52 protein-coding genes and 1 pseudogene (1 of these 53 cut by a window edge) are annotated in these 57,671 nt (G+C 61.5%); 28 read left to right on the top strand and 25 right to left on the bottom strand.

Annotation, left to right across the window (positions count from 1 at the left end):
* The 4 genes in view from sigM to EEB13_RS11655 are tightly spaced (at most 49 nt apart) and all read right to left on the bottom strand, a layout consistent with a single transcriptional unit that may run on beyond the window.
* Positions 1–293: the 5' portion of an RNA polymerase sigma factor SigM gene (gene sigM, locus EEB13_RS11670; protein WP_141485307.1), read on the bottom strand. The gene continues 289 nt to the left of window position 1, outside the view; the window shows 293 of its 582 coding nt (coding positions 1–293); the start codon lies at positions 291–293; the stop codon falls past the left edge of the window.
* Positions 294–342: 49 nt separating this feature from the next.
* Positions 343–4,251, bottom strand: a complete 3,909-nt coding sequence (locus EEB13_RS11665) for a murein biosynthesis integral membrane protein MurJ (RefSeq protein WP_033235290.1) — start codon at positions 4,249–4,251, stop codon at positions 343–345.
* Positions 4,248–6,587: a DUF6049 family protein gene (locus EEB13_RS11660; protein ID WP_410055762.1), complete on the bottom strand. Its 2,340-nt coding sequence runs from the start codon at positions 6,585–6,587 to the stop codon at positions 4,248–4,250. The genes EEB13_RS11665 and EEB13_RS11660 overlap by 4 nt, the downstream gene beginning before the upstream one ends.
* Positions 6,588–6,589: 2 nt before the next feature.
* On the bottom strand, positions 6,590–7,069 hold the full coding sequence (locus tag EEB13_RS11655) for an NUDIX hydrolase (RefSeq protein ID WP_080711774.1): 480 nt from the start codon (positions 7,067–7,069) through the stop codon (positions 6,590–6,592).
* Positions 7,070–7,261: 192 nt separating this feature from the next.
* Between EEB13_RS11655 and EEB13_RS11650 the strand changes: the two genes are divergently transcribed.
* Positions 7,262–8,713, top strand: a complete 1,452-nt coding sequence (locus tag EEB13_RS11650; RefSeq protein ID WP_092805294.1) for a CCA tRNA nucleotidyltransferase — start codon at positions 7,262–7,264, stop codon at positions 8,711–8,713.
* Here EEB13_RS11650 and EEB13_RS11645 read toward each other — a convergent pair.
* From EEB13_RS11645 to EEB13_RS11635, 3 genes are all read right to left on the bottom strand, one after another.
* Positions 8,710–10,005 carry an MFS transporter gene (locus EEB13_RS11645; RefSeq protein ID WP_141485305.1) on the bottom strand — a complete coding sequence of 432 codons (1,296 nt, stop codon included), beginning with the start codon at positions 10,003–10,005 and terminating at the stop codon, positions 8,710–8,712. The genes EEB13_RS11650 and EEB13_RS11645 overlap by 4 nt on opposite strands.
* 26 nt (positions 10,006–10,031) lie before the next feature.
* Entirely contained in the window at positions 10,032–10,466 is a 435-nt protein-coding gene (locus tag EEB13_RS11640) for an SRPBCC family protein (protein WP_141485304.1), read from the bottom strand.
* Between the two features lie 100 nt (positions 10,467–10,566).
* Positions 10,567–11,508, bottom strand: a complete 942-nt coding sequence (locus tag EEB13_RS11635; RefSeq protein WP_141485303.1) for an NAD-dependent epimerase/dehydratase family protein — start codon at positions 11,506–11,508, stop codon at positions 10,567–10,569.
* Between the two features lie 153 nt (positions 11,509–11,661).
* On the opposite strand from EEB13_RS11635, the gene EEB13_RS11630 reads away from it, so the two are divergent.
* The gene (locus EEB13_RS11630) at positions 11,662–12,357 is read left to right on the top strand and encodes a TetR/AcrR family transcriptional regulator (RefSeq protein ID WP_141485302.1); all 696 of its coding nucleotides are present in this window, start codon (positions 11,662–11,664) and stop codon (positions 12,355–12,357) included.
* Between the two features lie 12 nt (positions 12,358–12,369).
* Entirely contained in the window at positions 12,370–12,975 is a 606-nt protein-coding gene (locus EEB13_RS11625; protein ID WP_033235282.1) for a YqgE/AlgH family protein, read from the top strand.
* A 1-nt stretch (position 12,976) separates the two neighbouring features.
* Here EEB13_RS11625 and EEB13_RS11620 read toward each other — a convergent pair whose 3' ends face one another.
* Both EEB13_RS11620 and EEB13_RS11615 read right to left on the bottom strand, forming a co-directional pair.
* Positions 12,977–13,957 carry a bile acid:sodium symporter family protein gene (locus EEB13_RS11620; RefSeq protein ID WP_141485301.1) on the bottom strand — a complete coding sequence of 327 codons (981 nt, stop codon included), beginning with the start codon at positions 13,955–13,957 and terminating at the stop codon, positions 12,977–12,979.
* Positions 13,958–13,961: 4 nt separating this feature from the next.
* Complete coding sequence (locus tag EEB13_RS11615) at positions 13,962–15,095, bottom strand: MFS transporter (RefSeq protein WP_308811199.1); 1,134 nt, start codon at positions 15,093–15,095, stop codon at positions 13,962–13,964.
* Between the two features lie 175 nt (positions 15,096–15,270).
* On the opposite strand from EEB13_RS11615, the gene EEB13_RS11610 reads away from it, so the two are divergent.
* Positions 15,271–15,939: a FadR/GntR family transcriptional regulator gene (locus tag EEB13_RS11610; RefSeq protein ID WP_141485300.1), complete on the top strand. Its 669-nt coding sequence runs from the start codon at positions 15,271–15,273 to the stop codon at positions 15,937–15,939.
* Here the strand turns inward: EEB13_RS11610 and EEB13_RS11605 are convergent.
* Complete coding sequence (locus tag EEB13_RS11605) at positions 15,936–16,892, bottom strand: DUF1648 domain-containing protein (protein ID WP_141485299.1); 957 nt, start codon at positions 16,890–16,892, stop codon at positions 15,936–15,938. The genes EEB13_RS11610 and EEB13_RS11605 overlap by 4 nt on opposite strands.
* A 5-nt stretch (positions 16,893–16,897) precedes the next feature.
* Positions 16,898–17,377, bottom strand: coding sequence for an SdpI family protein (locus EEB13_RS11600; RefSeq protein WP_141485298.1), 480 nt, complete (start codon positions 17,375–17,377; stop codon positions 16,898–16,900).
* Positions 17,378–17,479: 102 nt separating this feature from the next.
* Here EEB13_RS11600 and leuS point away from each other — a divergent pair, with 102 nt between their 5' ends.
* The 8 genes from leuS (at position 17,480) to EEB13_RS11560 (ending at position 27,144) form a co-directional block, all read left to right on the top strand.
* Positions 17,480–20,326, top strand: a complete 2,847-nt coding sequence (gene leuS / locus EEB13_RS11595; RefSeq protein ID WP_141485297.1) for a leucine--tRNA ligase — start codon at positions 17,480–17,482, stop codon at positions 20,324–20,326.
* Positions 20,327–20,591: 265 nt separating this feature from the next.
* Positions 20,592–22,097, top strand: coding sequence for an MFS transporter (locus tag EEB13_RS11590; protein ID WP_045066027.1), 1,506 nt, complete (start codon positions 20,592–20,594; stop codon positions 22,095–22,097).
* 63 nt (positions 22,098–22,160) lie between these two features.
* Complete coding sequence (locus EEB13_RS11585; protein WP_141485296.1) at positions 22,161–22,841, top strand: hypothetical protein; 681 nt, start codon at positions 22,161–22,163, stop codon at positions 22,839–22,841.
* Between the two features lie 65 nt (positions 22,842–22,906).
* Positions 22,907–23,281 carry a nuclear transport factor 2 family protein gene (locus EEB13_RS11580; RefSeq protein WP_141485295.1) on the top strand — a complete coding sequence of 125 codons (375 nt, stop codon included), beginning with the start codon at positions 22,907–22,909 and terminating at the stop codon, positions 23,279–23,281.
* Position 23,282: 1 nt separating this feature from the next.
* Positions 23,283–24,239, top strand: coding sequence for an alpha/beta fold hydrolase (locus EEB13_RS11575; protein WP_141485294.1), 957 nt, complete (start codon positions 23,283–23,285; stop codon positions 24,237–24,239).
* Positions 24,240–24,272: 33 nt separating this feature from the next.
* Positions 24,273–25,229 (top strand): SMP-30/gluconolactonase/LRE family protein, encoded by a 957-nt coding sequence (locus EEB13_RS11570; protein ID WP_141485293.1) that lies wholly within the window; start codon positions 24,273–24,275, stop codon positions 25,227–25,229.
* Positions 25,230–25,285: 56 nt separating this feature from the next.
* Positions 25,286–26,353 carry a Dyp-type peroxidase gene (locus EEB13_RS11565; protein ID WP_095888072.1) on the top strand — a complete coding sequence of 356 codons (1,068 nt, stop codon included), beginning with the start codon at positions 25,286–25,288 and terminating at the stop codon, positions 26,351–26,353.
* Entirely contained in the window at positions 26,350–27,144 is a 795-nt protein-coding gene (locus EEB13_RS11560) for a family 1 encapsulin nanocompartment shell protein (RefSeq protein ID WP_033235271.1), read from the top strand. The genes EEB13_RS11565 and EEB13_RS11560 overlap by 4 nt, the downstream gene beginning before the upstream one ends.
* On the opposite strand, the gene EEB13_RS11555 is transcribed toward EEB13_RS11560, so the two are convergent.
* The 6 genes from EEB13_RS11555 to EEB13_RS11535 all read right to left on the bottom strand — a co-directional run bounded on the left by EEB13_RS11555 (position 27,133) and on the right by EEB13_RS11535 (position 30,994).
* Positions 27,133–27,468, bottom strand: a complete 336-nt coding sequence (locus tag EEB13_RS11555; protein WP_095887527.1) for a hypothetical protein — start codon at positions 27,466–27,468, stop codon at positions 27,133–27,135. The two genes, EEB13_RS11560 and EEB13_RS11555, sit on opposite strands and share 12 nt — an antisense overlap.
* Positions 27,465–28,289: a DUF692 domain-containing protein gene (locus tag EEB13_RS11550; RefSeq protein WP_141485292.1), complete on the bottom strand. Its 825-nt coding sequence runs from the start codon at positions 28,287–28,289 to the stop codon at positions 27,465–27,467. Before EEB13_RS11550 ends, EEB13_RS11555 begins: the two co-directional genes overlap by 4 nt.
* Positions 28,286–29,161, bottom strand: a complete 876-nt coding sequence (locus tag EEB13_RS11545; RefSeq protein WP_141485291.1) for a TIGR04222 domain-containing membrane protein — start codon at positions 29,159–29,161, stop codon at positions 28,286–28,288. Before EEB13_RS11545 ends, EEB13_RS11550 begins: the two co-directional genes overlap by 4 nt.
* The gene (locus tag EEB13_RS11540; protein WP_141485290.1) at positions 29,158–30,057 is read right to left on the bottom strand and encodes a TIGR04222 domain-containing membrane protein; all 900 of its coding nucleotides are present in this window, start codon (positions 30,055–30,057) and stop codon (positions 29,158–29,160) included. The genes EEB13_RS11545 and EEB13_RS11540 overlap by 4 nt, the downstream gene beginning before the upstream one ends.
* Positions 30,054–30,203: a hypothetical protein gene (locus EEB13_RS31490; RefSeq protein ID WP_155276689.1), complete on the bottom strand. Its 150-nt coding sequence runs from the start codon at positions 30,201–30,203 to the stop codon at positions 30,054–30,056. The genes EEB13_RS11540 and EEB13_RS31490 overlap by 4 nt, the downstream gene beginning before the upstream one ends.
* Positions 30,204–30,319: 116 nt before the next feature.
* On the bottom strand, positions 30,320–30,994 hold the full coding sequence (locus EEB13_RS11535) for an SDR family oxidoreductase (protein ID WP_141485289.1): 675 nt from the start codon (positions 30,992–30,994) through the stop codon (positions 30,320–30,322).
* A 77-nt stretch (positions 30,995–31,071) separates the two neighbouring features.
* Between EEB13_RS11535 and EEB13_RS11530 the strand changes: the two genes are divergently transcribed.
* Genes EEB13_RS11530 through EEB13_RS11520 form a run of 3 tightly spaced genes read left to right on the top strand, consistent with a single transcriptional unit; the run spans position 31,072 to position 33,659 of the window.
* Positions 31,072–31,995: a metal ABC transporter substrate-binding protein gene (locus EEB13_RS11530; protein WP_141485288.1), complete on the top strand. Its 924-nt coding sequence runs from the start codon at positions 31,072–31,074 to the stop codon at positions 31,993–31,995.
* Positions 31,992–32,723, top strand: coding sequence for a metal ABC transporter ATP-binding protein (locus EEB13_RS11525; protein ID WP_033235265.1), 732 nt, complete (start codon positions 31,992–31,994; stop codon positions 32,721–32,723). The genes EEB13_RS11530 and EEB13_RS11525 overlap by 4 nt, the downstream gene beginning before the upstream one ends.
* A gap of 3 nt (positions 32,724–32,726) precedes the next feature.
* On the top strand, positions 32,727–33,659 hold the full coding sequence (locus EEB13_RS11520) for a metal ABC transporter permease (protein ID WP_218833738.1): 933 nt from the start codon (positions 32,727–32,729) through the stop codon (positions 33,657–33,659).
* On the opposite strand, the gene EEB13_RS11515 is transcribed toward EEB13_RS11520, so the two are convergent.
* From EEB13_RS11515 to EEB13_RS31795, 4 genes and pseudogenes are all read right to left on the bottom strand, one after another.
* The gene (locus EEB13_RS11515; protein WP_141485287.1) at positions 33,583–34,266 is read right to left on the bottom strand and encodes an ABC transporter ATP-binding protein; all 684 of its coding nucleotides are present in this window, start codon (positions 34,264–34,266) and stop codon (positions 33,583–33,585) included. The two genes, EEB13_RS11520 and EEB13_RS11515, sit on opposite strands and share 77 nt — an antisense overlap.
* Positions 34,263–35,393, bottom strand: coding sequence for an ABC transporter permease (locus EEB13_RS11510; protein WP_187328532.1), 1,131 nt, complete (start codon positions 35,391–35,393; stop codon positions 34,263–34,265). The genes EEB13_RS11515 and EEB13_RS11510 overlap by 4 nt, the downstream gene beginning before the upstream one ends.
* A 143-nt stretch (positions 35,394–35,536) precedes the next feature.
* Complete coding sequence (locus EEB13_RS11505) at positions 35,537–36,253, bottom strand: cyclase family protein (protein WP_045066818.1); 717 nt, start codon at positions 36,251–36,253, stop codon at positions 35,537–35,539.
* Positions 36,254–36,655: pseudogene (locus EEB13_RS31795) on the bottom strand (TIGR03668 family PPOX class F420-dependent oxidoreductase); the annotation flags it as partial.
* A gap of 60 nt (positions 36,656–36,715) precedes the next feature.
* Here EEB13_RS31795 and EEB13_RS11500 point away from each other — a divergent pair.
* Positions 36,716–37,717, top strand: a complete 1,002-nt coding sequence (locus EEB13_RS11500) for a PHP domain-containing protein (RefSeq protein WP_092805259.1) — start codon at positions 36,716–36,718, stop codon at positions 37,715–37,717.
* Between the two features lie 88 nt (positions 37,718–37,805).
* Here EEB13_RS11500 and EEB13_RS11495 read toward each other — a convergent pair whose 3' ends face one another.
* The gene (locus EEB13_RS11495) at positions 37,806–38,519 is read right to left on the bottom strand and encodes a YoaK family protein (protein ID WP_261984501.1); all 714 of its coding nucleotides are present in this window, start codon (positions 38,517–38,519) and stop codon (positions 37,806–37,808) included.
* Between the two features lie 63 nt (positions 38,520–38,582).
* The gene (locus EEB13_RS11490; RefSeq protein WP_033235261.1) at positions 38,583–40,178 is read right to left on the bottom strand and encodes a hypothetical protein; all 1,596 of its coding nucleotides are present in this window, start codon (positions 40,176–40,178) and stop codon (positions 38,583–38,585) included.
* 290 nt (positions 40,179–40,468) lie between these two features.
* Between EEB13_RS11490 and EEB13_RS11485 the strand changes: the two genes are divergently transcribed.
* On the top strand, positions 40,469–41,848 hold the full coding sequence (locus tag EEB13_RS11485) for an MFS transporter (protein WP_080711781.1): 1,380 nt from the start codon (positions 40,469–40,471) through the stop codon (positions 41,846–41,848).
* A 2-nt stretch (positions 41,849–41,850) separates the two neighbouring features.
* On the opposite strand, the gene EEB13_RS11480 is transcribed toward EEB13_RS11485, so the two are convergent.
* Complete coding sequence (locus tag EEB13_RS11480) at positions 41,851–43,548, bottom strand: PucR family transcriptional regulator (protein WP_261984500.1); 1,698 nt, start codon at positions 43,546–43,548, stop codon at positions 41,851–41,853.
* Positions 43,549–43,721: 173 nt separating this feature from the next.
* Between EEB13_RS11480 and EEB13_RS11475 the strand changes: the two genes are divergently transcribed.
* The 8 genes from EEB13_RS11475 (at position 43,722) to EEB13_RS11440 (ending at position 50,595) form a co-directional block, all read left to right on the top strand.
* Positions 43,722–44,168, top strand: a complete 447-nt coding sequence (locus tag EEB13_RS11475) for a GlcG/HbpS family heme-binding protein (RefSeq protein WP_033235260.1) — start codon at positions 43,722–43,724, stop codon at positions 44,166–44,168.
* Between the two features lie 136 nt (positions 44,169–44,304).
* Positions 44,305–45,024, top strand: a complete 720-nt coding sequence (locus EEB13_RS11470; protein ID WP_045066006.1) for a TenA family transcriptional regulator — start codon at positions 44,305–44,307, stop codon at positions 45,022–45,024.
* An 87-nt stretch (positions 45,025–45,111) separates the two neighbouring features.
* A complete protein-coding gene (locus tag EEB13_RS11465; RefSeq protein ID WP_033235258.1) occupies positions 45,112–45,462 on the top strand; it encodes a Rieske (2Fe-2S) protein in 351 nt (116 codons plus the stop codon).
* Positions 45,459–46,700, top strand: coding sequence for an NAD(P)/FAD-dependent oxidoreductase (locus EEB13_RS11460; protein WP_033235257.1), 1,242 nt, complete (start codon positions 45,459–45,461; stop codon positions 46,698–46,700). The genes EEB13_RS11465 and EEB13_RS11460 overlap by 4 nt, the downstream gene beginning before the upstream one ends.
* Positions 46,700–48,139 (top strand): aldehyde dehydrogenase family protein, encoded by a 1,440-nt coding sequence (locus tag EEB13_RS11455; RefSeq protein WP_033235256.1) that lies wholly within the window; start codon positions 46,700–46,702, stop codon positions 48,137–48,139. Before EEB13_RS11460 ends, EEB13_RS11455 begins: the two co-directional genes overlap by 1 nt.
* Positions 48,140–48,177: 38 nt before the next feature.
* A complete protein-coding gene (locus tag EEB13_RS11450; protein WP_033235411.1) occupies positions 48,178–48,567 on the top strand; it encodes a Rieske (2Fe-2S) protein in 390 nt (129 codons plus the stop codon).
* Positions 48,564–50,153, top strand: a complete 1,590-nt coding sequence (locus tag EEB13_RS11445; RefSeq protein ID WP_045066002.1) for a gamma-glutamyltransferase family protein — start codon at positions 48,564–48,566, stop codon at positions 50,151–50,153. Before EEB13_RS11450 ends, EEB13_RS11445 begins: the two co-directional genes overlap by 4 nt.
* Positions 50,146–50,595 (top strand): RidA family protein, encoded by a 450-nt coding sequence (locus tag EEB13_RS11440; RefSeq protein WP_258190609.1) that lies wholly within the window; start codon positions 50,146–50,148, stop codon positions 50,593–50,595. Before EEB13_RS11445 ends, EEB13_RS11440 begins: the two co-directional genes overlap by 8 nt.
* 46 nt (positions 50,596–50,641) lie before the next feature.
* Here the strand turns inward: EEB13_RS11440 and EEB13_RS11435 are convergent, their stop codons facing one another.
* Positions 50,642–51,553, bottom strand: coding sequence for a cation transporter (locus tag EEB13_RS11435; RefSeq protein WP_033235253.1), 912 nt, complete (start codon positions 51,551–51,553; stop codon positions 50,642–50,644).
* Positions 51,554–51,680: 127 nt separating this feature from the next.
* On the opposite strand from EEB13_RS11435, the gene EEB13_RS11430 reads away from it, so the two are divergent.
* The 3 genes from EEB13_RS11430 to EEB13_RS11420 form a co-directional block, all read left to right on the top strand.
* Positions 51,681–53,018: an amylo-alpha-1,6-glucosidase gene (locus EEB13_RS11430; protein WP_045065999.1), complete on the top strand. Its 1,338-nt coding sequence runs from the start codon at positions 51,681–51,683 to the stop codon at positions 53,016–53,018.
* A 62-nt stretch (positions 53,019–53,080) separates the two neighbouring features.
* Positions 53,081–53,827: a glycoside hydrolase family 25 protein gene (locus EEB13_RS11425; protein WP_045065998.1), complete on the top strand. Its 747-nt coding sequence runs from the start codon at positions 53,081–53,083 to the stop codon at positions 53,825–53,827.
* A gap of 967 nt (positions 53,828–54,794) precedes the next feature.
* Positions 54,795–57,671, top strand: a 2,877-nt coding sequence (locus tag EEB13_RS11420; protein WP_261984499.1) for an isopeptide-forming domain-containing fimbrial protein, incomplete at its 3' end; no start/stop codon positions are given.

The following is a 57,671-nucleotide window of genomic DNA, read 5'->3' as shown; positions in this document are numbered from 1 at the left end:
TTGTTTCGCCGAATTCGATCCAGGCACGCGTTGACAACTATCGCGTGGAGCCAACTTCGCACAGCGGCATCGCGACGGAACTTGGACGCGTTGCGGTGCGCAGACAGCAAGCCTTCCTGCAAGGCGTCACTGGCGTCCTCGTCCGAATAGCTGGTACGCCGGGCGACGTGCCATAGATGATCCTGATGCCGGGTCAGCAATTCACGGAAAGCATGTGGATCGCCCGCCACATGTGCTGTCAGTAATTCGACATCCGTTACCTCGCCCCCGGTGCCCCCCCGATAAGTGTGCACCGGCGGATGTTAACCCAGGAGCGGGCCATCGGGAGGGGTCAGGGACGGGCTATCGAGCGGCGTTGAACGTTATGTCCGAGATGGCTGTTTGGTTTTGTCCGGATTGCGTGCTGAGTTCGGTAATCCAGATGAGAACGTACTGACTCGGGCTGTCGGTGGTGACCGGAATATCCGTGACACCGTTCTTCAATGTTCCGGTCCCGATTTGCTTCGTCTGATCGAGAGTAGTTCCGGCAGAAGGGGCAGAACGGATTTCAACGACGCTACCCGGCGAATCGGACGTGATGGCAACGTTCTTCAGAGTCGCGGCGTCGTCCAGCGTGACCATCAGGCCGACGCCGTTCTTCAGCGCCGGGAACGGCTGGAAGTACGAGTCCGTCGACCACTCCGTTGTGGGGTTTCCGTCGATGGCATTCTTGGCCGTAGCAGGCTGATCCGGGGTGCCCTGCGGCGAGAACACCGCGACCGTCGACGCACCGACAGGAGCCGTGGCAACCGGCGGGGCAGCGGGAGCCGAACTTTCCTCGGGTGCAGCAGCTTCCGAGGTCAAGCCGAAGCTCTGTTCACTCAAGGGAGTGTTGGAACTGCTCCCGGAGAGGAAGCTGGCAACCCACACGCCGAGCAGGATCAGCACGATGACGGTGAATACGCCCAGCGCGGTCAACGCGGCGAGCATGCGCGTCGACTTCTTCTTCTCGGCTTCGATGGCCTCGGGATCCGTCAGAGCGTGTCCGGAGTTGCCGGGGTCGCGATGTCCGAGGCGCAGGGCGGGAATCAGTTCCGTCTTGTCGTTGACGACGGACGCCTGATCGAGAATGTGTTGCACCGTTGCGGCAGTGCGGATTCCGCTCTCTGCTTGCAGTGCGCGCGTGGCAACGGCCGAGATGTCGAACGGCACCTCGGGACGAATTCCTCGCACCTCGACGGGATTCCCGGACGCGTCGCGGCCGGCCGGGAGCAACCCGCCGACGGGTCCGGCTGACGGCTTTGCCAGCGGCCACCGAGCCGTGATGAGGGCGTAGAGCATGGCGCCAAGACCACGAACGTCGCTGGTGGAATCGGCGTCGGCAAGCGTTGCGGGGAACGCGAGTACGGCGTCGCCGTTGATGCTGATGCGCACCCGATCCGGGTGATCGATGGACAGCGCGCCACCCGAGCGGTGAGCTGCCTCGGCAGCGGCCGCGAGGCTGCGGATCGCGCGTGCTGCGCCGATGGGCGACGGCGTCGTCTCGGCCATTTCACGCAGTGATCGGCCAGGCGTCCACTCTGCGACGACGATGCCGCCCGAGCTGCCGCGGACGACGTCGAGGACCCGGGCCAGGCCCGGCGAGTTGATCCGGCCAAGGCGCAAGGTGCGGGAGAGCACGGCCTGCGGACCGGACTGGGCGTTGTCGTCGCCGCGCTGTTCCGCGTCGACAAACGTCAGGGCTACTTCGCGATCGAGTTTGACGTCGAGTGCTTCCCAGAACTGCAGTCCACGAGTGCCACCGTGCGGGGCGAGCAGGCGGTAGCGACCGCCGGCGACGGATGCACCCGGAATGAGCTTCGGTCCGCGGGGAGAGGGCCGGGAAGTAGAGGTGGGTGCAGCGGGCGGCGTCTTGGCAGATCCGGCGGGCGGCACAGGGTTGGGGGGCACAGCCTTGTTCGGCACAGCCTTTTGCGGCACAGCCTTGTTCGGCACAGCCTTGGGCGGCTCGGACTTGATTGCCTGTGTCTGCGGCGCCTGTTGCTGTGGTGTTTGCTGCTGTGGTGTTTGCTTCCGGGGAGCCTCTGCTCGCGGCGCACCCGTAGGCGCTGCCCCAGCCGACGTGGACTCTTTCACGGCAGAAGTTCCGGCATTCTTGTCGTCGGAGACCTTGTCGTCGCTCACCCTCGCTCCTTCACTTTCGGTTGCCCATCCCCGTGTCTGTGCGGGTTGCGACCTTGTGGTTCCAGGACCAGGGTACGGCAGCGCACCTGGTCGTTCGTGCTGGTTCGATTCCGTTCGCACGGCGGGGATCAGCTCGGTTACAGCATCGTCGTCGCGCTGCGCCGAATTACCGGTGGCGGACTTCGAGGCTGGTTCGGGGCGACCCAACACAGAACGAATCTTGCGGGAGACCGCAACCGTTACCGAGCGCACTTCGGGGATCTTCTTGAAGTACAGGATCGTGAAGGTGATGGCGAGCATGAGAATGCCGCCGACGGCTACGCGAATGAAGGATCCGGGACCGCCCAGGTTCTCGGTGAGTTTGTGGAATCCGAGTACCCGGTCGACGGCAATCATTGTCAGTGAACCGGCCAGGGAGGCGACGACGACGGACCATACGGTCTTACCGACATTGGCCATCTGGAGGTTGCCGAGGCTGCGGTGCAGAAGGTATCCGCCGATGACCGCACCGGTGATGTAGCCGAGTCCGTTGGCTGCACCGAGCAGGATCACGACCTGATCGGTGTCGGATGCAACCAGTGGGACGAGAGCGGAGAAGGCGATCTTCACAGCGGTGATTCCGAGAACGATCCACGTCGGCGTCCAGGCTTGTTCGCGGGCGTAGAACACGCGGAGTTGGATCAGCACCAGCGCGTACGGAATCAACGTGAATGCCGACCAGCTCACGGCAGTGCCGAGACGTTCGGCCTGTTCAGGTCCGAAGCGGCCGTAACCGTAGAGCGCTTCACCGACCTGGGGGCCCATGAAGGTGAGGAACATGATGATCGGAACGAGCGTGATCATGGTCAGACGCGTGGCGACCGACAGATCGTCGACGACGGCCGGGGTGTCGTCGGCTGCGGCGTTGCGGCTCAGGCGCGGCATGATCGCGGTCAGAACTGTCACACCGAGGACGCCGTACGGCAACTGCAGCAGCAGCCAGGCCTGGCTGTAGATCGCGGGGCCGGCTTCGTCGGCGTGCGAGGAAATGCGCGTCGCGAAGATCATGCCGATCTGACTGATCAGGACGTACAACACGATGGCGACGGCCATGCCGCCGAACTGACGTAGGCGGTCGTCGAGACCCCACAGCGGCTTGAGGGAGATGTTCTCGCGTCGTAGCGCGGGAATGAGGCTGGCAGCCTGCACGATGACGCCGACGGTGATGCCAATGCCGAGGGTGAGCAGTTTTGCGTCACCCATCGAGACCGGATTCAGCGAGATCTCACCTGGTGTCAGGCGGTAGATCACGAGCACCACGAGGACGACCATGTTGTTGAGCACCGGCGCCCAGGCTCCGGGTTTGAAGACCTGACGAGTATTGAGGAACGCCGTGAACAGCGCAGACAGTCCGTAGAACAGGATCGCCGGCAGTAGCAGGTACGACAGGGCCGTCGTCAGGTCGGTGCTGACCTTGCCGTCTTCGGACAGGAAGACGTATTTGGTGAGCACAGGTGCGGCGAGGGTCGCGAGTAGCGCGGCCATGCCGAGAAGGACAAGGGACGCCGTGAAGAGGCGTCGGATGAAGGCTTCGCCTTTGTCTTTGTCTTCGCGTTCGGCGCGGACAAGGACCGGCACGACGATCGCGGTCAACACTGCGCCGAGAACCAGCTCCGCGATCATGTTCGGGATCTGGCTGGCGACTGTGAACGAACTGGCGATGGCCGGACCGAGAACCATCAGGATCATCAGCTGCTTGGCGAATCCCGTGATGCGGCTCGTCAGTGTCGCGATGGCGATGGAACCTGTCGCCGCGAGAAGTCGGGAGTTGGATTCCTTGCGGTCTCCTGGCAGAACATGAGAGTCGGGGTCGACGTCACCGGACTCGGAGACGGGACGGTTCGCCAACTCCATTTCCGCTTCCCGGTACCGCGGGTAGTCGCGGATGACCGGAATGGTCATGGTGGGTGAGTCGTCGAAACGTGCGTCCGGGTTGACCGGCTGGATCGGGTACCCGCGTTCCCACGGTGGCATGCGCGGATGTGACGCGGTTGCGGTGCTCCGGCGCGTGATCGCGGACCGTTTGCCCTCAGGCGGATTCCCGGTCATGAACGTTTGTACCCTTCATCAGCTGGGTCGGGCTGACCCCGATATCGATGCCACAGCCGTCGTCCGGCCAAGAACAACAACAATCCTCCTGCTGTGGCTGTCACAGCGGCCAACGGACGACCGTATGCATTCGACCGTACGGTCACGCTGGTCGGGCTGCCCAATTGGAACCCGTCGGTGGTGGTGAGCGAGAAGCTCACGACCACCTTGCGGGAATCATTCATTTCCGCTGGCACAGTCAATTGTCGGCTACCGCGCGGCGGCAATTGTTTGGGACCGATGTCACTGATCTTCATCTCCGGCGGAGCGTCCACCCGCAGGTTGACGTTGATGGCGATCGGCAGTTCGTTGCGGGCCACGAGGAGCAGCGGGCTTTGACCGGACGCCAGTGTGTACACGCCGCCCGGCGATACGACGCTGACGGCTTGATACAGGCCGTTGACGCTGGTGGTCACGTTGCCTGCGCGGATGCTTGCGGCACGTTCGGCATTCCGGACGGACAAGATACTGGTATCGCGCCGGTTGGCCGAACTCATCGCGCGCAGCAGATCCTCACGCAGCGGGGCGGTGAAGGAGCGCGGCGTGAGCAGAACCTGCGGGTCGTCGACGAGTGAGAGTTCGAGCGCATCGATTCGGGGCAGTTGAGCCTGTGCCGTGTCGATGACCGCTGTTTGCGGACCGTCCTGAGTTGCCCGCTCCGGATATTCGAGCGTTGCCGTGTCCGTAGCGCCGGGTTGTGTGCCGAGCAGCGCCGGAAGGGACTGTGGTGTTGCCAGGCCGGAGCGGATGAGTGTGGCGAGCATCGACAGCATCGCGCCGGCGTCCTCCGCGTCGGCGCTCCACAGTTGCGGCGGCGCCAGAATCTGATTGCGCGGCACGGCGGTGGGAGTCAACGCGGACCACGCCATCGCGCCGAGTGCGTCCTGGCGCCGGGCAACCCGCGATTCCGTCTCGAGTTGCGGCGCGGTGTCCTCGTCGATGTACGACGGCGTCGACGGGTTGGATCCGGTCGCGGCAAAAGCTGCGGCCGCCGCTGTGTCGAAGGCAAGTGCGTCGACGGTGTCGGTGATGCGCGAGGACAGTTGTGCCTCGCTCGAATCCACGGACGAGGCCGCTACGAGGGTGGTTGTCGGCCTGGTGCTCAGAGTGTCAACGGTGACGGAATCGAGGACTCCGGAATCCGGCCACACGAAATTGCGGAGCGAAGTCACGCCGAGAATGGTGTCGACGATGTCGGCCGGCCGGTCGATGGCCGTCGCCGTCAGTTCGGGATGGGCGACGGTACCGACTGCCGCGAGATCTGCCTGCGCAAACGGAACCGACGTCGTACACATCGATGCTGCCAGCGTCTTGATTCGCGACAACCAATTGGACGCCGCATCCTGTCCGCGACCGTCGTGGGCTGCGCCGGTGGGGTCTGCCGCGTTGTCGACGACCAGATAACCGCGGGTCATGTTGTCGACCGTGATCACGAGGTCGGGGTCGATGGCGAGGCACAGCGAATCCCGCACCTTGTTGTCGGCGTCGATCTCGGGTTTCGTGGCGTTTTCGACGGCGTCGACAAGCGCGTCCAGGCGTCCGCCGTCCGAGAGTTCGGTGGCGAGGTTGTCGTTGATCAGTCGAACGGGGTCATTGACGGATCCGGGGATTCCGCCGACCAGGCTGGGAGCGGTAGCGAGCGGCCACATCATCGTCACGCCGACGGGGTTGGACGTGTCGGGTGCGACGACGGCTGTAGCCGAGGTGCTTGACGTTCGTGTGTTGGTCGCGCTGGGAACGCCGAGAACCGGGAGGAGGAAACGTGCGTCGTCGAGCCGGGCTGCGCCGCCGTATTCGGGGGTGCCGTTGACGTTGACAAGCATCGGGTAGACGCCGGGCTCGGAGATCTCGAGTGAGGTTCCGGTAGTGCTGCGCAGTGGCAGCGAGAGGGTGAACGGCCTGGATTCGCCCCGCTCGAGACTGGTGGCGACGGTGTCGAACTCGCCGACTGTGTCGAAAATGGCTTGGTCGAATTCGAGGGCATCGCGTACGTCGGCTGCATTGTCGATGGCCGGCGCTCGTTGCAACCGCACTCCGACGTCTTCGACGGGACGGTCGCCGACGTTCTTGACCGTGCCCTTCACCACGACGGTGGGCGTGCTGGTTGTCGTGACGGTGGTCGGTGTCGTGGATTCGATGGACAGCTCGAGGAACTTGCCGTCGGTGCTGGTGCGTGGTGCCTGAACGTGTTTGTCGTGCGAGGCGGGGAGCGCGTGTGCCGGGCCCGCCCCGAGCGATCCCGTCACACCGACAGCGGCCATCACCAGAGCGGCGATGCCCGCTCGCCGTAGAGCCATTTTCATCCTGCGTCCGGTTCCTTCGGAAGCATGGGTGCGTGGGGCATCTCGGCGATCATCTGTGCGGCAAGTTCGGCTAGTTTTCGTTCGTCCGCGTACGCCAGGCGTGAGTGCAGTTCCGCGAGCGGTACCCAGGCCACTTCGGTGACCTCGACGTCTTCGTCGGACAGTTCGCCGCCGAGGAACCTCAAGAGATAGTGGTGCACCGTTTTATGGACGCGTCGGCCCTCGGTGACAAACCAGTAGTCGATGCTGCCGAGTGGCGCGAGGACGGTTCCCTGAATGCCCGTTTCTTCCTCGACCTCACGCATCGCCGTCTGCTCGGCGGTCTCGCCCTGCTCGATGTGTCCCTTGGGCAGTGACCACAACAGACGACCACGGCGGTCGGTTCGTCCGATCAGTGCAGCACACAGGCGTTCGGGCGGGCCGCCCCAGCCGTCGACGACCAATCCGCCCGCCGAAGTTTCGCGGACTGTACGCATCGGGGATCGCTCAGGATTGCCGACGGCAGGACGACGCCGCGAGTTGCGGCGGCTCCTGTTCGTTCGTTCGGCACCTGACACCCCATCGATACTAGTTGGCATCGTCTGGTTGGCCGGTAACCCGCGCAAACCGGGTGCTCGCGTTGATATGCGCGTTCGGCTATTTGCGCACCTTAAGTAAGCTCAATCGACGTGACTGCCCCTACCTCCGATGCCGATCGCCGTGCACGGCTCCTTGCCGACGCTTCCGACACATTGCGCACGCTCTCCGATGTGTTGACCCCGCTGGGTGAGCGCTTCGCAGCGGCCGGCCACGAGCTGTACCTGGTAGGTGGCAGCGTGCGCGACACAATCCTTGGCCGGTTCAGCGGTGATCTGGATTTCACGACGGACGCGCGTCCCGAGAAGGTGCAGGCTCTGCTCAAGGGCTGGGTCGACAAGCAGTGGGATACCGGGATCGATTTCGGCACGATCAGCGCGATCAAGGACGGCCAGGAGATCGAGATCACGACGTTCCGGGCGGATGCCTACGATCGTGTGTCGCGCAATCCGGTAGTCCAGTACGGCGAGAATCTTGCCGACGATCTGGTGCGTCGTGATTTCACGGTCAACGCGATGGCCATGGCGATAGGCGCCGACGGTTCGTTCACGTTTGTCGATCCGCTGAACGGCATGGACGCTCTGCTCGCCGGGGAACTCGATACGCCGTCGGCTCCCGAGAACTCGTTCAACGACGATCCGCTGCGGATGCTGCGCGCGGCACGGTTCGTATCTCAGCTTGGTTTCACGTTGAACAATCGCGTTTTCGACGCCATCAAGGACATGGCTTCGCAGATCGAGCGGATCACGGCCGAACGTGTGCAGACCGAGCTCAACAAGCTCATGCTCGGCATGTACCCGTTGGACGGCATCAACGTCATGGTCGATTCCGGTTTGGCGGATTACGTGCTGCCCGAGATCCCGCAGATGAAGCTCGAGATCGACGAGCATCACCAGCACAAGGACGTCTACCAGCACTCTCTGACGGTGCTGCAGCAGGCCATCGACCTCGAGGACGGCGACCCGGATCTCGTATTGCGTTGGGCCGCACTGCTTCACGACATCGGCAAGCCGGACACCAAGCGCAACGAGCCCGGCGGCGGCGTCAGCTTCCATCACCACGAGGTTGTCGGTGCCAAGCTCGTGCGCAAGCGTTTGCGTGCCCTCAAGTTCTCCAAGCAGATGGTGGACGACATCTCGCAGCTCGTGTTCCTGCACTTGCGTTTTCACGGTTACGGCAAGGGGCAGTGGACGGACTCTGCCGTGCGGCGGTACGTCACAGATGCCGGTGAACTACTCCCCCGCTTGCACAAGTTGGTGCGCGCCGACTGCACCACCCGCAACAAGCGTCGGGCCGCGCAGTTGCAGGCCACCTACGACGATATCGAAGAGCGGATCGCCCGTATCGCCGAGCAGGAAGACCTCGCTCGGGTGCGTCCGGACCTCGACGGCAACGCCATCATGGAACTGTTGAACATTCCTGCCGGTCCCCAGGTGGGTAAGGCGTGGACCTTCCTCAAGGAATTGCGTCTCGATCGTGGTCCCCTCGACCGGGACGAGGCCGAGGCCGAACTGTTGAAGTGGTGGGCTGCCCAGCAGTCCTAGCCTTCTCGCTTCTTGCGGTTGATCAACACCGCCGACAATCCGGCGGCGTAGACGCCCGCACCGGCAAGGGCTAATCCGACGCTCTTGCCGTCGGGTGCGATCACCGTCGACGCGGCGGCGATCGCACCGATGAACGCGACGTTGAACACGGTGTCCTGCAAGGAGAAAACCTGGCCACGACGGTTGTCGTCGATGTCGATCTGCATCGCCGCGTCGCCGGCCAGTTTCACGGTTTGGCCGGCAATGCCGAGAAGGAATGCGGCGATCAGGAGCGATCCCTGCGTCAGTGTGGTGACAAAAACGAGTTGGATGATCACGGCGGCCGTCAGTGCGTAGGTGACGGTTCGCGAGCGACCGAGCCGCGGAATCACAAACGGTGTGATCAGTGCGGCGATCAGCATGCCGATGGCCGTAGCGCCAACGGCAACACCGAATCCCGCCATCCCACCAGGGAGCGCCGAGCCGTTGGACGTGTCCCGAAGCACCAGCACCATGATCAGTGTGTTGATGCCGAAACAGATTCTGTGCGCGCCGATTCCGATCATCGTGGTAGTGACGCCGGGAGCCTCCCAGACGGCAGTGGCTCCGGTCTTCAGGCCCGTTAGAACGGAATGAAGAGCGCCCGTGTTGATTCTTTCCGAGGTGGTGGGGCCAAGGGATCTGGCGGTGAACCGTGCAGCTGCCACAGCTGCAACGGCCGATCCGACGGCAGCGCACGCCACGGCGATTGCGGACGCCCGATCACCGGCACCCACAATCCCGATAATGCTCACCGCCGCGGTTGCGCCCAGGGCCGACACCACTGAACCTGCGGTTGTGAGAACGGAATTGGTGGCCACCAACCAGGATTGCCGAACCACTTTCGGTAGTGCAGCCGAGACTCCGGCGCCAACAAATCGGCTGACCCCGATAGCCGCCAATGCGCACAACAGCAGCGGCGTGTCCCCTCCCCCGCTGGCGAGCAGAACAGCGGTCGTGAGGATCAGCAGACCGCGCAGAACACTTGCCCACAGCAGGACGAGGCGCCGGTCGAGGCGATCGAGGAGCGCACCCGCAAAGGGTCCGATGATCGAATAGGGCAGCAGCAGTACGGCAAACCCCGCCGCAATCGCCACAGGATCCGTCTCGCGTTCCGGGTTGAACAGGATCGCGCCGCCCAGCGCGGCCTGAAACAACCCGTCGCCGAACTGGCTCGAGAAGCGGACAAGCGCCAACCGTCCGAGGCCCGGGGATTCCCGCACGGTGTGGAGCGTCCTGGACCAGGCCTCGCGGCGGTTCGAGGCTGGGGTCATGTAGTGAAACTCTAGCGGGAACCGAACTATCGACCGTCGAACCGGTCCCGCAATGCATCGAGGCCAACCAGGTACACGTTGTCGCCGAAGGCGTTCTCCACGACGGGGATGATCTCGTCGCCTCCGTCGTAGGTGGCGGTCCACCTGACTTCACTGCCGTCAGGCGTCGGAACTACTTCGATGCGGGCAATGTAGTTCTTGACCGGTAGCGGTTGGTCGAGTACCTCGTAGCTGTAGGTTCGGCCGCTGTTGTCATGCTCGATCAACTCTTCACGTGCTACGACATTGCCGTCGACGATGAATCGGCGTACAGCACCTGGCGTGGTCGGGTCTGCGCTTTCTTCCATTTCGGAAGGGGGGACGCGCGGGTGCCACGAGGCGAGTTCGTCGAATCCTTTGATCACAGACCAGATCTGGTCCGGCTCGACGGGCAGAGTGGTTGTTCGTAGAAGCGTGGGCATAAGTACCTCTCTAGTGCTTCGCTCGGTGTGACGTGGACACTAGGGAGCTCGTGGGCCGGGTGGGAACGCAAATCCCATTCATTGGAAAGGTGCGTGCTCTTCAGGCTGCCGCGGTGCGGGCCTGTTCTGCTCGCCACCAGCCGACAGTTTCGCGCGCTGCCTGATCGAGTGGCGTCGGCGACAGCCCGAGGAGGGCTTCGCTGGCAGTCGAATCCATCACGAAAGGCTTGGTGAACTGGTAGTTCATCTCTGCGAGTTCGCGGGTATCGGTGTGTACCTTGCCGACGGTATCGAGAACCCAGGCCGGGAGTACGCCCACCTTGGCGGCGGGGGCTCCTGCGGCGTCGGCAAACGCCTCGGCAATGGTGCGTTGGGTGAGCGCGGGTCCGGTGGGTGCGTGCAGGACGGAGTTCCACAGTTCCGGGTTGTGTGCCGCGGCGATCATCGCTGCCGCAAGATCGGGTACGTACGTGAAGGAGTGTGGCTGATCTGCCGATCCGATTACCCGAATCTTCTTTCCTGCCATCACTTTCGGAGCCATGCGTTCGCCGGCGTGAGCTGTGCGCACGTAGGGGCCGAAGAAGTCCGACGCCACCACGCTGACGGTGGGTGTGGCAGAGGATTCGCGGGCGCGCAGTAGCATCGCGCGCACTCCGCGCTTACCGCCGGTGACGTTGCGGGGGTCGGATTCCGTCATCACGGTGTCGGAGTTGTAGGCGTAGAGGCTTTCGGGGAACACCACAACGGCATTCAACGAGGCTGCGACGTCGAGGATGACTTTTTCTGCCGCGGGGAGTTCACGTTCCCAGTCCGCGGCGTTGTAGGCGGCATGAATGCAGTGGTAGATCGCGGTGGCGCCCTCGGTGGCGGCGCGCAGTGCGTCTCGATCCGACACATCGACGCGTCGACGCTCGATCCGTGGGTGCTGCGGTCCGCTTCCGGATCTGGTCAGGAGGCGGACGTTGATCCCCTGTTCGGCGAGTTGTAGCGCTACGGTGGATCCGACTGGTCCTGCGCCGGTGACGATTTCGAGGTTCGACATGATGTCTCCTACCTGAGGTTCGTGGTTTAGAGAGCACTGCTCTCGATTTCTAGGATGCGCCTCATGGAGTGCAATGTCAAGAGCACTGCTCTCTTTTATTGGCGCTGCTCTCGTTTGTTGGCTCTGCTCTCGGAATTGAGGCAAGCTGTGTCCATGGCCGGTACCCCCCGCGAACGCGCGCGTGAACAGACCTTGCAGGACATCACCCGGATCGGCCGCGAACACTTGGCGGCGGTCGGGGCTGCGGCTCTGTCGCTACGCGCGGTGGCGCGAGATCTGGGCGTCGTATCCTCGGCGGTCTACCGGTATGTGGCCAGCCGCGACGAACTGCTCACCCTTCTTGTCGTGGATGCTTACACCGAGCTGGGCGCCGAAGTGGATGCTGAGGTGGATGCTGTTGCGGCAGAAGATTATCGGGGGCAGTTTTTGGCGTTGGGCCGAGCCGTGCGGGCCTGGGCGATGCGCGAACCCGCTAGATACGGACTGCTGTTCGGCAGTCCGGTGCCCGGCTACAACGCACCGGGTGAGCAGACCACCGGGCCGGGCACGCGGGTGGTCACCAGGCTGATCGCAATAGTCGACAGCGCGCATCGGGCGGGTGCCCTCACATCGTTCCCCGACGCAGCAGTCGGTGAACCCTTGAAGGCGGATCTGGAACGTGTGCGCGCGGAGATGGGCGTCGAATTGCGGCCCGAGGCAATCACCCGCGGAACCTTGGTGTGGGTGTCGCTGTTCGGTTCTGTGAACTTCGAGGTGTTCGGGCAGTATGGATCGGACACCTTCACCGAACCGGCCGAGCTTTTCGAGCGGCACCTCGCCTTGCTCGCGGGAATGGCGGGCTTGGAGTGAGATGATGTAGGTGTGTCGCACGCAGAAGAACCCGAAGACCGTATGGCCTGGATCGAACCCGAGGTTGGGCCAGGCAGCTTGTTGGTGTCGTCCACCGACCTCGTTGAACCTGCGTTCCGCCGCACCGTCATCTACATGATCGAACACAACGACGCGGGAAGTCTTGGCGTCGTGATCAATCGGCCGAGCGAGACGACTGTGCAGAACGTCCTTCCGCAGTGGGCGCCACTGGCCGCCAATCCGTCGGCCCTCTACGTCGGCGGGCCGGTGAAACGCGATTCCGCACTGTGTCTCGGCACCGCGCGCAACGGGGCAATCATCGACGGTGTCGCGGGTTTGCGGCGCGTCGACGGCAAGGTGGTGATGGTGGATCTGGATTCCGATCCCAACGTGATTGCTCCGCTGGTCGAGGGAATTCGTATCTTCGCCGGGTATTCGGGTTGGACTGTTGGGCAGCTTGATTCGGAACTCGAGCGTGACGACTGGATGGTGACCGCTTCCTTGCCGTCGGACGTTGTGACGCCGTCGCGGATCGATGTGTGGGCCCGGGTGCTACGACGCCAGCCCTTGCCGCTGGCCATGCTGGCCACTCATCCCATCGAGGTTGAGCGGAACTGATCTAACCAACTCTGATGGGATCCCGGTTCGCGAAGCGTTGCGCCAGCGCGGCACACACGATCAGCTGGATTTGATGGAAGATCATCAGCGGCAACACGATCAGGCCGACAGGTTGACCCGCGAACAGGACAGCCGCCATCGGCAGGCCCGTCGCCAAGGATTTCTTCGATCCGCAGAAGATGATGACGATCTGATCGGCTAGATCGAAGCCGAGCCTGCGCCCCGCGAAGGTTGTCACCGCAAGCACCACCGCGAGGATCACGCAGCACACCGCCACCAGGATCAGGATCTGCCAGATCGTGATCGTGCTCCAGATGCCTTCCTTCATGCTCTCGCTGAAGGCGGCAAAGACAACCAGAAGGATGGACCCGCGGTCGACGAACTTTGTTGGCTCTGCGTACTTTTGAAGCCAGCCGATTACCAGTGGCCGGATCAGCTGGCCAATGATGAACGGGATCAGCAACTGCACGACGATGTCGAGGATCGACGAGAAATCGACGGTTGCCTCGCCTGTGGTGTTCATCAGGAGAACCACCAGCAGCGGGGTGATGAAGACGCCGATCAGGTTGGAGAACGACGCACTGACGATCGCGCCCGCAACGTTTCCCTTGGCAATTGACGTGAAGGCGATCGACGACTGAACCGTCGACGGAACCAGGCACATGTAGAGGATGCCGGTGTACAGCTCGTCGCTGATCAGCGTCGGCGACAGGAATCGCAGTGCCAGGCCGATCAAGGGGAACAAGATAAACGTCGACGCCAACACGACGCTGTGCAGCCGCCAGTGTTTGACGCCCTTCCAGGCTTCCTGCGGCGAGAGGCGGGCGCCGTAGAGCAGGAACAGGAAGCCGATGGCGATCTTGGTGGCCCAGTCGAGCACTGTCTCAGCGGTGCCCGATACCGGGAACACACTTCCGAGCACTGCGGCGATGATGATGCCGAGGATGAACCCGTCGATGTAGAACCTGCTGAGAAACTTCACCTGGCTAAGGATAACGACGTGCTGCGCGGGCGTTGAAGGTCATCATGACCAGGCACAAGAGTGCTCCGATGATCGACAGTTCGATTATCGCGGTCTGCATCCCTTGGACGGTGATGGCGATGCCCGCGAGAATGGACGGTATCGCCAACCCCGCGTAACTGACGGTAAAGAACGCCGCGAGGATCGCGCCGTGGCTTTCGCGGGCGTGTGCTCGCGCCGCGGCGTTGACTCGTTTCATGCCGCCGGCAAATACCAATCCGTGCCCGGCGCCGACCACAATGGTGACAACGCTCAGCAGTGCGAGGCTCGGAACGATATCGACAACAAGTAACCCGATCATCCCGAGAGCAAGAATTCCGAGACCGACGATCGTGGACGCGCGGGGGTCCATCCGGCTGCCACCGAGTTGAGCGATCACGGAGCAGATCATGACCAGTGCGGCAGCGCCGCCGGCAAGTAGAAGATTGTTGATCCCGAGCAAGCTGGTCATCCAGGACGGGACTACGGATTGGAACAGGCCGACCGCTCCCCAGGAGAGTGCGACAGCAAGTGAACTGAGCCAGAACGTTTGCTGGATCACCGCGGGAACGCGGGGAATCTGGAACAGGCTCTTCGGGCGAGCGGTCCTTGTGCCGCGCGGTAGCAGCAACAGAACGATGAGGGCGGGAACAAACGCGACAAGGAAAATCAGGTACGGCAGGCGCAGCGGTTGGGGCAGATATTGCGCAATTGCGCCCGAGACGAGCGGTCCCAGCGCGCCCCCGAGCGCACCCGTCACAGTGGAGACGAGAGCTGCGCGCCGGTGATCGAACGTCGGCTCCTGTTCAACGAGCGCAGCGCTACCGGCGGCGCTGACTGCGCCCACCGCAATTCCTTGTGCGATCCGACCGAGAAACAGCCAGACGGTGGCGTCGGCAAAAGCGAGGACAAGCGTTCCGGCGACGCTCAAAGCCAGTGACATCAGGAGCACGGCGCGTCGGCCGAGAAAGTCGGAGAGTGGGCCGAAGAACAGCAGCGCCGGCACCAACCCAGCGACGTAGACGCCGTAGATGAGCGTCTGGATTGTGGGCGTGAATCCGAACTCGCTGCGGTAGAGCCCGTAGACGGAGGTGGGCATGTTCGCGCCGAGCAGGATCACGGTGAGGACGTAGCCGACACCGTAGAAGTGTCGATTGGTCCGGCGGGTTGCGGTTTGCGCGGTGAGTGCTGTCGTGGACGTGGGAAGCCCCTCCTCAAATACATGGGTCGTCCTACGTATCGTAAGGGAGCGGAACGAATGGCGCGAATGGCGCAAAAGCTGTGAGGATGGGCAGATGACAGTGGTTCGCAAGGAATCGGCGTACGAACAATCCCTCGAGTGGATGCGTGCGCAGATCGCGGATGGTTCGTGGACCGTCGGCAATCGCATCCCGACGGAGCCGGAGCTGATGAGCGTCCTGGGCGTCGGGCGGAACACTGTCCGAGAGGCAATCAAGACCCTGACATCTACGGGTGTGCTCGAGATCCGGCGGGGATCGGGCACCTTTGTCCGGGCGCGGACGGATATCGGCGGTCTGCTGGGCCGCCACGCCGCGGTCGAAGAGATGACGTACGTCTTCGAGGTGCGTCGGGCGCTCGAGGTCGAGGCGGTCCGATTGGCGTGCGAGCGGCGCACGGACGAGGACGTCCGGATTCTGCGTGAGCTGGCGGAGAAGCGAGACCACGCCGGGGACGATTTTGTCGAGGTCGATCTCGGCTTCCACATCGCGGTTGTCGAGGCCGCACACAATCCGGTTCTGAAGGAATTGTTTGCCGGCATCCTCGAAACCGTTCGAGCCACCTACAACGTGACGGAAGGTGTGCACCCGCCGTCATTGACGTCGCTGCATCACCGAGGAGTCGCGGCAGCCATCGAGGACCGAGACGTCGACCGAGCCCGCAGCGCCGCGTGTGGTTATCTCGAGAAGACGAAGGAAGCGATCGGGTCGAGCGCGATCGATTAACTGCTCCGGGCGTCGGCGAGGCTGTTCAATGCGCCGGCTATGTCGTCGGCTTTCGGGGTGGTGACGGTGAGCTTGTCGCCGCCCGCAAAAGTAATGACGACCGCGGGGCCGGTGCGCGTGACGATGCCGTAGTTGCGACGCCCCTTGCTCTTGAGTCCCCAGCCGCCGAAATCCGCAAATGGTTTGATCTCCGCGACCTTGGCACCGACAACCTCGTCGACGCCGTAAGTCATCGCAGGCATGCCCATGTTGAACACCTTGATCTCGGTGGTGTCGACAACAACACGGAAGCGAACGAGGGTCACGCAGAACACGGCAAGCACGAGGAACAGTGCCAAGAACCAGGCAGAGCTGACCAAACCGAGGATGATTCCGGGCGCCGCCATGATCAGTCCGAAGATCACGGAACCCTTGGTAGAGAACCCGACGTCGTCGGTGATGGGCAGTGCAGCGTCGCTTCGGGGCAGAGCGCGGTTCGGAGCTTCCGTAGCCGCGGTGCGCTGGCGATAGTCGCGTAGCAACGACGCTCCGAGCAGGCCGACGACGCATCCTCCGAGCGCTCCGGCCGCGAGGGCTCCGATGGGCGCGGGAACGGCCGACGGGTCGACCACGTCGAGTTGAGCGTGGAGCGATGCGACCTGGCCACCGGTGATGATGCCCACCACGATCAGGCCGAGGACGATCATGAATCGACGCATCATCAGCATCGCGGGCGCGAGAGCTGCGAGTGCCGAGAGTCCGGCGCCAAACAGAATGGTCAGCAGAGCAAACGTCCACGCGCTGGTCGTGGGTGTCGCAAAGCCGTCGGCCGACGTCATGGACCAGTGCGTGGCGATCTTGTCGGGGAGCCGGGGGTCCCACAGTGTTGTGAGTACAACGCCGCCGAGCGCGCACAGCACGGGGATAAGGAGACCGAAGAATGCCCCGGCGGGATCGATTACACGATGTTTCACGTGAATCAATGAGTCGGCTGGCAAGCATCCTTGAGCGAGCAGGCACCGCAGGAGCCGGTGCCGCAGTCGGCGGCATTCGCCTTGGCTTCGGGGGTTTCGGCCGCGGGTTCTTCGGTGTGTCCGCAGTTGCAGTCGTTGCCGCAACCGCTCTGCTCGGGCAGGGCTGCGGCCGCTCGGGCGCCGATGCTGCCGCCGAAACCAGCGGTGAACACTGCGCCCACCACGGCGACGAGAGCGATGCCGAGGCCCATGGCGGTGCTCATCGTCAAAGCGCCGATGCCACCGAGAACGAGGACGCCTGCCGCAGCGGCCATCGTCGGGCCTGCCACCTTGTTGGCGAGCGCAAACGATTCTTCGCTTCGCAACGTATCCGGGGTTCGGATACCCGCCCAGCGGTTACGCGGAAGCTTGCCGATCAGTCCGGCAACAGCGACTCCACCAACGGCAAGAGCGAGCACGAACAGCACTACAGCAACAACGATCACCCATACAGGATAGGTGCGAGTGGAGTTGATGGTATGCCCGGGTGGCGCAGGCTCTACCCTGGTTAACGGTATTCAACGGCAGCCAAGTAGATAGCGACCACAGTGACCGAGTCTCCGCAGTCCCCCGATTCACCAGTCGACGCCACCCCGCAGCACCGCTACACCGCGGAGCTTGCCGGCCAGATCGAGCAGCGCTGGCAGGACCGCTGGAGCGAGGAGGGCACGTTCAACGCGCCCAATCCGGTCGGTCCGCTCTCCTCCCCCGACGGCGTGCCCGCCGACAAGCTGTTCGTTCAGGACATGTTCCCGTACCCCTCGGGTTCGGGTCTGCACGTCGGCCACCCGCTCGGCTACATCGCCACCGACGTCTTTGCGCGCTTCCATCGCATGCACGGCCGCAACGTCCTGCACACCCTCGGCTACGACGCCTTCGGTCTGCCGGCCGAGCAGTACGCCGTGCAGACGGGTACCCACCCGCGCACGACCACCGAGGCGAATATCGCCAACATGAAGCGTCAGCTCCGACGCCTTGGCCTGGGCCATGACGAGCGTCGTAGCCTGGCGACGACGGATGTCGACTTCTATCACTGGACGCAGTGGATCTTCCTGCAGATCCACGGCGCGTGGTACGACAAGGCGGCCGGCAAGGCCCGTCGTATCTCGGAGCTGGAAGCCGAGTTCGAGTCCGGTGAGCGCACTGTCGACGACGGCCGCGACTGGGCTTCGCTGACCGTGGCCGATAAGGCCAAGGTTGTGGACTCGTACCGCCTTGTCTACCAGTCCGATTCGATGGTGAACTGGTGCCCCGGTCTGGGTACCGTTCTGGCCAACGAAGAGGTCACTGCCGACGGTCGTAGCGACCGCGGCAACTTCCCCGTCTTCCGTAAGCACCTCCAGCAGTGGATGATGCGCATCACCGCGTACTCCGACCGTCTGGTCGACGATCTCGAGTACCTGGATTGGCCGGACAAGGTCAAGGCCATGCAGCGCAACTGGATCGGCCGCTCGTACGGCGCCGAAGTTACCTTTGCGGCAGGTGAATACGGCATCGACGTATTCACGACGCGCCCCGACACGTTGTTCGGTGCCACGTACGTGACGTTGGCTCCCGAGCACGATCTGGTCGACAAGCTTGTTGCCGACGAATGGCCGGAAGGCGTCGACGCACGCTGGACCGGTGGCGCCACCACTCCTGCGGAAGCTGTTGCGGCATACCGTAAGTCGATCGCTGCCAAGACGGACCTGGAGCGTCAGGAAAACAAGGAGAAGACCGGCGTCTTCCTCGGTTCCTACGCGATCAACCCCGTCAACGGCCACAAGGTTCCGGTCTTCATCGCCGATTACGTTCTGACCGGCTACGGCACCGGCGCGATCATGGCTGTTCCGGGACACGATCACCGTGACTGGGAGTTCGCCAACGCTTTCGGTCTCGACATTCTCGAAGTTATTGCCGGCGGCGATGTTTCGGAGTCCGCGTACTCCGGTGACGGCGCTCTGGTGAATTCCGACTACCTCGACGGTCTGGACGTGGCTGAGGCCAAGGCCACCGTCATCAGCAAGCTCGAGGAGTCCGGTCACGGCAAGGGCACCATCCAGTACAAGCTGCGCGACTGGCTCTTCGCGCGTCAGCGTTACTGGGGCGAGCCTTTCCCGATCGTGTACGACGCTGCCGGAAACGCGCATGCTCTACCGGATTCGGCTCTGCCGGTGGTTCTTCCGGAGGTCGAGGACTACGCACCCGTGTCCTTCGATCCGGACGACGCCAACTCAGAGCCCTCTCCCCCGCTGAACAAGGCAACCGACTGGGTCAACGTCGAACTCGACCTCGGCGACGGCCTGCAGACCTACCACCGCGACACCAACGTCATGCCGCAGTGGGCCGGTAGCTCGTGGTACCAGCTGCGCTACATCGACCCCACCAACCAGGACACATTCTGCGATCCGCAGAACGAGGCCTACTGGACGGGCCCGCGTCCGGAGCTGCACGGCCCCAACGATCCCGGTGGAGTCGACCTCTACGTCGGCGGCGTCGAGCACGCGGTGCTGCACCTGCTGTACTCGCGGTTCTGGCACAAGGTGCTCTTCGACCTGGGCTATGTGTCCTCGAGCGAGCCGTACCGTCGCCTGTACAACCAGGGCTACATCCAGGCCTTCGCGTACACCGATGCCCGTGGCGTCTACGTGCCCGCCGAAGAGGTCGTCGAGAAGGACGGCAAGTACTTCTACGACGGCGCCGAGGTCAACCGTGAGTACGGCAAGATGGGCAAGAGCCTGAAGAATGCCGTTGCGCCGGACGAGATTTGCGCCGAATTCGGTGCGGACACGCTCCGTGTGTACGAGATGTCGATGGGTCCGCTGGACACCTCGCGTCCCTGGGCGACCAAGGACGTCGTCGGTGCTGCACGCTTCCTGCAGCGCGTGTGGCGCGTTGTCATCGACGAGGAGACCGGAAAGCCCCGCGTCACCGACGAGGCCCCGGGTGAAGAGACGCTTCGTGCACTCAACAAGGCAATCGCCGGTGTCAGCGAGGATTACACCGCGCTGCGCGACAACACTGCGGCCGCCAAGCTGATCGAGTACAACAACCACCTCACCAAGGCCTTCCCCGGCGGCGCTCCGCGCTCCGCCGTCGAACCGCTGGTGCTGATGCTCGCTCCCCTGGCACCGCACCTGGCAGAAGAGCTGTGGTCACGCCTCGGTCACACGGAATCCCTTGCGCACGGGCCCTTCCCGGCTGTCGAGGAGAAGTGGCTCGTCGAGGACACCGTCGAGTACCCGATCCAGGTCAACGGCAAGGTGCGTAGCCGCATCAGCGTCCCGGCGGATGCCGATCGCAAGGCTGTCGAGGAGATCGCCCTGGCCGACGAGAAGATCGTTGCCCTGCTCGAGGGCAATGCGCCCCGCAAGGTGATCGTCGTGCCCGGCAAGATGGTGAACATCGTCCTCTAGGGCCTTCGGCCCCGTGCGCCCTTTTGGTAGTTCCGGCTACCAGAAGGGCGCACAGTCGTATCTGGGGGCCGTTCAGTCGTTGTCCTGATTGTCCCGCTCCGCGGAACATGGCGTAGCGCGCGTTCGACGCGAGGGCTGTGATGCAGGTAACACGTTACCGAGATCGGTAGCTGTCGTTCACCGCACTTCCCAGCAAGGCCCCCGGTTGGCTGTATTCGACAGGGGGTCAATCGAATTCGCAGATTTCCCGAAAGGATCTCCAGCCATGGCGTCTGATGTCCACAGCTCCGGTTCGTCTCCCAGTCTGTCCGAACCGACATCGATACCGGAGCGGTGGACTCCGCGACTGGTGTTCTCGCTGGCGTCAATCGTTCTACTCCTGGAAATGCTCGCAGTGAGCTACATGATGATTTCCACGGCGTTGCCCGCAATTTCGGTGCACTATCAAACGACGCAGGGAGCCTGGCTGCTGACGTCGTTCCTGCTGCTGGGTGCGGTTGCGTCGCCACTGCTCGGCAAGCTGGCAGACATGTACGGCAAGCGAAAAATCCTGCTCCTTGCGGTTGCGGGTGCAGCAGTCGGATCCTTCATCTCGGCGATCGCGCCGAGCTATGCCGTCCTGATTCTGGGCCGGGCGCTGACGGGTCTGCTCGTTCCATGCTTGTTCTTGAGCTACTCCCTCATTCGAGATGTGTTTCCGCCGAAAACTGTTGCGCTGGCAGTCAGTATCGCAACTTCCGGTATGGGTCTGATCGCTATTCCGGCGCCGTTCCTCACGGGTTGGTTGATCGACAACCACGGTTTCCGGAGCATCTTCTGGTTCTTCTTCGTCGGGTTGATCATCCTTGGCGGCATGATCTTCGCTTCGACGGCGGAATCTGCTGTGCGACTACGCTCGTCGGTCGATCTGATCGGTGCGGCGCTCCTCGGATCGGGTATCGCAGGAATTCTGATCGGCGTCAGCTTCGGTCCGACCTGGGGCTGGAAGAGTGGTTCGACGCTGGCTTATCTGATCGGCGGCGTCGCGCTACTGATCGCGTGGGTGGCCTCTGCTCGCGCCATCCGTGAGCCGCTGATCGACCTGCGCTACTTCGGTAAGCGTTCGGTGATGCTCACTGCCGTCGGCGCAGGGTTCTGCTACGGCGCTTCGGGCGTATTCACGATTCTGCTACCGATGATGGTGATGACCCCAGCAGTCCTCGGGTTGGGATACGGATTCGGCGTCACAGCAGAAGGATTCGCGATCTTCCAGGCGCCCCTTGGCGGCATGGTGGTGGTCGGTGGCTTGATCGTCGGCTTCCTCGTTGGCCGCAACATCCGACCTCGTCTGCTGATGATCATCGGCATGACCCTCATGGCGGTCGGGTTCACCTTGACAGCGACCATCCACGACAACAAGCCGCTGCTCATCATCTTTGCCGGAATCTTCGGCGTCGGTATGGGTATGGGCTACGCGTCGATTCCGAACCTGCTCATCGAAGCAGTGCCGCCGCAGTTGCAGGCGACCACGGCGAGCATGGTCGCGGTCTTCCAGAGCATCTTCCCCGCAGTGCTTCCCGTCATCGCCTTCACGGTCTTGAACTCGCACATCGCGATGGCGATGGAGGGCGCTGTGTTCTACACCGACGAGGGCATGCGTATCGCGTTCCTGATCGGCGCTGCTGCAGCAGTTCTCGGCGCGATCGCAGCTGTGTTCCTGCCGCGAAACATCGTCCAGATCGGCGCAGAAGACGGCGCGGCGCAGGAGACGTCCCTCCTCCCTGCTCACTGATCGGAAATGCTGCGCGTGTAGATCCGGGCTGACAGGATTGGGTGTACCGACGAAAGGACTCCCATGACGTTCGCGGATCTGGACGGCGATGAACTGTGGAGTTATCTGCAGGAGCGTTCAGGATTGCCCGGCCCGCGCGCGAACCTCGCGCTCATGCTCGAGTTCGCGCGCGGCGCCGACAGAGACGACATCCTGCAGGCGGTGGAGTCCGAAGACGAATACATCCGCTGCTGTGGGATCGTCGGGTTCGGATTCATCCTTGTTCGTTCGCGCGACAAGGCTGTTCTGGGCAGTCTGACGGAGGCGACCACCAGTGCGTCGTGGCGTGCACGTGAAGCTGCCGCGATGGCTGTTCAGGCGATAGGCGACACGGATCCGGAATTGTTCCGGGCGATCATCGAGCAGTGGGCACGCTCCACCCATCCATTGACGCTGCGCGCAGCGGCTGCCGGGATCTGCGAGCCGCGGCTGCTGAAGGACAAGACCAACGCTGTGCTGGCCGTCCGGGTGTGCCGAGACGCTACCGAGTGGATCGTCTCGCAACCAGCTGATTCCCGTCGTGACGCCGACACACGTACTCTCCGGCAGGCGCTCGGATACTGCTGGAGCGTCGCGGTCGCGGCGGATCCGGAGAACGCCCTGCCGGCATTCGTCTCCCTGGAGGCGTCGGACGACACCGATGTCGTCTGGATCGTGCGGGAGAACCGGAAGAAGGCTCGCCTGCGCAAGGTGCTCGAAACCTGACCCGTGGATCAGAGACGTAGGTTATCCTCAGAATTAGAACCTGTTCTAACTACGAGGGGTAGACCATGGCACCGTCCGCAGAGGTAATCCGCAAGACCGTCGACGCCTACATCGAGACAGTCGCCACGGGCACTGCCGCCCAGGTTGTGGCCCTGTACGCCGAGGGTGCAACGGTCGAAGACCCGGTTGGTTCCGACGTGCGCGCCACCCGCGAGTCCATTCTCGAGTTCTACTCCGTGATCGAGAACTTCGACCAGGAAGCTCACCTGCACACCCTCCGCATTGCCGGAAACGAAGCGGCCTTCCACTTCTCGCTGATCACCAAGCTCGGTGAGCAGACGCTGACCATCGCGCCCATCGACGTCATGACCTTCGACGACGACGGAAAGATCCTGTCGATGCGCGCATTCTGGAACCAGGAAGACATGATCAGCGCCTGACATGACGGTGAAGACGATTGATGTCGACGGATTCCGTTGGCAGATGGACGATTCCGGTTCAGGGACAGCTGTGGTTCTGTGTCACGGCTTCCCTGGCCTCGGCTACAGCTATCGACATCAGTCGACGGCCTTGGCAGACGCGGGTTTTCGGGCGATCGCGCTCGACATGCCCGGTTACGGCGGCACTACACGCCCCGATGCGATCGACGAATACACCAACGACGCGGTCGCCGCCCGGATGATCGCGCTTCTCGACGCTCTCGGAATCGACAAAGCCGTCTTTGTCGGTCACGATTTTGGCGCACCGGCTGCGTGGACCACCGCTCTGCGCTACCCGGATCGTGTTGCGGGGCTGGTCTCCTTGGCGGTTCCCTATGCGCCGGACCGCTTTCCGGCCAGGCCGTCCACAATCTACGCCGCCATGGCGCGCAAGCACTTTCTGCACATCCACTACTTCCAAGAACCAGGTGTGGCGGAGCGGGAACTCGACGCCCAGCCGCGTGAATTCCTGCAGCGACTCTTCCACGCTTTGTCCGGTGCCTATCGATACCTCGATGTGTGGGATCACCCCTCCGAGGGAAACGGCTACCTGGACGTACTCCCCGAGGCGCCCGCGTTGCCGTGGTCGTGGCTCACGGAAGAGGACTTCGATGTCTACGTAAAGACTTTTACTGCAACAGGATTCACCGGTGGCTTGAGCTGGTACCGAGCCTACGACGCCAATTGGGAACGCAGTGCGGATTTGGACGGCGCTCACATCAACGTCCCGACGCTCTTCGTCGCGGGCGCCGAGGATCCGGTCATCGCGATGAGCGGCCCCAAGGCATTGGACCGCATGAAGGACACCGTCCCCGACTTGCGAGGTGTGCACCTTCTCGGCGGCGCGGGGCACTTCGTACAACAAGAACGTGCTGCCGAGGTCAATGAACTTTTGATCTCTTTCCTTCGGTCTCTCTAGGCGAAATCGGGCCGAAGGTCTAGCGTTGCGCAGATGCGCACCAGGATCTTCGATCGCGGTATTCGAGTGGGTATCACCGGTGCTCTTGTTGCCGGTTCGCTTCTGGCTCTGGGTGCGTCCGGTGCCGCCGCCGCTCCGCCCTGCCCTGGATCGTCCCCCGCAATCCTCAGCGCCCAGATTCCGGGCGCGGCCCTCGAGGGTGTCACCGTGGACGGGCATGGTCGCCTGTACGCGACAGACCTGGTGAGTGGGCGAATCTTTCGGATCGACACGCCGGGTGCGGCAGCAGTCCCGATCGCGACGGTTCCCGGCGGTGCGGGCGCACTCGCGTGGAGCCCGGACGGTTCACTGCTGGTGGGAACCGGAGCCAACGCCGGCGTGCTGATCGGCGATCTGACGCGGGCTGCGTCGGTCGCGCGGGTGGACGTGAACTCGGGTGTCGTGACGCCGATCGCCGGTGGTCTGAGCGCTGCAAACGGCCTTGCCGTGGCACATGACGGAACGATCTATGCCACCAACGATTTTGGTTCGCTGATCGGAAAAGTCAGCCCCAACGGCGCCGTAGACCCGGCGTGGGCGAGCCTCCCGAGTGCTAACGGCGCCGCATTGAGTGCCGACAATCGCTGGCTTTACGTATCGCGCACGTTTGCCAATCCGGGAGTCAGCCGCATCTCCGTCGACAATCCGGGCTATTCGGAGTCGCTGGTTGATCTCAGTGGTCTCGAAATATTCTCAGCCCCAGATGGTTTGACGTTGGATTCGCAAGACCGTGCGATCGTCCCCACGGACATCAGCGGTGAGGTGTGGCGTATCGACGGCCCCGGTCAGTACTGCGCGCTCACCAGTGGACTTCAGGCATCGAGCGTGTTGACCTACGGGCGCGGCAATTCCGGATTTGCGGCCGGACACCTCTACCGGGCCGGCTTCGACGGCCGGATTTTCGAGATTCCGGCGGGATTCGACGCGGGTGCTCAGGCGGCGACACCGTAAGGCGGACTTCTCGACTACTGCTGCCGGGAGTGTCCAAATCGGCCATACTGGTCTGCATGGCGGAAACGAGTGCGATCGACGAGGCCGAGAGAGCTGGGACAAGCCTGCCCGCGGTACCCCAGCCACTGCTGACGCCGCTCACGGAGGCTGCGATCTTCCTGGTTTTCACCATCGACGAGGGTGGTGAGCAGGCAGTTCACGACGTTCTGGCTGATATCTCGGGGCTGCAGCGATCCATCGGATTCCGGGTTCCCGCAGGTGGCTTGGCCACCGTGGTCGGCATCGGTTCGGATGCCTGGGACCGATTGTTCGAGGGCCCGCGACCTGCGGAACTGCATCCGTTTGTCGAGCTGACCGGTGACAAACACCACGCTCCCCGCACGCCGGGTGACCTGCTGTTCCACATCCGGGCCCGTCAGATGGATCTGTGCTTCGAGTTCGCTTCGGTTGTGACGACGAGGTTGGCCGGGGCGGCTTCCGTGGTCGACGAGGTGCACGGATTCAAGTATTTCGAGCAGCGCGATCTGATGGGGTTCGTGGACGGCACCGAGAACCCGTCCGGACAAGCGGCATATGTCGCGGTCACAGTCGGCGACGAGGATCCGGAGTTCGCGGGCAGCAGCTACGTCATCGTCCAGAAGTATCTCCACGACATGTCGGAGTGGAACGCTCTGCCCGTCGAAGAGCAGGAGAACGTCATCGGACGCTCCAAGCTCGAAGACCTCGAGATGGACGACGACACCAAGCCTTCCAACGCTCACACCGCACTCACCGTCATCGAGGACGAATCTGGCGAGCAGATCCAGATTCTGCGTGACAACATGCCGTTCGGCCATGTCGGCTCGGCGGAGATGGGCACCTACTTCATCGGTTACTCGGCATCGCCGACGGTCACCGAGCAGATGCTCCGCAACATGTTCATCGGGAATCCCGTCGGCAACTACGACCGCATTCTCGATTTCTCGACCGCCGTCACCGGTATCAATTTCTTCGTTCCGACGGCGGATTTTCTCGATGATCCCCCGGACGTGCCGGCCAGGCTCGTCCCCGAAGCGACGTTCACAAAGCCCATCTCTGACGGTTCTCTCGGAATCGGCAGTCTCAAAAGGAGTGCCCAGCAATGACAAACCTGCACCGCGACCTAGCACCCATTTCGGCAGCAGCGTGGGCCGAGATCGAAGAAGAGGCCAGCCGCACCTTCAAGCGTCACGTTGCCGGCCGCCGGGTTGTCGACGTCGAGGGTCCGTCGGGCGACGATCTTGCCTGTGTTGCGTTGGGGCATCAGGTTCCGATCAGTTCACTCGCGGACGGGGTGATCGCACATGCTCGTCAGTCGCAGCCGATCATCGAACTGAGGGTGCCGTTCACCGTCAGCCGCCAGGCAATCGACGACGTCGAGCGCGGCGCAAAGGATTCCGATTGGCAGCCGGTCAAGGACGCGGCTCAGAAGATCGCCTTTGCCGAGGATCGTGCCGTGTTCGAGGGATACCCGGCGGCAAATATCACGGGTGTGCGCGCGAGTGGTTCCAACCCTGAACTGAAGCTGCCTGCCGACGCCAAGGATTACCCCGAGGCCATCAGCCAGGCTCTCACGGCGTTGCGTCTGGCCGGTGTCAACGGCCCGTATTCGTTGCTGCTCAACGCAGATGCGTTCACTCAGATCAATGAAACCTCCGACCACGGCTACCCGATTCGCGAGCACATCAGGCGGGTGCTCGACGGCGACATCATCTGGGCTCCGGCTATCGACGGTGCGTTCCTGATGTCCACGCGCGGTGGCGATTACGAGTTGCACATCGGGCAGGATCTGTCGATCGGTTATCTGTCGCATGATGCCGAATCGGTGGAACTGTACTTCCAGGAGTCGATGACATTCCTCATGTACACCAGTGAAGCCGTTGTCTCACTGACGTAACCGTCGATACTGAACTGGTAACCGTCGATACCAGGGCCGGCGCGGCAGTTCGCCGCTGTCCTGCAGGTGGGCGACAAACGCTTGGGCGTCGGCATGTGACGACGTCTTCGGTCGCCCGACGGCCCAGGCCGTGAACAACTCGAGATATCGATCGCCAAGGGTGTGGCGCACCATCGGAAGGTGGTGCGCCACTTCTCCGGCGCGCTTGCGAATCAGGGCCACCGACGCGACAGTGGTGTCCGCTGCATTGAATCCCGGCGGTAATTCACCGCCCGCGACCAACGCCCGTATCAGGGCCTCTTGACGTGCTCCGAGGCTGCTCATGTGCGTGACCACTCGGTATTCGCGGTGATACGACGCAGTCCTGCAGCATCGGCTATGGCATCGAGTTCGCCCAGAAGTTCGTGCGCTGGTGGGTAATTACCGTCCCGCTCGAGCATGATCGCGGGATGGTGCCCTGCCGCGGTGAATTGCTCGAGCAGTTCCACGACCTGCCGGGGAACGGGATCGGTGTGGGTGTCGTGGTACTTGCCGTCGTGCACGCTGCCACCGGCGATATGGCAATACGCAATGTGTTCCAGGGGTAGTCGGCACAATTCGGTCCATGCATCCAGGCCACGGTTGAGCGCATTCGCGTAGACATTCGCGATGTCGAGTACCAACCGAACCTCGGTGCGTTCGATCAGTTCCGACAGAAACTCACCCTCGGTGAGTTCGTCGTCCGGCCAGTCGAAGAGAGCCGCGATGTTCTCCACCGCGAGGGGTACGGGAAGACTCTCCTGGACGTGGGTGATGTTGCGCGTCAGGACATCCAGAGCCTCGTAGGTCCGGGGAACCGGCAACAGGTGCCTCGCTTCGATGCCGCCGGCGCGGACAAACGCGATGTGCTCACTGACCATCGGCACGCCGCGCAGCCCGGCTACCTGGGCCAGGTGCTCGACGCGCCGAGGATCGAGCGAGTCCGCGCCACCCAGCGACAGGGAAATGCCGTGTGGGATAACCGGAACGGTTAGCCGTTCCAGTTCGGCCGGCAGTGAACTGCCGAGGGATTCCGCAATCACCTCACAGAACGCGAGGCCGTCCAGCTGAGCGATGATCCCTGAGATCTCGGGGCGCCATCCGATTCCCAGGCCCTGGAGAGTCATCCCCCGCACCCTCCGCCACCACCACATCCGCCACCGCCACCGCCACAACTACTTCCGCTGCCGTCGCCGCCTCCACTGCTCCCTCCGTCGGCGCCGATTCCCGCTGCGGACGCCAGCGCCGGATTGATCATCAGGAACGCCGATCCGGCGAAGAGAGCCGCGGACATGCCGGCCAATCGTGGTCCGTAGGCGGAGAACGCGGGGTTGTTGCGTGGAGCGAGGTAGTCGTGAGACTTCGTCAACGCAGACCGCGCCGCGTTGCCTGATGCTGTGCGATCGAACGTCAATCCGAGGACGGGGATCATGAAGCCTGTGGCGATCACAGCGAGAAGCAGGAACTCGAAAGGCTTGTCGCCCACCACCCCGAACACGATTCTCACGACTCCGACTGCCACCAGGATTTTCAGGGGAAGAGTGGCGAACCAGATCGACCGCCGCGTACTAGGTGCCGTCAGATATCCCTTGTCCACCAGTGAGTTCCGCAGCTGAGCCGATTCCACGGTCATTCGCTCGGCGAGTTGGCGTCGACGGTGGGGTGAGGCGTGCTCAGCCAACTTGTCGTAGACCGTGCGGGTGTACCAATCGAGTGTCGCGTCACCTGGTCCCAGCGGCCGTAGAATCGCGCCGTCGATCGTGATCAGATCGGCGCCGCGCAGGATTGCCAACGATGCTGCGATAGCGCGGGCCTCACCCGTGAGCATGCCGACTTCGGGTGGGGTGAGCTGATCGATGAAGTCGACGGGGACCTGGCGTGCTCGAAGCGTCAAGCGCCACAAGACGGTCAGAATGACCAGCGTAATAGCGACAATGATGTAGCCGTACAGGAATTCTCGGCTGGGAATTCCCCAGGTGTCGGCGGCGTAGGCGTTCATCCTCCGCACCCCCCGCCTCCACAACTGCTGCTGCTACCGCCACCATCCGAACCCGAGAACGAGCCGCAACTGTGGGAACTCGAGCCTCCACCGCCGGGGCTGTACGCCGCGCCGGCAGCCACAGCTCCTGCCAAAGCTGGATCAACCAGAACCAGTGCGCCGGAACCGAACAGGGCTGCCGACAACCCGGCGAGAGATGGCCCGTAGCTGGTGAACGACGGCCGCAGTTTGGGTGAGAGGTACGAGTTCTCATGCTTGAGTCGACGCAGTTCGCTTTCACCCAACGCAGTGCGTCGACGATTGATGCGTAGCAACGGAATCAACGCTGCCAACACGATGATCGTCAGAAGCAGGAATCCGACGGGCTTACCGCCGGCCACGCCGAAGATCAACCGAACCACACCGAGGCCGATGACTGCGACCAGAGGGGTGGTCCGCAAGAGTGCGTCGACGCCCTGCTGCGGGCGCTGAAGGTAGCCCCCGTCGATCAGTCCAGTACGGAGTTGGGCTAGCGCGACATTCATCCGCCCGAGCAGGCGCACTTGACGTAGCGGTACTGTGCCGCTGCCGAGCCGCTTGTGGAGAGTGCGGGTGAACCAGTCCAGGCGGCCCTTGTCCTCCTTGGTCAGGACTCGTGCGGCTTTCCCGGCGGTGGTGATGAGATCGGCGCTGCGCAGTATTGCCATCGAGGCGAGGATGGCCTGGTAGTCGCTCGTCAGGGCACCGACTTCGGGGGGCGTCAGTGGCCGTCGAACCGCGTCGACAACTGTTGGTGACCGGCGTGCTGCCGTTCGGCTGTAGAGAGACAGTCCAACAGCGACTGCAGCGGCTACGAGGTACCACTGCAGGAAGGTCTGGCTGGGAATTCCCCAGGTGTCGGCTGTGTAGGTGCTCATCCTCCCCACCCCCCGCTGTCGGTCAGGATGCCCATTTCAGCAGGCGTCAGGGGGCGGGCGATCGCCAACGCGCCGTGGGTGGCGGCGACGTATCGCGCGCGGCAAGGTTCAGTGGAAAATTCCCACTTGTCCGTATGATTATTCATTGCGCTCCACCTTTCAACGTCCTTGTCCTACAACTGATGTCAGTATCGGGGCGCGTTGCGAGAAAGCGATATCCAGGGGTCGATCGTCACCATTCTGTTACCGTCGAACAGGAGTTTTACCGGCCGGTAGGTCGGAGAACTACCTCCGTCGGATGAGCGTCGGCGGGAGTTTCGACGGCAGTGCGCACCGCACGTGCCACAGTGGAGGCCTTCAGGAAGCTGCTCGGTTCGTAGTTTCCGCCCTCCCCGGCAACAATCTCGCGCTGCATATCGGTGTCGATTCTGCCCGGGTGGATGGACGTCACGCGCAACGACGGTTCCTCGAGCCGCAATGCGTCGCCGAACGCCCGGAGTGCAAACTTGCTGGCTGCGTACGATCCCCAGCCGGCATTGGCGCGCAGTCCGGCGCCGGAGTTGATCAGCACGACGTGACCGCCGGCGGCACGGAGAGCGGGAAGGAGTACGCGAGTCAGTTCGGCTACGGCGATGACATTGGCCTCGAATGTGCGCCGCCACTGATCGACCGAGGATTCCTCGATGGTCCCGAGATCCGCGATACCGGCATTGTGGACCAGGACATTCAGCTTGTTGACGGGAACGGATGCGGCGACGGCGTCGTAATCGGTGAGGTCGACGGGCCACGATGTGGAACCGGGCAGTTCGGCGGTGATCGCCTCGAGGGAAGCCGCAGAACGGGCGCCGAGCACCAGGTCGTGGGTCGGTGCGAGTTCGCGCGCTATCGCAGCTCCGAGGCCGCGGCTGGAACCGGTGATCAAGGCAGTAGGACGCATGGGCTGAGCTTAACGACCCATGATTGTTCGGCTACCCGAACTTGTGTATTTGATAGCCCTGACATTAGAGTTTTACTATGACGACTCGCGACGCGAAAAACTACCGCCGCCTGGGGATTGTTGCTCTGGCGGCAGTGTTCCTCGCTGGATGCTCTGCGGTGAACTCTGCCGACGATGACCGCCCGGTAGTACTGACGACGTTCACCGTCCTCTCGGACATCGCGCAGAACGTCGCGGGCGACAATCTTCGCGTCGAGTCGATCACCAAGGCCGGAGCCGAGATCCACGGATACGAACCGACTCCCGGTGACATTCGTCGTGCCAACGAGGCCGATTTGATCCTCGACAACGGCATGAATCTCGAAGCGTGGTTCGCCAAGTTCGTAGACGGCCTCGACGTGCCGCACGTCGTGGTGAGTGAGGGCGTCGAGGGCATTCCCATCGCTGGTGACGCCTATGAGGGCAAGCCCAATCCGCATGCGTGGATGTCGCCGTTGAACACACAGATCTACGTCGACAACATGGTGGCCGCGTTCAGCGATCTTGATCCGGATAATGCAGCAGCATTTGCCGAGAACGGGGCGAAGTACAAGGCGGAACTCCAATCGGTGCAGGATCGGCTGGTCAGCGGACTGGCAACGCTGCCTGCCGGTCAACGCGCGCTGGTGAGCTGTGAGGGCGCGTTCTCCTACCTCACCCGAGATGCCGGGCTCAGTGAGGCGTACATCTGGCCCGTCAACGCCGAGCAGCAAGCCACCCCGCAACAGATCATTGCGGCCATCGACTTCGTCCGGGCCAACGCAGTTCCCGCGGTGTTCTGCGAGTCGACGGTCTCGGATGCCCCGATGCAGCAGGTTGTCGGCGCAACGGGAGCGAAATTCGGCGGCACTCTGTACGTCGACTCGTTGTCCGAAGCAGACGGCCCCGTGCCCACGTACCTGGACATGATTCGTCACGACACCGACGTCATCCTCGGCGGACTCACCGGAGGCACATCATGAGCGAAGCGATCCGCGTCGAGAACGTCAGCGTCCACTACGGCGACGTGCATGCGCTCGAGCACGTTGACCTGACGCTGAACTCGGGCAGCGTGTGTGGCCTGATCGGGATGAACGGCTCGGGAAAGTCGACGTTGTTCAAGGTGATCATGGGAATGATCAAGCCGGACAGCGGGTCTGTGCGTATCGCCGGCATCGAGGCGGTGGTGGCCCGAAAGAAGGGGTATGTCGGATACGTTCCGCAGAGCGAGGACGTCGACTGGAGTTTTCCGATCAGTGTTCGGGACGTGGTGATGATGGGCCGGTACGGGCACATGGGGTTCACCCGGCGTCCACGACGCGCTGATCGAGATGCTGTTGCCCATGCTCTGGAGCGAGTGCAACTGACAGAATTCGCGGACCGCCAGATCGGGCAGCTGTCCGGTGGTCAGAAGAAGCGCGCGTTTGTTGCGCGCGGTATTGCGCAGGACGCGTCGATCCTGTTGCTCGACGAGCCTTTTGCGGGCGTCGACAAGCGTTCCGAGGCAACTATTTCCACACTTCTTCGGGAACTGGCGGCCGACGGACGGTCGATTCTGGTCTCGACGCATGACCTCCACGCGGTTCCGAAACTGTGTGACGAAGCGGTACTTCTCATGCGGAAGGTACTGGTCCATTCCGACCCCGATACCGTGCTTCGGCCGGAGAACCTTGCCCTCGCCTTCGGCCTCGACGTGATGGACAGGACCTGATCGATGAACATCGTGGAACTACTTCTCGATCCGCTCGAATACGGATTCATGGTGCGCGCCTTGGCTGTTGCCGTGGTCGCCGCGGTGGTGTGCGGCGTGCTCAGCTGCTGGTTGGTGCTCATCGGGTGGTCGCTCATGGGTGATGCCGTGTCCCACGCCGTCCTGCCGGGAGTGGTGCTGGCTTACGTCGTCGGAGCACCGTTTGCCATCGGCGCTCTGATCTTCGGGCTGATCGCCGTCGCGTTGATCGGATTGATACGCAACACGAGTCGCGTCAAGGAGGACGCCGCGATCGGGATCGTCTTCACCACACTCTTTGCCTTCGGGTTGGTGTTGATCTCGGTCACGCCGAGCCAGACCGACCTCAATCACATCATCTTCGGTAACTTGCTCGGCGTGAGTTCGTCGGATCTTCTGCAGGTGGCAGTGCTCGGTGCTGTGGCCCTTGGCGTACTACTGGTCAAGCGCCGCGATCTCACGCTGTTTGCCTTCGATCCCGTCCACGCCAACGCAATCGGGCTCTCCCCCAAGCGGCTTAGTGCGTTGCTGTTGGGAGTTCTCGCGCTCACCGCCGTGGTCGCGCTGCAGGCCGTCGGGGTCGTGCTGGTGGTTGCCATGCTGATCATTCCCGGTGCAACGGCTTACCTTCTGACCGACAGGTTTTCGCGGATGTTGATGATCGCGCCCGCCATATCGGCAGCATGCGCGATCACCGGCATCTACATCAGTTACTACCTCGACACTGCGTCCGGCGGCATGGTGGTGATGACGCAAGGGATCGTCTTCACTCTGGTCTATCTGTTCAGCCCCAGTCACGGGGTTCTGGCCAAGTGGATTGTGCAGCGGCGCAGACGATCGCTCAGTGCGCCTGCAGGCGCCCGTCAATCATCTCCAGAACTCGATCGCAGTGACGAAGCACTTCGTGATCGTGGGTGACCATGACGGTGGCGACGCCGCTCGAGTGAGTTTCGCGGGCAAGTAGTTCGACGATGTCGTGGCTGCGTTGCCGGTCGAGCGCTGCGGTGGGCTCGTCCACCAGCAGTACGGAAGGATCGCTGATCAGAGCGCGCGCAATGCCCACTCGTTGACGCTCACCACCGGACAGCTGACCCGGTCGTCTGCTGGCGCGGTGGGTCATCCCGACGGCCTCGAGCAATTCTGCCGGTGTTTTCGATCCCTTTCGGCCGGTGATCTTCTCGACCAGACGCAACTGATCGGTCGCGCTCAACGCCGGAATGAGATTGCCGGACTGGAACACGAATCCGATGTTGTCGCGGCGAAACTCGGCCAGTTTCTTCTTGGACAGGCCGGTAATGGTGGTGCCGTTCACGGTCACGGTGCCGCCCGTCGGGGTTGTCAGTCCACCGGCAACGGCAAGCAGACTGGATTTTCCGGCACCGGACGGGCCGACGACGGCTACGATCTCGCCGGGCAACACACTCAGGTCGACATTGTCGAGTGCGGTGACGTTGTTGTCGCCGTCGCCGAAACAGAGCTGCGCCGCAGCAAGATTCAATCCGAGCGTGGCAGTTGTAACGGTCATCGGTTTTCTCCTAGCGCGGCAAGGGGGTCCACAGACGAGATGCGGGCGATGGCAACAACGGCTCCGGCAAGACCGAGGACGGTGAGCAGTGCTGCACCGCTGACGACGGGGCCCGCCTCGAGAGCAAACGGCATCCCGGATCCGGTGAGTAGGCTACCGAGACCCAAACCTACGGCCACACCGGTCAATACGGATGCAACGAGGACGATCACAGCCTGCATCAGACCGTCGCGCAGCAGAAATCCGGTGGACGCTCCCATGGCGCGCATGACTGCGATTTCGCGGCTGCGCTGCACCGTCCAGATGGTGAAGAACGCACCGACCACCAAGGCTGATATTGCGTACAGGAAGGCCTTGATCATCGTCATCGTCATCATCTCGGCGCTGTAACCCGGTGAGGATTCGAAAGATTCAGTCAACGTCTTCGATGCGGTTCCGGCAGCAGCGTCGCCGGCACTCAGATCGGGAAGTGCACCGTCGACGCCTTGGATGGCGATAACACTGCCCTCGTTGTAGGCGTCGGCGCGCGGTGCCTCACCGGCCTTGGTGCCGGCATGGATCTGTTGCCAGGTGTTCAGCGGAACATACGCAACGTCGACGTGGCCGAAAGTTCTTTGGTCACTGGTGAATCCGACAACTGTTAGATCCGTTCCGAGGCGGTCGACGGTGACTGTATCGCCGAGATTCACACCCTCGTCGCGGGCGGTGTTGCTGACGATGACGGTGTTCTCGCCGCTCAGCGCGGTACCTTCTGCGGCCGCAGGTTCGAGGAACGAGCCAGGCTCGATCCCGAAAAGTGTGAGGTCGACGGGGGTGCCGTTCTGGGTTTTTGCATTCACGATCATGTTTCCGAACAGGGCTGCATTGGCTACGTCGGGACGCTCACGCCAGGCTTGGGCCTGCTCTTCGGTGACCACCGAACGGCTGAATGCGGAATCGGATTTGGTGCCTTCGGCAAAAGCAAAGGCTTGTGCCGGTGTGCGTTGCAGGCCCGATACGCCGTCGTTGACGAGGCCGGAAGACAGTCCGGCCATGATCACCATCAGGATCGAGATGAGGGCGATCACGGCGCCCATCAGCAAAAATCGAGTTCGCGCGAACACGAGTTCGCGCACGGCCAGAAACATGACGCCTCCGAAGTGTGTCGGCGACCTGGCCGACGGTTGTACGACAATTACGACGCTGTAGCTATTACGACACTGTGTCGTAATCATACCGACGCCCTGTCGGGAACATGTCGACAGGGTGTCGGTAAGTGTCGTTATCTACGTCAGATCAGCGCATACACCGTCGCCGGCGACCCGGAACCGCCACGATTGACAGTGCCTCCCACAAGCACATGCGCACCCGTGGTGGGGAGGGCACTCAGGTTGGCAAGATTCTCCAGACTGATGCGATGGGCGCCGTACAGCAGGGTGGATACGGCGTAGCTGTCGTCGCTCCCGGCGTCGGGTCCGAAGGTGTCGGTACCCAGGGCGCCTCGTCGGCCCAACCGTCCGGAATCGAGGAGCCACCGAACTGCGTCGACGCCAAAGCCCGGCTGATGAATACCGGAGGCGTCGATGTTCGCGTACAGATCTGTGCCCCAACGGGATTCCCAGCCGGTCCACAAGATCACCGCAGCGCCGTCCGGTATCCGCCCGTGCCTCGATTCCCAGTCGACCAGATCGTCGACCCTGAGAATGTAGTCGGAATTCCGGGCAGACTTCTCCCGGATGTCGATTTTCACTGCGGGTAAGTACAGGTCGGCAGGATCCAGTTGATCCGCGGTCAGGCCGCCGAGTTCAAAATGTGCCGGTGCGCCCCAATGGGTTCCGGTGTGTTCACCCTGCTTGACGTACTGCAGGTAATAGCCGTCAGCTTCGACGGTGGTGGCCGTCTCGAGGGCGAACTCCGGGTCGCCGGGAAAGATCGGCGTGGATGCAGGGTCGTTGACATGTGAGAGCGAGACGATGCGATGCGGTGTTCCAAAGCTGTTGCTTTGCAGCGATTCCCACGAAGACCAGCGGACATTGCGTACCGCGATCACCTGCCCGTTCGGGCGGGTGTCAACGTATTGAGGATATTTCGAAGCCAGGGCGTCGATCGCGCTCTCCGCCTCGTCGGTTCCCGGCTCCAGAATTTCGGCATCACCGTCCGCCCGTACCCACCACAGCTGCGACCAGTCGTCGTCGTAGCGATCGACCAGCAGGCTGACGTGGCCCGTCGCGGCTATGTTCTTCAGCCGGCGAAGTGCGGTTGTGGTTTTCGGTTTGTGGTCGACACACGAGTAGACGGTGTTGCCGACAACAACAAACACGAGCGGCACGATGTGGGGAACACTGTTGGTATCGGCGGTCGCCAGTCGTGCTACTCGTGCTGTGGAGAATCGTGCTTTCGGATCGTCCATATCCACAGCGTAAGTGGATCAGGGGTTGCCGCGAGCCGCTGCTGACGGAACAGTGGACCCATGGAACCGGATGAAGCGCTTCGGGAGATCGCCTACTGGCTCGAACGATCGCGGGCCGAGACGCACCGAGTGAAGGCCTACCGGCGTGCCGCTGAGGTCTTCGCAGGGCTGTCGGACGACGAGAAGGAATCGCGTCGCAAAGCCGACAGTTGGAAAGCCCTCACCGGCATCGGACCCAAAACAGCGACGATCATTGCCCAGTCGTACGACGGTGTTCCCGAGTACCTCGCCGAGTTGCGGGGACAGGCGCAACCTATCGGCGACGGCCCGCTGCGGCAGGCTTTGCGCGGCGATCTGCACACGCACTCCGATTGGTCCGACGGAGGCAGCCCCATCGAGGAAATGATGCGACGGGCTGCCGCGTTGGGCCATGACTACTGCGCGCTCACCGACCACTCACCGCGTCTGACCGTAGCCAACGGGCTGTCTGCGGATCGCCTGCGAGCTCAACTCGACGTCATTGCCGCATTGAATGCGGAACTGGCCCCGTTCCGGATCCTTACGGGTATCGAGGTCGACATCCTCGAAGACGGTTCCCTCGATCAGGACCCGGATCTGCTCGACGAACTCGATATCGTGGTGGCGAGTGTGCATTCCAAACTGCGATCCGAACGCGAGGCCATGACTCGCAGAATGCTTGCCGCGGTGCGTAATCCGCGGGTAGACATTCTCGGCCACTGCACCGGCCGGCTTGTCGAGGGTGGTCGCGGTACTCGTCCCGAATCGCAGTTCGATGCCGAGAGAGTATTCGAAGCCTGCCGCGAATCCGGTACTGCTGTGGAGATCAATTCCCGGCCCGAACGTCGTGATCCACCGTCGCGGTTGATCGAGTTGGCCCTCGATCTCGACTGCATGTTCTCCATCGACACCGACGCTCATGCTCCCGGCCAATTGGCATGGCAGGGCTACGGGTGCGAGCGCGCCGAAAAGTGCGGCGTCGACGCCGATCGGGTGATCAACACGTGGACGGCCGACGCGCTCCTCGAATGGGCTGGCAACTGAGAGGGCTGGAAGGCAGCGGTGGTCCGCTGCGACCGCGCCGAAGACCGAGGGCTCCTACTGCTTTCCATGTTGATTACGACGGCTGATCTCAATCAACTCGGGTCAGGTAGCGGTGGCCGATAAATGAAACGGCGATAGTGATGCACGCACCGATCAACAAGGCGAGCGCAACGTGCAGCAACAGAAGTAGTGCTCCGACAATTGCGCCGACGAAAATGGTGACGATCGCGCCGACGCGCCGATTCCACAACGCGGATCCCGTTCCGAAGAACGTCTCACTTGCAAGCGAGGTCAGGGTCGAAGTGACCACGACCGTGGTCATATCCTTGACCGCGAGAGCCCTTGCTACCGCTGCCTGCTCGCCCATGACCAGTGCAATAACCGCTGCGAAGACGATCTGTTGGACTGCCGACATGGTGTCGCCGACCACGAACATCGATACGGCTAAGCCAAGGAGAACTATTCCACCTGTCGCGAATAGTGCTGTGGTCCGTGTGTGCCATCCTGCAGGCGACCCGCGAAGCAGCAGCCCGCACGTACACGCCCCAAAGGTAAAGGCAATCAGTGCGATTGCTGGCCCCAGTACGGGAAGCTCGTCGGCGCCGGCAACGGCCATACCCAGTATGACGATGTTGCCGGTCATGTTGCCGGTGAACACCCGATCGAGGCCGAGGTATCCGACCGCGTCGACTAGTCCGGTCACGAAGGTCAGGGCCATCATCGTTGCAACGCCGATGCTTTCGTGGTTGAAACTTGCGCTTGCGGTGGTGCCATCGGTGTTTTGCTTGTACGAGATTGTCATGAAGTTTCCTGAGAATACAGCTGAGACCGGGGAGTGTTGTCTCCCCGGCAACAGGAGACGGGTTCAGAATATGAGAACCGAAACAATGGTCATCAGCACGAGTCCTGAACAGACGGGGATGAAGCATTTACGGGCGAGATCGAGGACTGACACTCTGGCGAAACCTGCAACCGCGATAAGTGATGACCAGGCAACGAGAGTTCCCCCGCCAGACCAGATATTGCCCATCTGGCCAATTGCTGCGAGGGTTGCCGGATCCATTCCTACTGCCGGGCCGAGGGCTCCGGCCAATGACCCGGTAAGTGGCAGGCCGCTGAAGCCTGATCCTTCGAGTCCGGCGATCATTCCGATGATCAGGATCGCGAACGATGTGACAAACGGATTCTGCGGTAGATGGGACTGGCCTGCATTCACGAGATCGAAGAGTAGCGTCGGGCCTGCTGTATCGGCTGGTAGAGCAAGTATCTGGGCAGAGAAGTCGCCGTTCCCGATGAAAAAGAATCCTGCGATGGGAAGCACTATCCCCATCGCCTTGAAGGCGAAAACGAGACCGTCGATCAGATGCTCGGAGGTCGTCTCGAAGAATCCTTGCTTGTCATTAGTGGCCGCGGCCGCGAACAGAATGAGCGCGGCGATACCACCGACCATGGCCGCGGCGTCGCCACCCTTGAGGTCCGGGACGATGTCAGTGAATTTGCCGATGAGTAGGTACACAATGAATGCAAGGTAGGCGAGCGGCACCAGAACTGCGAATGTACGTGCGGCCCTGATGCTTTTGAATACGTGGTCGACGGTTGCCTTCATCGACGAGTCATCGGTGTCGACGCGTTCGGCCACCGACACACCGACATTCGCTCCGGCCGTCACCAGAACTTTCGACCCGCCCGCCGCTCCGGTACCAGGCAGGGTTCCGCTCGGTACCGGAGTGCCGCCGGCGGAGTCGCCGTCAGCCTGGGTCGAGCGGCCGTTCTCGTGCTCGGCTCGCGATTCCCATTCCGTGAGAAGTTCGGGCGATGGTGCTCGCATATTGCGGCGCTGCGTCAGCCACGTGATGATCAATGCGGTGAGTCCCACGATCAGTGACATGACAAGAGCGCGGTCGGCAACTACATCTGGATCGACACCGGCGGCAGTTGCGGACAGGCCAGGCGCAACCTTGATGATGTAATCGGCCGAGAGCGCCATTCCCTGCCCACAGATGGCGATCGACATACCGACTGCCATAGGCGAGAGACCCGCGCGGATCGCGACCGGAATCAAGACCGCCCCGATGAGCGGAACCGCCGGTGTGGGCCAGAAGAACAGCGAGATCATGTACGTCACGGCGGCAAGAACGAGAAAACTACTTGTGCCACCGCGCATAACTTTCCGGAACGGCGCAACCATGAGTCGATCGGCGCCCATCTGACGCAACGCTCCGAGCATCGCAGTTACCAGAGCGATGATCAGGAAGATGTTGAACAGTTCTTTGGCGGCGACGAGACTTGCGTTGAAGATTGATGCGAGTCCAGTGACAAGGCTGTCGGAAAAGACGAATGCAGTCAGAAATGTACCCAGTACCGCCGGCACGACTATGTTCTTTCTGAGCATCATTGTGGCCAGGATGACGAGTATGCCCGCGAGGTACACCCAGTGTGCGGCAGTTAGATTTACTTCCACGTTGCGCCCCTTATGAGTTCGTGCCAAAGTCGCGATAACTGATTGAGTGATAGTGCGCGGGGCGGTTTCCAGGGTCAACGGCTAGTCTGCACACTCGAGTCCGATCCTAGATGTGCAGGATGTCCCATATTGCGCAAAACTGCGCGGCGATATGACCGTTGAGTTAAGAATTGTTGCGCGACTGCGCTTTTCGATGACATTCTGGCCATAAAATGTGGGTACCCTAACCTTAGCTGGGCACGTGGTTCCTCTGTGCCTTGCATTCAAACCGCAATGGAACGGATAGCATGATGAGTGCAACTACGGGCGTGACCGCATCGAGGATGAATGCGGGAGTTGACGGGGGCACATCACCCGCACTTGCCGCACTGCTGGTGGGAACTTTCGTCGGGACGGTCAGCAACAACATCGTCAACGTCCCACTCACGGCCATACTCGACGATTTCGAAGCTCCATTGAGTAGTGGAATTTTTGTTGTCGTCGCATTCTTGTTGACCTTCGCAGCGGCGATGCCCCTGGCAGGCTGGATTGGTGATCGGTTCGGGCGCAGGCGGGTTTACTGCGCAGCGTTGATCGGCACTGCGATTTGCTCGCTGGGCGCGGCATTGGCACCGTCACTCCCGGTGCTGGTGATGTGGCGCTCGTTCGGAGGTGTTGCGGCGGCCGCGTTCGCGCCCGCCGTCATGGGTCTCATTGCCTGGCTGTTCGGCCCGGCGCGGCGGGCCAGAGCAGTCGGGGCTTGGGCTGCAGTCAACGGAATCGGGCAGGCCATGGGACCTTCACTGGGCGGTGTGGTGAGCGACTTGATGGGCTGGCGGTGGGTATTCGTTCCACTCATCCCAGCGGCGCTCATCGGCTACTTCGCCACCATGAAGTTCATTCCGCGTTACCCCGCGAAGAAGATGCAGCTGGACTGGGTGGGTGCGATCACGCTGACCAGTGGCGCCGGTTCCATCGTCCTCGGGATCAGTCTCGCTTCGCAAGGGAGCCGAAGTGCTTGGCTGAGTGGAATTCTCGTTGTTGCCGGAATCGCGCTGGTTTCTGTGTTCGTTGCCTGGTGCCTACGGGCGAAGGACCCGTTCGTTCCGATAGATCTGGTCCTCGAATCACGTTTCCTGCGAAGCGCACTCGCGGCTTTTGCTCAGATGTTCGCGCTGGGAGCCACGTTGCTTGCGTTACCGCTCTACCTGACTTCAGGCGGCAGCTCCACGACCTCGGCTGGACTTGTTCTCTTTGTACTGCCGCTATCGATGACCGTTTCAGCGCCGGTAGTCGGACGCTACGTGGACAGGCTCGGCGGCCGAATGACGATGCGCTGCGGTTTGTCGATCTTAATCGTCGGATTATGCGTTCTTGCAACGATTCTTCAGCTCGACGTCCGGAACATGTGGTCCTTGAGCGCGGTGCTGATTGTTGTCGGAGTCGGAGTCGCGATGGTGCAAACGCCTGCTGCAGCAGGCTCGACCCGTTCACCTGCCGGCGCAGTAGGTACGGGGCTCGGTCTGTTCAATCTGATCCGTTTCGGCGGGTCTGCAGTGGGCGCCGCGTGGGTCGGAATCGCCGTTAACGTGGCAGACAGTCCGTTTGCCCTCCTATTCGGGATCACCTCGGCTGTTGTTGCCGTCGGGTTCGCGGCAACCTTTGTCGGCGAGGATCCAATCGCGGCGTGATTTCAGGTGTTCCGCGTCTCTCGGTCAACCCCCGCCCGCACCGTGGCCAAAAGATCCAACCTCAATGCCAACCAGATCGTGAATTGATTTTCGGCTTGCTTGATATCGAGACCCATCGACCGAGAGATCCGATCAAGCTTGGAGATCATCGTATTTCGATGCAAGCCAAGTTTGCGGGCCGCAGCATTGATGTTTCCGGCTTCGGCGAGATAAGCAAACAGGATTTTCTCGAAGTCCGGTGGTCCGCCGGGGCCTCGTAGTGGCCCAAGTATGTCGTCGATCAACCGACGGCTCTCGTCTGACTCGGCCGCAACCGCAAGCACCCCGAATCCGCGGAGATCTCGGTACGAGACCGAACCCGACAGTTCGAGTCGCGCTGCGATACCGAGTGCAATTCGAGCGTCACGGTAGCTTGCGGCGATATTCTTCGCTCCGTGCGATCGTCGGCCATGAGTCACCGGAATGCGCTGTCCCAGACGCTTTTCCAGATCAAAGGACATGGCATTGGCATAGTCGTCGATCTCGTCCTGACTCTCGCTTCGCAGTGACCTGACGACAATGAGAAAATCGCCGATCACGGTTACGTGGGAGGCGACATCCACCTGGGGCAGTACGCCTGCCGCGTACCGGGCGAGACGCACCATACTTGCACCCGGATGCGGGCCCGTCCGGTCGACCAATCCAGGTGCGACGAAGACGATGTAGTCGAGGTCGAGATCAATTTCGTGGAGTTCGGCGCGAGTTTTCAGGTCGAGGTCACTGGCGAAGTTTCCGTGGACAAGGGCTTGAACGAAGTCGCCCTTGGCGCGCTCTTCAGCTTCGTCGACGCTTCGCTGCCGTAGCATCTCGGCACCGATAATCGAGCCGGCTTGCTCCACGACTACCTTGTACTGAGCGATGTCGTGCCGCCGTGGTTTGCCGGCGAGCGTAAGGACGACAACCCATCCCTCATGCCGACCGGCGAGATGCATGGCAGAGGCAACTGCTGTCACGGAAACTGAATTCGAATGCGCCGGAGGAAGCTCGAGAACATGCACTTCATGTGCGCGGAGAACTTCTTCTTCCGTCCTGCTCGGAAGGGCTGCCGTCAGGGACTGCACAAGCGCCGCAGTCGCTTCGCTGTCTTCGGCGGGTAGTCCGGACTGGACGATCAACCTTCCCCGGACGTCGAGGGCGAGGGCGGGGCGAGAGGTGAGAGAGCTTACTTCGCGAACGAGCATCGGTACGCCGGCGCCACGGTGAAGTAAGGCAGCAAGAGACTGATGAACCATCACCCCGTACCGCATCACATGAGCTTCCTGAGTGAGTGCGCGCTCGGCGAGGAGTTTGTTCAGCACGGTAAATCCAACGGGGAAAGCCAATTCCACCGCCGGTAGTGCCTTCGGCCAGACTGTGCTGGAAGGAGCCGTCCCGTCGACGATCACAGCACTGGCACCACGCGCGAGTAGCGATTTCAATGCCAGGGCGGCGCCCGAAAGAGTATCCGGACGGGTGTAGACAACGACGCCTACCAGCGAATCCGGCCTGCTCAACACCTCGTCCCACGGTAGGCACCACGTAACCTGGGAGTCCATCTGGTCGTAACCTGACAGCACGTGCGCCTTGTCGAAGATCGGTTCCTCGAGGAGACCCCGTAGCGATAATCGTTCGGCTTCGAATTGCTCCGAGTCCGTCATGTTCTCGGTCTGTCGATGGTTCATGACTGCGCTCCTCGCGGTGGATCAAGTGTGCAGTATGACCTACGGAACCAGCCCATGTCATGTGCAGTATGACTATCACAGTGCTGCTCGTCCGGGTTCTTTTGACCATCGTGCGGAGGGATCAGGGCTGGTAGAAATCCATCTATCAGCCCAACCAACACGACGGAGACGATATGCACCAAGTTCACCGGATCACACTCGACGATGCTCTACCGCTGCTTGCCGCCGGACGTGCGAAGGCAGAAGAGATCGGCGTCAAGCAGACACTGTGTGTTGTCGACGACGGGGGCAATGTGCTTGCGCTGCACAGGTTGCCAGGTGCACGTTTGACCGGAGTCGACATCTCGATCGCCAAAGCCTTCACCGCCGCAGGACATGAGCGCGCAACGCACTTGTTCAACGAGGCCCCGGATGGTCCAGCCCTTCCCGGCAACGAAGCATTCGGCATCAGCCACATGCTCCCCGGTAAGTTCGCCGTATTCGTCGGCGGATTCCCCTTGCTGTACAACGGTCAGATTGTCGGGGGAGTGGGTATCAGCGGCGGAAATGGCAAGCAGGACAAAGCAGTAGGTGCCGCCATGCTTGCGGAGTTCGAGGCGCTCACGTCTGCCAACGTCTGACAAACTCGTTCGAAAAGTGCACAGTGCACTCGAAAGACGTTGATATTCGGATCTTTTGACCATAGTGAACCGCCGCAACGCCTATTACCGTCGGCAACGAATCATCTTCTAACATCAAGAAAGAACGAGGCAGATCATGACCGAACTCTTGAACCGCGAAGATTTCCGCGCAGCTCTCGAAGGAGCGCTGGTTGGCCGCGAGGCCGCAAACGCTTCCTTCAGCAAGGCGTGGGCAGATGGAAAGCTCGAGAAGCGCCACTTCGCGCGCTGGGCCGAAAACCACTACCACTACGTCGGACCGTTCGCCGACTACCTCGCGAACATCTACTCGAATACTCCCGACACGTTCACCAATGCCAAGGACTTCACTCTCCAGAACATGTACGAGGAGGAACTGGCAGATATTCGCCATACCGATCTGTTGATCAAGTTCGGTGAGGCATGCGGCACCACTCGTGAGCAGATCGAGAATCCGTCCAATATGAGTGCCATAACTCGCGGACTACAGTCCTGGTGCTACGCCGTTTCCCAGCGTGAACACTTTGTTGTCGCGACGGCAGCGCTGGTTGTCGGGTTGGAATCGCAGGTCCCGAGTATCTACAAGAAGCAGATAATTCCGCTTCGAGAAGTATACGGATTCACCGAGGACGAGATCGAATTCTTCGAACTGCACATCACATCCGATGTCGTGCACGGTGAGCGCGGCTACCAGATCGTGCTCGACCACGCAGACACCCCGGAGTTGCAGGCCCGCTGCTTGCAGCTGGTCAAGTGGGGTGCGGAAATGCGCTTCAGCTACACCAAGGGACTCTACGACACCTATGTGGCGTCTGACCTCGAACTCATCACTGCCTGAAGCTGATTGATTGTCCCGGCGGGTGGCGGAACGGTGACTCCGCCATCTGCCGAGTCGATCGAATTCTCGAGTTGTCGAAGGGAAGACATGGATACGAACTGGACCGCCGTCGCGGCCCTGCGCGACCTCGGAAGGCGCACCAAGTTGCGCGTCGAGGTGGGCGCGACCGCGATCGCACTCTTTCAAGCCAACGGGCGTATCTATGCGTTCCGTGACCTGTGCATACACGCCGATCGCTCCCTCACAAAGGGCACGATTCTGCATGGGCGGGTGATCTGCCCAGGACACCAATGGGCTTTCGACCTCGAGTCCGGCTACGAAGAAGACCAAGACCTCTGCCAACCGACCTATCCCGTAACCGTCGCAGACGACGTCATCTACGTGGATTTGACACCGCGCACCGTTGTGGCGTCCGAACGAGAACAGGCCTTGTCATGACCGCAACCCTCGACACCATCGTCTCCATCGGTGCGGGACAGACTGCCGCAGTTGCAGCACGTACGCTGCGCCGCAGGGGATTTGACGGCCGTATCGTGTTGATCGGCGACGAGAACCATGCGCCGTATCAACGGCCACCTCTGTCAAAGGAATTTCTTGCCGGTACGGAGTCGCTCGACTCCCTCATGCTGCTGCCGCCGTCCTGGCGTGAAAAGAACCACGTGGAATTGTTGACCGGCACTGCGGCGAGTCGCATCGACACAGGCGCGGGCGTCGTCGAGTTGGCTGACGGCCGTACGATCGCGGCGGACGCGGTGCTCATCGCAACCGGTGGTCGGCCACGTACGATGGCCGTCACCGGACCTGCCCCGGAACGCACGCACTATCTCCGCACTATCGACGATGCACAGCGCTTGTCGACCCACCTTCGTCCGGGAACGCACGTAGCGCTCATCGGCGGCGGGTTCGTGGGTCTCGAAATTGCCTCGACAGCAAGAAGTCTGGGGTGCGAGGTTACGGTCATCGAACGAGCGCCGATCCCGCTCGCTCATATCGTCGGCGCAGAAATGGGCGCCGTCTGCACCCGATTGCAGCGCGACAATGGAGTGCACGTCGTTACCGGCGTCGACGTCACGGCGGTCCACACCGAACAGTCGGAGGTTCGCATCTCGCTGAGTTCGGGTGAGATCGTGAGCGCCGATGTTGTTGTCATCGGAATCGGAATCGAACCGAATGTGGAGATCGCACGTGCATCGGGACTGGCCGTCGACAATGGAATAGTTGTTGACGTGCAAGGACGTACAGCAACGCCCAACGTTTTCGCAGCCGGGGATGTCGCTTCACGCTATTCCGACAGGGCGGGACGCCATATGCGGGTCGAGCACTTCGACAACGCCAGCAGGCAGGGTGCAGCGACGGCAAACCTGATGCTGGGTCGCGAAGGTGTCAACGATGCACCGCACTGGTTCTGGTCCGACCAGTTCGGCGTCAATCTTCAATTCACCGGCCGCGCCCAACATACCGAGATCGTCACGAGAGGCAACGTGAACGACGGAGAGTTCACAGCATTCTATCTCGATGACGGAATTGTGCGTGGGGCATTCGCGCTCGACCGCGGCGACGACATCGGGGCAGCGCGTGAGCTGATCGGCAAACAGTGTAGCGCAGACCGGTTGCGAGACATCGATATTGACCTTTTTGATCTGCTGGATGACGAAGAATTGGCGGCGAGCAACTGATGGGCCTGAACTATATCGACGGTAGATGGGTCGCTGCACAGTCCGGCGCGACGTTCGAGCGTCGTAATCCGGCTGATCGATCCGACGTAATTGGCACATTCCCGGACTCCGGACACGATGACGTCGAAATTGCCGTCTCCGCATTGATCAAAGCAGCCCCGGCGTGGGCTGCGACCGCACCCGAACGTCGTGCAGAAATTCTGGAAGCTGCTGCGGCGAAACTTGAATCGAATGCGGCGGCTCTCGTCGACGAACTCGTTCGAGAAGAAGGCAAGACTCGCGCAGAAGCGACCATGGAAGTCGGGCGTACCCCGATGAACTTGCGCTTCTATGCGGCCGAGGCTGTTCGCACTACCGGAACCACATACCCGTCGCCGGGAGAAGGTCTCGTGTTCACCGTCCGTGAACCGGTCGGCGTTGTCGGGGCGATCACGCCGTGGAACTTCCCGCTGAACATACCGTCACGAAAGATCGGACCGGCACTTGCCGCCGGAAACGTGCTGCTACTCAAGCCATCCGAGTTGACTCCCTTGATGGGGCAGCGTCTTGTCGAGGCACTACTTGCCGGTGGATTGCCTCCCGGGGTTATCGCGTTGGTACAAGGATCAGGAAAGGCAGGCGCAGCCGTGGTTGCAGACAGCCGCGTCGATGCCATCACCTTCACGGGGTCCACCCAGACCGGACGGGCGATCCACGCCGCCGTCGGTCCGGAACGCCGCAGTCAGCTCGAGATGGGCGGTAAGAATCCGGTTGTAGTGCTGGAAGGTGCCGATCTCGACAAGGCAGCCTCATTGATTGTGAAGGGCGCCTTCGGGTTATCTGGCCAAGCCTGCACCGGAACAAGCCGCGTTGTTGCGGTTGATGCCATCCATGATGACCTACTCAGCAGAGTTGTTGTACTGGCACAGAAGTTGGTCGTCGGGGCCGGCGGCGACGAGGGCGTCACGATGGGTGCGTTGGCAAGCGCAGGACAATACCGAAAGTTCTTGGACTATGTTCAGGTAGGTCTGGACGATGGAGCTGAATTGATCTGCGGTGGAACGCCGCACGATGACAATGCTGATGGTTTCTTTGTTACCCCAACGGTTTTTTCTGGCGGAACACCCGAAATGCGCATCGTAACCGAAGAAGTATTCGGTCCACTATTGGTCTTCTTGCGCACCGAAAACTTCGATAGTGCAGTCGACCTCGCAAACAATACCGAGTACGGCTTGAGCTCTTCGGTCGTAACCAACGACATTGCAACAGCGTTGGCTTTTGCCGCTCGGACGAAGACGGGACTGGTGAAGATCAATCAACCCACGACGGGCATGAGCATGAACGCGCCGTTCGGTGGATTCAAGGCGTCGAGCACGCAGACCAACAAAGAGCAGGCCGGCGAATCGATGATGGGTTTCTACCAGTGCGAGAAGACGATTTACCTGAGCGGGCTTGCATGAGCGCCGCCGACCACAGCACAATCGGAGAGGGGACCGTCATGGAACCAGAGAAGACCGCAGCAGATAATGTCGAGTTCGTCCGCGTAGCTCGGTCGGGTCAGGTGACGGAAGGACTTGTCCGTCGATTCTTTTCGGGCGAGCACGAATTCGCCGTCGCCCGACTCGACGGTAAGGCGTACGCGACGTCCAACTACTGCACACATCTTGACTGTCTCCTGTCTTCCGGCAAACTCGTGGAGGACGGCATAGGTTGTTCATGTCACGGCAGTGTCTTCGATCTCGAGACGGGTGAGCCGGTATATCCGCCGGCCACGGTGGCTATCAAGACATACGCCGTCGAAGAACGAGAGGGAGAGATTTTCGTCGGGTTCGACCCATCGGACACGACATCAGCTCCCCGCCGACGTGCAACCCGCGGCCTGACATGACCACAAGGCCACCAACCCTCTCGACCAGGGGCATGGTCTCTTCCAGTCATCCGGCAGCCAGCACGATCGGTGTGCAGGTTCTCGCCGACGGCGGCAATGCGATCGACGCGACACTCGCCATGGCGGCGATGACATGGCTGGCACTGCCAGGACAATGCGGAATCGGTGGAGACGCCTTCGCTGTAGTGCGTGAGCCCGACGGACGAGTCTGGACGGTCGGAGGAAGTGGATTCGGGCCAGACGGTGGAGAGACGGATTTCTACACAGATCAAGGTTTGACCTCGATTCCCTTGGACGGACCCCTTGGTGTTGCCGTACCGGGCGCCCCTGCGGCCCTGGCAGCACTTCATGCCAATGGGGCGACACGTTCTCTGTCTGACTTGTGGGAACCGGCGGCAGGTAGCGCCGAACGAGGTTTACCGTGTTCAGCCAAGACCCTCCAAGACATCCGGGAAGCCCATCTGGCGATTGCGCTGGATCCCGGCCTCGCCGCTGTCTATCTTCCCGGCGGCGGGTTACCTCATGTGGGGCAACAACTCCCCCAAATTGATCTAGCTCGAACGATTCGCTCACTTGCGTCCGATCCCGCGGACTTCTATCTCGGATCCTTCGCTCAGAAAGCTGTGTCGACACTGCGTGAACGTGGGGCGCCTTTCAGCGGTAACGAGTGGGCGGATGGATTCAAGGTCGACCCGGAACCCGCCATAGCCGGCACGTACGCGGGTGCGGTGGTATATCAGACGGCGATGCCGACGCCAGGCTGGATGGTTCTTCAGCAAGCCGCTCTGTGCGACCGTGTAGTCGGGTACTCGCCATGGATGGCGGCACCCGCGATCGACCGATTGGCATCGGCGGCCCGCCTCGCCTTCGAGGATCGCTTTGCACTGTGCGGTAGTGACAATGACGAATGGAGAACACTGCTGCTACCCGACACAGTGGCCCGATCGAGAGCATCATTGGATGCGAAGTCGAGGCGACGGGAGTTCAGTGTGGCCGGCGGGGACACCACGTCGATCGTCGCCGTCGACTCCGACGGAAGAGCGGTCAGCTTCATTCATTCCCTTGCCTTCACTTTCGGTTCCAAGATCACGGTCCCGGGTACGGGGGTAGTACTCAACAACAGGTTCGGTCGTGGTGCGTATCTGATTCCAGGGCATCCAAATTCGGCTTCGCCGCGACGTAAACCGGTGCATACTCTCAATGCTTGGATAGCAGCAGACACCGCGGGGGCACTGCTTCACGTGGGTAACACCCCGGGTGGAGACGGGCAGGTCCAGTGGAACATGCAACTGCTGTCCCATTTGCTCGACCACGGACTCGACCCGGCAGAGGCTGTGGCGGCACCGCGATTCACGGTTTACCCGGGCAGTGATTCAGACGTGATCGGTCGGCCCGCTGAGCTTCGGTGCGAATCAAGGATAGGAAAGTCCACGTTGTCCGAATTACGTAGTCGAGGACACGATGTGACGCTTCAGGGAGCATGGGATGGTGGTGGCAGCGCTCAGGTGATTTCACTCGATCGTGAGCGTGGGCTACTCAGCGGCGCAGCCGATCCTCGACAGGAAGGGATAGCTCTCGGTGTCTGATATTTCGTTTGTGCGAGGGCCCGTGCCGCAGGGACAGTACATGGCGGCAACAGTTCACGACTCGATTGCTTACAGTGCGGGGATGACACCGCGGATCGACGGAGTCCTCCAAGTGTCCGGAGTTGTCGGCGAGGCGGTAGACATTGCGGATGCGGCTACCGCTGCGGGGATGTGCGCTCGGAATGCGCTCACCGCAATTGCTTCGGTCGCAGGAGGGATGGATCGAGTCGAGCGCTGTCTGCGCATGACGGTGTATGTGGCTTGCGCAGACAACTTCTTCGATCTGTCGGCAGTAGCCGACGGTGCGTCGGCGGTGATCGCTGAAATACTCGGTGGGGAAGCACTTCCCGTTCGTGCCGCGATTGGCGTCAAGAACCTTCCGTCAGGTGCTCCGGTGGAAGTCGACATCACGGCCGTGGTCGATATGAAGCCTCACGCATAGTCGGTTTGGCTCCGTGAGACCTCGCATCGAGCGAAATATGATAGGTCTACAGCATCAAGGCAGGATCTGTGGTCAGTTCGATGTTGAGCCATGGTTCGTACGGCAGATCGGCGAGGTGTTTGGCGAATGTGCGTCGTACCGCATCTTCGTCGTCGATCTCCCACGTATGGGGAGGGACCATGAACATGGCTTCGATGTACAGCTTGCGGCCAACCTTGCTCATCGTCAGGGCTGGTTCATCCAAATCGAATTCATCGCGAACAGCTGCGATCGCGTCGTGGACATGCGCCTGAACCTGTTGACTGGGAGCGCCTTCGAGCAGTTCCACCAGAGCAGTTCGCAACAGAGCCAAGGGTTGTGGGACCAGCATCGCACAGCCGATCAGGACGAGCACGGAGTCGACGTATCGATCGGCATCGGAGAAATCGGTGCGCCCCAGGATCATTGCGACAACGGCGCCTACGGCAACCAGCGCGCTGAAGGCGGCCGAGGCTCCCCACTGCCTGGCCTCGGCCACCAGGAGATCGGATGTGCGGTCGACCTTTCCGACGTAGCGCCAGATCAGTACGGACACTGCTGCACTGATCGCGCCGTAAGCTGCGAGCGACCCGGCCGTCACATCGGCTCCGCCGGCCAGGATGACCCGTACGGCCTCTACGGCGGCGTACGCGAGAGTCGCCAACAATGCCATGCCCTGAATGGCGATCACCACCGGAATCAGAGCTTCCTTGCCGAACGGGAAGCGCGCCGTCGGGCCTGAATCTGCGATCCGGGAGACGCGCAGCGACATCCAGGTCAGAACCATGCCGATCAGTGCGTACACACCGTCGAGCAGGATTACCTGAGACTGCGAGATCCACCCCCACACCGCGGCCAGGACTGCCAAGGCTGTCGCAACCATCAGCGAGTACCGCAGGGTCTTGCGCTCGCGCTCCGCTGACTCTTCTTTGATGCCCATGACCCGCAACCGCCTTGTCGGTTTAGTAACTTCTTCCCGTAGGAATACCAGCAAAGTGGTTCCGAGAAAGACTCACCGCGCCACTCCGATGAGCGCAGAAGCCGTACTCGACGCAAAATAGACTTCTATGGCCGACCGTGGATTCACCCCGACACAGCTCGCTGCCCGAGCCGCCTATCTGCTGCGCGGTAATGATCTGGGCACGATGACTAGCGCTGCTCCCAAGCTTTATCCACATATGTGGAGTTGGGACGCGGCGTTTGTTGCTGTCGGATTGGCTCCGTTGAGTGTGGAACGAGCCGTTGTAGAACTCGATACCTTGCTCGACGCGCAGTGGAAGAACGGAATGATCCCGCACATCGTTTTTGCAAACGGCGTCGACGGCTATTTTCCCGGTCCGACGCGGTGGGACGTCAATGCGTTGGCTGCGCATGCGCCGATAGGCACGGCGACATCCGGGATTACCCAACCGCCGGTACATGCGATTGCCGTGCAACGAATCCTCGATCATTCACGTCGTCACGGCCGTACGACGCGAGCGGTTGCCGAGGAGTTCTTGGATCGGCGGTGGAATGATCTGGTTCGGTGGCATCGTTGGCTTGCCGAGGCACGAGATCTCGACGGTAATGGTCGGATAGCGCTCTATCACGGCTGGGAATCGGGGATGGACAACTCTCCACGTTGGGATGCGGCGTACGGGAATGTTGTTGCGGGACAGGTTCCTGCGTACCAGCGAGCCGACCTTGCTGTTGTAACGGACCTGACGCAACGTCCCAAGGATCACGAATACGATCGCTATCTGTGGCTGCTCGAAGAAATGAAATCGGTGCGCTACGACGACCAACAGCTTTCTACCGCAATGAGTTTTGCAGTCGAGGACGTATTTGTCTCAGCCGTCTTCTCTATGGCCTGCGATGTCCTGGCGACCATCGGTGAGGAACATTCGCGGCCGAACTCCGATGTGCGAGATCTGCGCGGTTGGGCAGACCGATTCCGTCGAGGTGTCATAGCCACGACGGACGAAAGAAGCGGCGCGGCAAAGGATTTTGATCTCCGTACGGGACGCTGGGTGAATACCGAGACCATCGCGATGTTTGCGCCATTGTTGTGTGGTGGACTTAGTCGCGATGCTGAACGTTCGCTGTTACGAACGTTCGAGGGGCCGAAGTTCTGCGGGCATCCGGACATGAGATTTGCCGTCCCGCCGTCCACTTCCCCGGTGTCCGGCGATTTCCGTCCGCGTGAGTATTGGCGTGGACCTGTCTGGCCGGTGATCACCTGGCTGTTCTCATGGGCGTTTGCGCGTCGTGGATGGGCTGAACGATCGTATGTTCTCCGGGCGGAGGGACTCAGGCAGGCCAGTGACGGCAGTTTTGCCGAGTATTACGAACCCTTTACGGGTGAGCCGTTGGGCAGCATGCAGCAATCCTGGACGGCGGCAGCGGTTCTCGATTGGTTGGGATGACCAGCGTCTGAATAGTTCGTGAAACAACAGACAAATCCGGCAGCAGTCCCTACGCTCGGGGAATGGCCGAGCGACGCACCGTCAGGACCTTAGGCAGACTAACCCCGATCGTGATGGCTGCGGCCGTTGCATTGACGGCCCCGGGTCTCGCTGCGGCGGATGCTCCCCGCGGGCCGGACGTTTCGTCTTGGCAGCATGTGGATGGAACCGGTATCGACTGGTTCCAGGTGCGGGCGTCGGGGCATGAGTTCGCGATGGTCAAAGCGACAGAGTCGCTGAACTACGTGAATCCGTATTTCGTCCAGGATTGCCTTCGCATGCGCGTTGCGGGCGTTGCGCGCGGCGCCTATCACTACGCAGACGTGCGAGCGTCGCCGGAAGCGCAAGCTGCGTTCTATGCGGCAATGGTCCTCGGTATCAACGGTCCTGGTGATTTGCCTCCCGTCCTCGATCTCGAAGACGCAAAAGGCTTGCCGGCATCGCAGGTGATCGACTGGACTCACCGGTATCTGAACACCGTCCAGGCGTTGACCGGACGGCAGCCGATCATCTACACGTATCCCAACTTCTGGTACACGCAGATGGCGAACACCACGGAATTCAACCACTATCCGCTCTGGATCGCTGATTACAACGGTCAGAGCGCTCCGGGACCCTTGCCTGGTGGGTGGTCGAATTGGACCTTCTGGCAGTACACGAGCACAGGGCGCATACCGGGGATTGTCGGTAACACCGATATCAATGTCTACAGCGGAGCCCAGGGTGACTTCGGCCGTTACTCCAACAGCGTGGGGCTCGGCAGCAGCTAGGCGTGTGCGACTGCTTGCGCTCTTGCAGTGTCCTTTTCGGGCCCTCTGGCCCTATTCAGGACCTGGAATGTTGTTTGCTGTGTCCCGTGATGCGTGACCGATTGGTCCGCATGTAGCTCTGTGGTTACGAGAAATTCAGCGGAACGGTAGCCAAAATCGGGGAACACTTTGCTAGCTACGTGGGCTCAGATGATAGCTATGGTGGGAAATTGGCTGAAATCCCCCGTAGAAATTTTCACAAAACGGACTTGAAGTTTGGTCTTACTGGATGGTTACTGGCACCTACTAGTGGCGTTTTGATCCCCCTGCCATCCGTCTATCGGGGCTTCCCCTCACTTCGTTACCTACAGCCCTGAATGAATTGATCGCGATCGTTCATTCGATTTCGGCGCGTTCGGGCTGCCGACGGAACCATCGTCGGCTGTAAGTGTTCTGGGTCGAAGTTCATACGCTGTGGTGCATTCAACAGCGGTTATGCATACTGGTCATTTGTCTAGATCGGCCGGGTTGCTCCATCGTTCCAGCAACCTGGCGTATCCAGCCAAAACGCCGCTTCGAGTCGTGTGTGACCCAGCGACGGCCAATTTTGTCAGATTGTCCGGTTGGCCAAAGCTACCCAGCGGACCTTGTTCGATCAACGAAGGAAAGCGACTATCAGTCTGCTTTGTCCATCTTTCGGTGGGCAAGCTCCCGGTTATCTGTTATCTTGATCGAGATAACTGGAAGATTGCTCTCGATTTGCATGGATTTCGAGGGCCAAAGTCCTGCACAGGACGGCTCTTCCAACACGCAGGTGTTACCCGAAGAGGAGCTCGAATGGCAGGACCGGCAGCAGCGTCCGGTGCGAGGTCGATCAGCCGAAAACCGGCGCACCGACCCGAACCAACCGATCAAACGGGAGTTCGCGCAATCGCTCTCGCATCTCCGTCCACCGAATATCGATCAGGCACATCCTGGGGAGCTAGAAATGCCTAACGACTTACCGCCGACAAGGTCGGCTTTATTCACCGCAGGGCTACCGCCCTGGGTGCGAGCGTGGACGGTGGTGTGGACCACCATCGCGTTGATTCTCGGCCTCTCCGGCGCGACGGCAGTAGCTGCATCAGCACAGCCGGCCGCGACGCTCGGCGGTCCCGTTCAGGCTCAGACGCCGGCTCGCGCCGCTGTTCTGCCGGACGAGCAACCGCCCACTGGTTGTGCGTTCAGTGCGCCCAACACCGGCAATCTCTCGCAGAACATCTGCTGGATCGATATGTCGACGTTCAACCAGGCTGCCGCAACCTCAGCAGCTGGACAGCCGATGACAGTCAAGCTGACGGATATCTACTCCATCAGCTTCAATGCCAAGCTGGTCAACTCGATTGACGGATCCACGACAAAGCCGCATACGGGCGTCACTGCGCGTCCCTTGCCTGCCGAGGCGAAATTCTCGTCGCTCGGCACTGTCGCGTATACGGGTGTTCCCAACACGGTCAAGCCTGCTTTGTACCAAACGGTTCCGGACATGAACGGGTCGACGAGGGTCCAGTCCGGCGGAACAATCAAGCTCGACAATATCGTGATGAATGGGCCTAACGGATCCGTCAACAATTACGGGCTTGTTGTGGCGGATGCCGAATCGACGGACCCTGTTGCCGATAACAACAAGGAGTTCCTGTCCTTCCAGTCGGACAAGAACTTTCGTCAGATCGATCGCACCATGGGTATACCCGGAACTGCCGGATGGCCGCCGATTCGGGCCTGCAACGGCACGGTCGGGGGCGCCGATGGACTGACCGGGTTGGGAACGAACTCGGTTCGGTGCGACTCGTGGTGGGACAACGATTTCAGCAAGAATTACTCACCTGGAGCGGTAGTACTGGCTGCGACAGCGCCGACTTCCTTCGCGGGCACTTTCGGAAACACCACGGATTCAACGTCCCGACAGGGTGTTGCGTTCGGCATCTTGTTGCCGAGGGTCAAGATCGACAAGGAACTTACGCGAGTCAGTCCTGGCGACGACTTCACCATCGGAACAAGCACCGGTACTTTCGCCGATGCAAATGCTGCGAGCGGACAGGTGCTCAAGACCACCGATACCGGAGCTACGGATACCACCGCGTCCACCGGTTGGCGGATGCTCCTCGCTGACACGACGCCTACCCCCGTCACGTTCTGGGAGAAGCCCACTACTTCGGCGACCAAGACCGCGAACTACGCGACGAAGTGGGACTGCCAGGTCAATGGTGTGGCCAAGAATCTTCAAGCTGGTGGAGTTGCGCAGACAGCATTGGCACCTGGTGACAACGCGTACTGCAAGATCATCAATACCCCGGTTCTCGTGAAGAAGTCGTCGTCACCACCTACCGGTGAGACTGTCAATATCGGCCAAACAATCACCTACACTCTGAATTTCGAGAATCCCGGCACTGCGCCGGCAACGATCGACTACACGGACTTCCTTGCCGACGTCATTGATGACGGAACGGTTGCGGTTGGTGCTGCTACAGGCGGACTCACCGCTGCATTGGATGGCGCCGACAAAATCAAAGTCGGCGGCACATTGCCAGCCGGCGGCAAAGGGACAGTCACCTACACCGTCACGGTCAAAGACGGTGGTAACAAAGTCCTGAACAACTACCTCGTTCCGGGGACAACAACTCCTCCCACAACATGTGATCCTGCAACCAATCTCTGCACGACGCATCCCATGCCCGGGTTCACAGTCGCGAAGACCGCTGTGCCCGCGACAGGTTCGACGGTTCAGGCCGGCGATACAATTACGTACACCGTCACCGGTGCTAACACCGGCAAGACGGCCCTAACTCCCGCGACGATCAAAGACGATCTGAGTGCGGTTCTCAACAATGCTGCTATCGTTCCGGGCTCGCTGAAGGCGACCGTCGACGGTGCTGCTGTCGCTGCTCCGACCCTGTCGGGCAGCATTTTGTCGTGGTCCGCCAATCTCCAGGCTGGTAAGTCTGTTGTTCTGAGCTACCAGGTGAAGGTCAATGCCGGCGTTGCCGCGGGCACGGTTCTGAACAACAAGGTCACGGGTACTGCGAAGCCGCCGACCGGTCCGGACATCACTCCTCCTACGGTGGAGACGAATCACTCGGTTCCCGGCTTCAAACTGGAGAAGACTGCTGATCCGATTTCCGGTTCGACGGTTCAGGCCGGCGAGTCGATCAAGTACACCGTCACCGGAACCAACACCGGCAAGACGAACCTTGATCCGGTAAAGATCAACGATGATCTGGGTGCGGTTCTCAACAATGCTGCTGTCGTTCCCGGTTCGCTGAAGGCGACCGTCGACGGTGCTCCTGTCGCCGCCCCGACGCTGTCGGGCACCACGCTTTCCTGGACCGGACTTCTCGAAGCCGGTAAGTCCGTTGTTCTGACCTATGAGGTGAAGGTCAACGACGGCGTTGCCGCGGGCACAGTCTTGAACAACAAGGTCACCGGTACTGCGAAGCCGCCGACCGGTCCAGAGATCACTCCTCCTTCGGTGGAGACGAATCACTCGGTTCCTGGGTTCACGGTCGCGAAGACAGCGGATCCGGCGCCGGGTACCGGCGTCAATGCTGGTCAGACGATCACGTACACGGTGACGGGTGCGAACACCGGTAAGACGACCCTTGATCCGGTGGTGTTGACCGATGATCTGTCGAAGGTTCTCGACAACGCGACGCTCGTGGACGGTTCGCTCAAGGCGACGGTCGATGGTGCTCCTGCCGCTGTTCCGACTCTGTCGGGGACCATGCTCTCGTGGACCGGTGCACTCGAAGCGGGTAAGTCGGTTGTTCTGACCTACCAGGTGAAGATCAACGACGGTGTTGCCGGCGGCGTTCTGATCAACAACAAG

This window comes from Rhodococcus sp. WS3 (genome assembly GCF_003797085.1).
GTDB lineage: Bacteria > Actinomycetota > Actinomycetes > Mycobacteriales > Mycobacteriaceae > Rhodococcus_F > Rhodococcus_F globerula.
This window is presented reverse-complemented; position numbering and strand designations above follow the sequence as displayed.

What these genes read in the sequence shown, in the direction of transcription:
- EEB13_RS11665 (WP_033235290.1), bottom strand. Translation starts at nt 4,251, where the DNA reads ATGACCGGGAATCCGCCTGAGGGCAAACGGTCCGCGATCACGCGCCGG.
- EEB13_RS11660 (WP_410055762.1), bottom strand. Translation starts at nt 6,587, where the DNA reads ATGGCTCTACGGCGAGCGGGCATCGCCGCTCTGGTGATGGCCGCTGTC.
- EEB13_RS11655 (WP_080711774.1), bottom strand. Translation starts at nt 7,069, where the DNA reads ATGCGTACAGTCCGCGAAACTTCGGCGGGCGGATTGGTCGTCGACGGC.
- EEB13_RS11645 (WP_141485305.1), bottom strand. Translation starts at nt 10,005, where the DNA reads ATGACCCCAGCCTCGAACCGCCGCGAGGCCTGGTCCAGGACGCTCCAC.
- EEB13_RS11640 (WP_141485304.1), bottom strand. Translation starts at nt 10,466, where the DNA reads ATGCCCACGCTTCTACGAACAACCACTCTGCCCGTCGAGCCGGACCAG.
- EEB13_RS11635 (WP_141485303.1), bottom strand. Translation starts at nt 11,508, where the DNA reads ATGTCGAACCTCGAAATCGTCACCGGCGCAGGACCAGTCGGATCCACC.
- EEB13_RS11630 (WP_141485302.1), top strand. Translation starts at nt 11,662, where the DNA reads ATGGCCGGTACCCCCCGCGAACGCGCGCGTGAACAGACCTTGCAGGAC.
- EEB13_RS11610 (WP_141485300.1), top strand. Translation starts at nt 15,271, where the DNA reads ATGACAGTGGTTCGCAAGGAATCGGCGTACGAACAATCCCTCGAGTGG.
- EEB13_RS11590 (WP_045066027.1), top strand. Translation starts at nt 20,592, where the DNA reads ATGGCGTCTGATGTCCACAGCTCCGGTTCGTCTCCCAGTCTGTCCGAA.
- EEB13_RS11585 (WP_141485296.1), top strand. Translation starts at nt 22,161, where the DNA reads ATGACGTTCGCGGATCTGGACGGCGATGAACTGTGGAGTTATCTGCAG.
- EEB13_RS11580 (WP_141485295.1), top strand. Translation starts at nt 22,907, where the DNA reads ATGGCACCGTCCGCAGAGGTAATCCGCAAGACCGTCGACGCCTACATC.
- EEB13_RS11575 (WP_141485294.1), top strand. Translation starts at nt 23,283, where the DNA reads ATGACGGTGAAGACGATTGATGTCGACGGATTCCGTTGGCAGATGGAC.
- EEB13_RS11570 (WP_141485293.1), top strand. Translation starts at nt 24,273, where the DNA reads ATGCGCACCAGGATCTTCGATCGCGGTATTCGAGTGGGTATCACCGGT.
- EEB13_RS11565 (WP_095888072.1), top strand. Translation starts at nt 25,286, where the DNA reads ATGGCGGAAACGAGTGCGATCGACGAGGCCGAGAGAGCTGGGACAAGC.
- EEB13_RS11560 (WP_033235271.1), top strand. Translation starts at nt 26,350, where the DNA reads ATGACAAACCTGCACCGCGACCTAGCACCCATTTCGGCAGCAGCGTGG.
- EEB13_RS11555 (WP_095887527.1), bottom strand. Translation starts at nt 27,468, where the DNA reads ATGAGCAGCCTCGGAGCACGTCAAGAGGCCCTGATACGGGCGTTGGTC.
- EEB13_RS11550 (WP_141485292.1), bottom strand. Translation starts at nt 28,289, where the DNA reads ATGACTCTCCAGGGCCTGGGAATCGGATGGCGCCCCGAGATCTCAGGG.
- EEB13_RS11545 (WP_141485291.1), bottom strand. Translation starts at nt 29,161, where the DNA reads ATGAACGCCTACGCCGCCGACACCTGGGGAATTCCCAGCCGAGAATTC.
- EEB13_RS11540 (WP_141485290.1), bottom strand. Translation starts at nt 30,057, where the DNA reads ATGAGCACCTACACAGCCGACACCTGGGGAATTCCCAGCCAGACCTTC.
- EEB13_RS31490 (WP_155276689.1), bottom strand. Translation starts at nt 30,203, where the DNA reads ATGAATAATCATACGGACAAGTGGGAATTTTCCACTGAACCTTGCCGC.
- EEB13_RS11535 (WP_141485289.1), bottom strand. Translation starts at nt 30,994, where the DNA reads ATGCGTCCTACTGCCTTGATCACCGGTTCCAGCCGCGGCCTCGGAGCT.
- EEB13_RS11530 (WP_141485288.1), top strand. Translation starts at nt 31,072, where the DNA reads ATGACGACTCGCGACGCGAAAAACTACCGCCGCCTGGGGATTGTTGCT.
- EEB13_RS11525 (WP_033235265.1), top strand. Translation starts at nt 31,992, where the DNA reads ATGAGCGAAGCGATCCGCGTCGAGAACGTCAGCGTCCACTACGGCGAC.
- EEB13_RS11520 (WP_218833738.1), top strand. Translation starts at nt 32,727, where the DNA reads ATGAACATCGTGGAACTACTTCTCGATCCGCTCGAATACGGATTCATG.
- EEB13_RS11515 (WP_141485287.1), bottom strand. Translation starts at nt 34,266, where the DNA reads ATGACCGTTACAACTGCCACGCTCGGATTGAATCTTGCTGCGGCGCAG.
- EEB13_RS11510 (WP_187328532.1), bottom strand. Translation starts at nt 35,393, where the DNA reads ATGTTTCTGGCCGTGCGCGAACTCGTGTTCGCGCGAACTCGATTTTTG.
- EEB13_RS11500 (WP_092805259.1), top strand. Translation starts at nt 36,716, where the DNA reads ATGGAACCGGATGAAGCGCTTCGGGAGATCGCCTACTGGCTCGAACGA.
- EEB13_RS11495 (WP_261984501.1), bottom strand. Translation starts at nt 38,519, where the DNA reads ATGACAATCTCGTACAAGCAAAACACCGATGGCACCACCGCAAGCGCA.
- EEB13_RS11485 (WP_080711781.1), top strand. Translation starts at nt 40,469, where the DNA reads ATGAGTGCAACTACGGGCGTGACCGCATCGAGGATGAATGCGGGAGTT.
- EEB13_RS11480 (WP_261984500.1), bottom strand. Translation starts at nt 43,548, where the DNA reads ATGAACCATCGACAGACCGAGAACATGACGGACTCGGAGCAATTCGAA.
- EEB13_RS11475 (WP_033235260.1), top strand. Translation starts at nt 43,722, where the DNA reads ATGCACCAAGTTCACCGGATCACACTCGACGATGCTCTACCGCTGCTT.
- EEB13_RS11470 (WP_045066006.1), top strand. Translation starts at nt 44,305, where the DNA reads ATGACCGAACTCTTGAACCGCGAAGATTTCCGCGCAGCTCTCGAAGGA.
- EEB13_RS11465 (WP_033235258.1), top strand. Translation starts at nt 45,112, where the DNA reads ATGGATACGAACTGGACCGCCGTCGCGGCCCTGCGCGACCTCGGAAGG.
- EEB13_RS11460 (WP_033235257.1), top strand. Translation starts at nt 45,459, where the DNA reads ATGACCGCAACCCTCGACACCATCGTCTCCATCGGTGCGGGACAGACT.
- EEB13_RS11455 (WP_033235256.1), top strand. Translation starts at nt 46,700, where the DNA reads ATGGGCCTGAACTATATCGACGGTAGATGGGTCGCTGCACAGTCCGGC.
- EEB13_RS11450 (WP_033235411.1), top strand. Translation starts at nt 48,178, where the DNA reads ATGGAACCAGAGAAGACCGCAGCAGATAATGTCGAGTTCGTCCGCGTA.
- EEB13_RS11445 (WP_045066002.1), top strand. Translation starts at nt 48,564, where the DNA reads ATGACCACAAGGCCACCAACCCTCTCGACCAGGGGCATGGTCTCTTCC.
- EEB13_RS11435 (WP_033235253.1), bottom strand. Translation starts at nt 51,553, where the DNA reads ATGGGCATCAAAGAAGAGTCAGCGGAGCGCGAGCGCAAGACCCTGCGG.
- EEB13_RS11430 (WP_045065999.1), top strand. Translation starts at nt 51,681, where the DNA reads ATGGCCGACCGTGGATTCACCCCGACACAGCTCGCTGCCCGAGCCGCC.
- EEB13_RS11425 (WP_045065998.1), top strand. Translation starts at nt 53,081, where the DNA reads ATGGCCGAGCGACGCACCGTCAGGACCTTAGGCAGACTAACCCCGATC.